General features: G+C 72.9%; 57 protein-coding genes and 1 pseudogene (1 of these 58 cut by a window edge). 23 read left to right on the top strand and 35 right to left on the bottom strand.

The window, feature by feature from the left end; genetic code table 11:
- Both QPJ90_RS15045 and QPJ90_RS15040 read left to right on the top strand, forming a co-directional pair.
- Window positions 1-219 carry the final stretch of a hypothetical protein gene (locus QPJ90_RS15045; RefSeq protein ID WP_290131976.1) on the top strand. The gene continues 336 nt to the left of window position 1, outside the view, so only the last 219 of its 555 coding nucleotides appear in the window; the start codon falls outside the window, past its left edge; it ends in the stop codon at window positions 217-219.
- 51 nt (window positions 220-270) lie between these two features.
- Window positions 271-1,236: an EamA family transporter gene (locus QPJ90_RS15040; protein ID WP_290131975.1), complete on the top strand. Its 966-nt coding sequence runs from the start codon at window positions 271-273 to the stop codon at window positions 1,234-1,236.
- Window positions 1,237-1,374: 138 nt separating this feature from the next.
- On the opposite strand, the gene QPJ90_RS15035 is transcribed toward QPJ90_RS15040, so the two are convergent.
- Window positions 1,375-2,547, bottom strand: coding sequence for an AI-2E family transporter (locus tag QPJ90_RS15035; protein ID WP_290131974.1), 1,173 nt, complete (start codon window positions 2,545-2,547; stop codon window positions 1,375-1,377).
- Window positions 2,548-2,581: 34 nt separating this feature from the next.
- The gene (locus tag QPJ90_RS15030; RefSeq protein WP_290131973.1) at window positions 2,582-3,295 is read right to left on the bottom strand and encodes a hypothetical protein; all 714 of its coding nucleotides are present in this window, start codon (window positions 3,293-3,295) and stop codon (window positions 2,582-2,584) included.
- Window positions 3,296-3,454: 159 nt separating this feature from the next.
- Between QPJ90_RS15030 and QPJ90_RS15025 the strand changes: the two genes are divergently transcribed.
- Genes QPJ90_RS15025 through QPJ90_RS15015 form a run of 3 tightly spaced genes read left to right on the top strand, consistent with a single transcriptional unit; the run spans window position 3,455 to window position 5,909 of the window.
- Window positions 3,455-3,952: a hypothetical protein gene (locus tag QPJ90_RS15025; protein ID WP_290131972.1), complete on the top strand. Its 498-nt coding sequence runs from the start codon at window positions 3,455-3,457 to the stop codon at window positions 3,950-3,952.
- On the top strand, window positions 3,949-4,635 hold the full coding sequence (locus QPJ90_RS15020; RefSeq protein WP_290131971.1) for a response regulator transcription factor: 687 nt from the start codon (window positions 3,949-3,951) through the stop codon (window positions 4,633-4,635). Before QPJ90_RS15025 ends, QPJ90_RS15020 begins: the two co-directional genes overlap by 4 nt.
- Complete coding sequence (locus tag QPJ90_RS15015; protein ID WP_290131970.1) at window positions 4,632-5,909, top strand: HAMP domain-containing sensor histidine kinase; 1,278 nt, start codon at window positions 4,632-4,634, stop codon at window positions 5,907-5,909. Before QPJ90_RS15020 ends, QPJ90_RS15015 begins: the two co-directional genes overlap by 4 nt.
- Here the strand turns inward: QPJ90_RS15015 and QPJ90_RS15010 are convergent.
- Window positions 5,899-6,039, bottom strand: coding sequence for a hypothetical protein (locus QPJ90_RS15010; RefSeq protein WP_290131969.1), 141 nt, complete (start codon window positions 6,037-6,039; stop codon window positions 5,899-5,901). The two genes, QPJ90_RS15015 and QPJ90_RS15010, sit on opposite strands and share 11 nt — an antisense overlap.
- A 152-nt stretch (window positions 6,040-6,191) precedes the next feature.
- Here QPJ90_RS15010 and QPJ90_RS15005 point away from each other — a divergent pair, with 152 nt between their 5' ends.
- A complete protein-coding gene (locus QPJ90_RS15005; RefSeq protein ID WP_290131968.1) occupies window positions 6,192-6,845 on the top strand; it encodes a DUF998 domain-containing protein in 654 nt (217 codons plus the stop codon).
- 125 nt (window positions 6,846-6,970) lie between these two features.
- On the opposite strand, the gene QPJ90_RS15000 is transcribed toward QPJ90_RS15005, so the two are convergent.
- From QPJ90_RS15000 to QPJ90_RS14990, 3 genes are all read right to left on the bottom strand, one after another.
- A complete protein-coding gene (locus tag QPJ90_RS15000; RefSeq protein WP_290131967.1) occupies window positions 6,971-7,669 on the bottom strand; it encodes a hypothetical protein in 699 nt (232 codons plus the stop codon).
- Between the two features lie 177 nt (window positions 7,670-7,846).
- Entirely contained in the window at window positions 7,847-8,767 is a 921-nt protein-coding gene (locus QPJ90_RS14995) for an SDR family oxidoreductase (RefSeq protein ID WP_290131966.1), read from the bottom strand.
- Window positions 8,764-9,987 carry a zinc-dependent alcohol dehydrogenase gene (locus QPJ90_RS14990; protein WP_290131965.1) on the bottom strand — a complete coding sequence of 408 codons (1,224 nt, stop codon included), beginning with the start codon at window positions 9,985-9,987 and terminating at the stop codon, window positions 8,764-8,766. The genes QPJ90_RS14995 and QPJ90_RS14990 overlap by 4 nt, the downstream gene beginning before the upstream one ends.
- A gap of 127 nt (window positions 9,988-10,114) precedes the next feature.
- Here QPJ90_RS14990 and QPJ90_RS14985 point away from each other — a divergent pair, with 127 nt between their 5' ends.
- The gene (locus QPJ90_RS14985; protein WP_290131964.1) at window positions 10,115-10,450 is read left to right on the top strand and encodes a DUF3140 domain-containing protein; all 336 of its coding nucleotides are present in this window, start codon (window positions 10,115-10,117) and stop codon (window positions 10,448-10,450) included.
- 24 nt (window positions 10,451-10,474) lie between these two features.
- Entirely contained in the window at window positions 10,475-10,729 is a 255-nt protein-coding gene (locus QPJ90_RS14980) for a Rho termination factor N-terminal domain-containing protein (protein WP_290131963.1), read from the top strand.
- A gap of 9 nt (window positions 10,730-10,738) precedes the next feature.
- On the opposite strand, the gene QPJ90_RS14975 is transcribed toward QPJ90_RS14980, so the two are convergent.
- The 7 genes from QPJ90_RS14975 to QPJ90_RS14945 all read right to left on the bottom strand — a co-directional run bounded on the left by QPJ90_RS14975 (window position 10,739) and on the right by QPJ90_RS14945 (window position 18,353).
- Entirely contained in the window at window positions 10,739-11,518 is a 780-nt protein-coding gene (locus QPJ90_RS14975) for a polyprenol monophosphomannose synthase (RefSeq protein WP_290131962.1), read from the bottom strand.
- A gap of 21 nt (window positions 11,519-11,539) precedes the next feature.
- The gene (locus QPJ90_RS14970) at window positions 11,540-12,241 is read right to left on the bottom strand and encodes a class F sortase (RefSeq protein WP_290131961.1); all 702 of its coding nucleotides are present in this window, start codon (window positions 12,239-12,241) and stop codon (window positions 11,540-11,542) included.
- A complete protein-coding gene (locus QPJ90_RS14965; protein WP_290131960.1) occupies window positions 12,238-13,386 on the bottom strand; it encodes a glycosyl hydrolase family 8 in 1,149 nt (382 codons plus the stop codon). The genes QPJ90_RS14970 and QPJ90_RS14965 overlap by 4 nt, the downstream gene beginning before the upstream one ends.
- Before the next feature lie 95 nt (window positions 13,387-13,481).
- Window positions 13,482-14,300: a DUF4397 domain-containing protein gene (locus QPJ90_RS14960; RefSeq protein ID WP_290131959.1), complete on the bottom strand. Its 819-nt coding sequence runs from the start codon at window positions 14,298-14,300 to the stop codon at window positions 13,482-13,484.
- 83 nt (window positions 14,301-14,383) lie between these two features.
- Window positions 14,384-16,363 carry a hypothetical protein gene (locus QPJ90_RS14955; protein WP_290131958.1) on the bottom strand — a complete coding sequence of 660 codons (1,980 nt, stop codon included), beginning with the start codon at window positions 16,361-16,363 and terminating at the stop codon, window positions 14,384-14,386.
- On the bottom strand, window positions 16,360-17,853 hold the full coding sequence (locus QPJ90_RS14950) for a glycosyltransferase (RefSeq protein WP_290131957.1): 1,494 nt from the start codon (window positions 17,851-17,853) through the stop codon (window positions 16,360-16,362). The genes QPJ90_RS14955 and QPJ90_RS14950 overlap by 4 nt, the downstream gene beginning before the upstream one ends.
- The gene (locus tag QPJ90_RS14945; protein WP_290131956.1) at window positions 17,853-18,353 is read right to left on the bottom strand and encodes a GtrA family protein; all 501 of its coding nucleotides are present in this window, start codon (window positions 18,351-18,353) and stop codon (window positions 17,853-17,855) included. The genes QPJ90_RS14950 and QPJ90_RS14945 overlap by 1 nt, the downstream gene beginning before the upstream one ends.
- 201 nt (window positions 18,354-18,554) lie before the next feature.
- Here QPJ90_RS14945 and QPJ90_RS14940 point away from each other — a divergent pair, with 201 nt between their 5' ends.
- A complete protein-coding gene (locus QPJ90_RS14940; RefSeq protein ID WP_290131955.1) occupies window positions 18,555-18,773 on the top strand; it encodes a hypothetical protein in 219 nt (72 codons plus the stop codon).
- A gap of 282 nt (window positions 18,774-19,055) precedes the next feature.
- Here QPJ90_RS14940 and QPJ90_RS14935 read toward each other — a convergent pair whose 3' ends face one another.
- The 3 genes from QPJ90_RS14935 to QPJ90_RS14925 form a co-directional block, all read right to left on the bottom strand.
- Window positions 19,056-19,910: a glycoside hydrolase family 16 protein gene (locus tag QPJ90_RS14935; protein ID WP_290131954.1), complete on the bottom strand. Its 855-nt coding sequence runs from the start codon at window positions 19,908-19,910 to the stop codon at window positions 19,056-19,058.
- Window positions 19,911-20,027: 117 nt separating this feature from the next.
- Window positions 20,028-20,291 (bottom strand): hypothetical protein, encoded by a 264-nt coding sequence (locus QPJ90_RS14930; protein WP_290131953.1) that lies wholly within the window; start codon window positions 20,289-20,291, stop codon window positions 20,028-20,030.
- A complete protein-coding gene (locus QPJ90_RS14925; RefSeq protein ID WP_290131952.1) occupies window positions 20,273-21,340 on the bottom strand; it encodes an HD domain-containing protein in 1,068 nt (355 codons plus the stop codon). The genes QPJ90_RS14930 and QPJ90_RS14925 overlap by 19 nt, the downstream gene beginning before the upstream one ends.
- 109 nt (window positions 21,341-21,449) lie before the next feature.
- Here QPJ90_RS14925 and QPJ90_RS14920 point away from each other — a divergent pair, with 109 nt between their 5' ends.
- Both QPJ90_RS14920 and QPJ90_RS14915 read left to right on the top strand, forming a co-directional pair.
- On the top strand, window positions 21,450-22,412 hold the full coding sequence (locus QPJ90_RS14920) for an SDR family NAD(P)-dependent oxidoreductase (protein WP_290131951.1): 963 nt from the start codon (window positions 21,450-21,452) through the stop codon (window positions 22,410-22,412).
- 130 nt (window positions 22,413-22,542) lie between these two features.
- On the top strand, window positions 22,543-23,772 hold the full coding sequence (locus tag QPJ90_RS14915) for a DUF1963 domain-containing protein (RefSeq protein WP_290131950.1): 1,230 nt from the start codon (window positions 22,543-22,545) through the stop codon (window positions 23,770-23,772).
- Window positions 23,773-23,787: 15 nt separating this feature from the next.
- Here the strand turns inward: QPJ90_RS14915 and QPJ90_RS14910 are convergent, their stop codons facing one another.
- The 7 genes from QPJ90_RS14910 to QPJ90_RS14880 all read right to left on the bottom strand — a co-directional run bounded on the left by QPJ90_RS14910 (window position 23,788) and on the right by QPJ90_RS14880 (window position 31,414).
- The gene (locus QPJ90_RS14910; RefSeq protein WP_290131949.1) at window positions 23,788-24,417 is read right to left on the bottom strand and encodes a hypothetical protein; all 630 of its coding nucleotides are present in this window, start codon (window positions 24,415-24,417) and stop codon (window positions 23,788-23,790) included.
- A 63-nt stretch (window positions 24,418-24,480) separates the two neighbouring features.
- Entirely contained in the window at window positions 24,481-25,824 is a 1,344-nt protein-coding gene (locus tag QPJ90_RS14905) for a glycoside hydrolase family 125 protein (RefSeq protein WP_290131948.1), read from the bottom strand.
- Window positions 25,825-25,858: 34 nt separating this feature from the next.
- Entirely contained in the window at window positions 25,859-26,905 is a 1,047-nt protein-coding gene (locus QPJ90_RS14900) for a Gfo/Idh/MocA family oxidoreductase (RefSeq protein WP_290131947.1), read from the bottom strand.
- Between the two features lie 72 nt (window positions 26,906-26,977).
- Window positions 26,978-27,991, bottom strand: coding sequence for a Gfo/Idh/MocA family oxidoreductase (locus tag QPJ90_RS14895; RefSeq protein WP_290131946.1), 1,014 nt, complete (start codon window positions 27,989-27,991; stop codon window positions 26,978-26,980).
- 119 nt (window positions 27,992-28,110) lie between these two features.
- Window positions 28,111-29,499: an extracellular solute-binding protein gene (locus QPJ90_RS14890; RefSeq protein WP_290131945.1), complete on the bottom strand. Its 1,389-nt coding sequence runs from the start codon at window positions 29,497-29,499 to the stop codon at window positions 28,111-28,113.
- Window positions 29,496-30,404 carry a carbohydrate ABC transporter permease gene (locus QPJ90_RS14885; RefSeq protein ID WP_290131944.1) on the bottom strand — a complete coding sequence of 303 codons (909 nt, stop codon included), beginning with the start codon at window positions 30,402-30,404 and terminating at the stop codon, window positions 29,496-29,498. Before QPJ90_RS14885 ends, QPJ90_RS14890 begins: the two co-directional genes overlap by 4 nt.
- A gap of 5 nt (window positions 30,405-30,409) precedes the next feature.
- Window positions 30,410-31,414, bottom strand: a complete 1,005-nt coding sequence (locus QPJ90_RS14880; RefSeq protein WP_290131943.1) for a sugar ABC transporter permease — start codon at window positions 31,412-31,414, stop codon at window positions 30,410-30,412.
- Window positions 31,415-31,535: 121 nt separating this feature from the next.
- Here QPJ90_RS14880 and QPJ90_RS14875 point away from each other — a divergent pair, with 121 nt between their 5' ends.
- Window positions 31,536-32,780 carry an ROK family transcriptional regulator gene (locus QPJ90_RS14875; RefSeq protein ID WP_290131942.1) on the top strand — a complete coding sequence of 415 codons (1,245 nt, stop codon included), beginning with the start codon at window positions 31,536-31,538 and terminating at the stop codon, window positions 32,778-32,780.
- Window positions 32,781-32,874: 94 nt separating this feature from the next.
- The gene (locus QPJ90_RS14870) at window positions 32,875-33,678 is read left to right on the top strand and encodes a DUF1684 domain-containing protein (protein WP_290131941.1); all 804 of its coding nucleotides are present in this window, start codon (window positions 32,875-32,877) and stop codon (window positions 33,676-33,678) included.
- A 90-nt stretch (window positions 33,679-33,768) separates the two neighbouring features.
- Here the strand turns inward: QPJ90_RS14870 and QPJ90_RS14865 are convergent, their stop codons facing one another.
- The gene (locus QPJ90_RS14865) at window positions 33,769-34,311 is read right to left on the bottom strand and encodes a histidine phosphatase family protein (RefSeq protein WP_290131940.1); all 543 of its coding nucleotides are present in this window, start codon (window positions 34,309-34,311) and stop codon (window positions 33,769-33,771) included.
- Between the two features lie 303 nt (window positions 34,312-34,614).
- Here QPJ90_RS14865 and QPJ90_RS14860 point away from each other — a divergent pair, with 303 nt between their 5' ends.
- The 4 genes from QPJ90_RS14860 to QPJ90_RS14845 are packed head-to-tail and all read left to right on the top strand — an operon-like array spanning window position 34,615 to window position 38,847.
- Window positions 34,615-35,826, top strand: coding sequence for an LLM class flavin-dependent oxidoreductase (locus QPJ90_RS14860; RefSeq protein ID WP_290131939.1), 1,212 nt, complete (start codon window positions 34,615-34,617; stop codon window positions 35,824-35,826).
- On the top strand, window positions 35,823-37,187 hold the full coding sequence (locus QPJ90_RS14855) for an NtaA/DmoA family FMN-dependent monooxygenase (protein WP_290131938.1): 1,365 nt from the start codon (window positions 35,823-35,825) through the stop codon (window positions 37,185-37,187). Before QPJ90_RS14860 ends, QPJ90_RS14855 begins: the two co-directional genes overlap by 4 nt.
- Window positions 37,184-38,329, top strand: coding sequence for an LLM class flavin-dependent oxidoreductase (locus QPJ90_RS14850; protein WP_290131937.1), 1,146 nt, complete (start codon window positions 37,184-37,186; stop codon window positions 38,327-38,329). Before QPJ90_RS14855 ends, QPJ90_RS14850 begins: the two co-directional genes overlap by 4 nt.
- A 35-nt stretch (window positions 38,330-38,364) precedes the next feature.
- Window positions 38,365-38,847 carry a dihydrofolate reductase family protein gene (locus QPJ90_RS14845; RefSeq protein WP_290131936.1) on the top strand — a complete coding sequence of 161 codons (483 nt, stop codon included), beginning with the start codon at window positions 38,365-38,367 and terminating at the stop codon, window positions 38,845-38,847.
- A 22-nt stretch (window positions 38,848-38,869) separates the two neighbouring features.
- Here QPJ90_RS14845 and QPJ90_RS14840 read toward each other — a convergent pair.
- From QPJ90_RS14840 to QPJ90_RS14825, 4 genes and pseudogenes are all read right to left on the bottom strand, one after another.
- A pseudogene (locus tag QPJ90_RS14840) lies at window positions 38,870-39,105 on the bottom strand (hypothetical protein); the annotation flags it as partial.
- Between the two features lie 95 nt (window positions 39,106-39,200).
- Window positions 39,201-40,214 carry a transporter substrate-binding domain-containing protein gene (locus tag QPJ90_RS14835; protein ID WP_290131935.1) on the bottom strand — a complete coding sequence of 338 codons (1,014 nt, stop codon included), beginning with the start codon at window positions 40,212-40,214 and terminating at the stop codon, window positions 39,201-39,203.
- Window positions 40,215-40,310: 96 nt separating this feature from the next.
- Window positions 40,311-41,084, bottom strand: a complete 774-nt coding sequence (locus tag QPJ90_RS14830; protein WP_290131934.1) for an amino acid ABC transporter ATP-binding protein — start codon at window positions 41,082-41,084, stop codon at window positions 40,311-40,313.
- Entirely contained in the window at window positions 41,081-42,262 is a 1,182-nt protein-coding gene (locus QPJ90_RS14825; RefSeq protein ID WP_290131933.1) for an amino acid ABC transporter permease, read from the bottom strand. Before QPJ90_RS14825 ends, QPJ90_RS14830 begins: the two co-directional genes overlap by 4 nt.
- 165 nt (window positions 42,263-42,427) lie before the next feature.
- Here QPJ90_RS14825 and QPJ90_RS14820 point away from each other — a divergent pair, with 165 nt between their 5' ends.
- Window positions 42,428-42,679, top strand: a complete 252-nt coding sequence (locus tag QPJ90_RS14820) for a DUF4287 domain-containing protein (RefSeq protein ID WP_290131932.1) — start codon at window positions 42,428-42,430, stop codon at window positions 42,677-42,679.
- Window positions 42,680-42,720: 41 nt separating this feature from the next.
- Here QPJ90_RS14820 and QPJ90_RS14815 read toward each other — a convergent pair whose 3' ends face one another.
- A complete protein-coding gene (locus tag QPJ90_RS14815; protein WP_290131931.1) occupies window positions 42,721-43,719 on the bottom strand; it encodes an acetylxylan esterase in 999 nt (332 codons plus the stop codon).
- Window positions 43,720-43,832: 113 nt separating this feature from the next.
- Between QPJ90_RS14815 and QPJ90_RS14810 the strand changes: the two genes are divergently transcribed.
- Window positions 43,833-44,801, top strand: a complete 969-nt coding sequence (locus QPJ90_RS14810) for a hypothetical protein (RefSeq protein WP_290131930.1) — start codon at window positions 43,833-43,835, stop codon at window positions 44,799-44,801.
- Window positions 44,802-44,808: 7 nt separating this feature from the next.
- Here the strand turns inward: QPJ90_RS14810 and QPJ90_RS14805 are convergent, their stop codons facing one another.
- Complete coding sequence (locus QPJ90_RS14805; protein WP_290131929.1) at window positions 44,809-45,636, bottom strand: alpha/beta hydrolase-fold protein; 828 nt, start codon at window positions 45,634-45,636, stop codon at window positions 44,809-44,811.
- Between the two features lie 46 nt (window positions 45,637-45,682).
- Between QPJ90_RS14805 and QPJ90_RS14800 the strand changes: the two genes are divergently transcribed.
- A complete protein-coding gene (locus QPJ90_RS14800) occupies window positions 45,683-46,363 on the top strand; it encodes a hypothetical protein (protein WP_290131928.1) in 681 nt (226 codons plus the stop codon).
- 13 nt (window positions 46,364-46,376) lie between these two features.
- Here QPJ90_RS14800 and QPJ90_RS14795 read toward each other — a convergent pair whose 3' ends face one another.
- The gene (locus QPJ90_RS14795; RefSeq protein WP_290131927.1) at window positions 46,377-46,940 is read right to left on the bottom strand and encodes a GIY-YIG nuclease family protein; all 564 of its coding nucleotides are present in this window, start codon (window positions 46,938-46,940) and stop codon (window positions 46,377-46,379) included.
- A gap of 80 nt (window positions 46,941-47,020) precedes the next feature.
- On the opposite strand from QPJ90_RS14795, the gene QPJ90_RS14790 reads away from it, so the two are divergent.
- Window positions 47,021-47,758 (top strand): hypothetical protein, encoded by a 738-nt coding sequence (locus QPJ90_RS14790; protein ID WP_290131926.1) that lies wholly within the window; start codon window positions 47,021-47,023, stop codon window positions 47,756-47,758.
- 18 nt (window positions 47,759-47,776) lie between these two features.
- Here QPJ90_RS14790 and QPJ90_RS14785 read toward each other — a convergent pair whose 3' ends face one another.
- From QPJ90_RS14785 to QPJ90_RS14770, 4 genes are read right to left on the bottom strand one after another with little or no spacing between them, the layout of a single operon-like run.
- Window positions 47,777-48,448: a DUF4232 domain-containing protein gene (locus tag QPJ90_RS14785; RefSeq protein WP_290131925.1), complete on the bottom strand. Its 672-nt coding sequence runs from the start codon at window positions 48,446-48,448 to the stop codon at window positions 47,777-47,779.
- Between the two features lies 1 nt (window position 48,449).
- Window positions 48,450-49,796 carry a HAMP domain-containing sensor histidine kinase gene (locus QPJ90_RS14780; RefSeq protein ID WP_290131924.1) on the bottom strand — a complete coding sequence of 449 codons (1,347 nt, stop codon included), beginning with the start codon at window positions 49,794-49,796 and terminating at the stop codon, window positions 48,450-48,452.
- Entirely contained in the window at window positions 49,793-50,452 is a 660-nt protein-coding gene (locus QPJ90_RS14775) for a response regulator transcription factor (RefSeq protein ID WP_290131923.1), read from the bottom strand. Before QPJ90_RS14775 ends, QPJ90_RS14780 begins: the two co-directional genes overlap by 4 nt.
- Window positions 50,453-50,500: 48 nt before the next feature.
- A complete protein-coding gene (locus tag QPJ90_RS14770; RefSeq protein WP_290131922.1) occupies window positions 50,501-51,346 on the bottom strand; it encodes a siderophore-interacting protein in 846 nt (281 codons plus the stop codon).
- A gap of 72 nt (window positions 51,347-51,418) precedes the next feature.
- Here QPJ90_RS14770 and QPJ90_RS14765 point away from each other — a divergent pair, with 72 nt between their 5' ends.
- Both QPJ90_RS14765 and QPJ90_RS14760 read left to right on the top strand, forming a co-directional pair.
- Entirely contained in the window at window positions 51,419-52,093 is a 675-nt protein-coding gene (locus QPJ90_RS14765) for a biliverdin-producing heme oxygenase (protein ID WP_290131921.1), read from the top strand.
- Window positions 52,094-52,350: 257 nt separating this feature from the next.
- Window positions 52,351-55,008 carry a phosphoenolpyruvate carboxylase gene (locus QPJ90_RS14760; protein ID WP_290131920.1) on the top strand — a complete coding sequence of 886 codons (2,658 nt, stop codon included), beginning with the start codon at window positions 52,351-52,353 and terminating at the stop codon, window positions 55,006-55,008.
- Window positions 55,009-55,111 lie beyond the last annotated feature (103 nt).

The following is a 55,111-nucleotide window of genomic DNA, read 5'->3' as shown; positions in this document are numbered from 1 at the left end:
ACGCTCACCGCCGCGGACGCCGTGCGGCAGCGGCTCGACGCCGTCGGCACCGCGCTGCTCCGCACTGGCGGAGCCTCCGATCCGGAGCAGCGTGCCCCGGAGCTCGTCGCACTCGTCGACGCGCTCCTCCTCCAACGGATCGCCGACGCGGCACCACTCGACGTGCGGTCGGTGCTCGCCGCGTACCTGCGTGGGATCACGGACGCGCACTCGCGCTGACCCGCCGCCGTCCGACAGGATGAGAGCCCAGAACCCCCCCGGAGGTGACCGGTGCCCGCAGCGCACGACGACGGACCCCGCGCGGGCCGCGTCCCGGCCGCCGGACGCCTGGGCATCCTCGCGATCGTCGTCACCGCCGTGCTTTGGGGCACCACCGGCACCGCCGCGGCCGCCGCCCCCACCGCGGGTCCGCTCGCGATCGGCGCCGCAGCCCTCGGCATCGGTGGACTCCTGCAGGCGGCGATCGCTGTCCGACCCCTGCGTGCCGCCTGGCCGGTGGTGCGACGGCACCGCGGGCTGGTGGTCCTCGGTGGTGTGGCGGTCGCCGTCTACCCGCTCGCGTTCTACAGCTCCATGCACGTCGCCGGGGTCGCGATCGGGTCCGTGGTGTCGCTGGCGTCCGCGCCGCTCGCCTCCGGCGTCCTCGAGCGGGTCGTCGACCAGCGTCCGCTCGGGCGTCGGTGGGTGGTCGCGGCGGCGATCGGCGTCGCGGGCAGCACCGTGCTGTGCCTCTCCGGGGCGGGCGCGGCACACGGCGCCACCGACGCGGCCGCCGACGCGGACCCGCGCGCCACGGTGCTCGGCGTGCTCCTCGGCCTCGTCGCCGGGGCGACCTACGCCGTCTACTCCTGGGCGGCGCACCGCCTGATGGGCGCCGGCGCAGGACGAGCCGCGTCGATGGGCGCGGTCTTCGGCACCGGCGGCGTGCTCCTGCTGCCGGTGCTCCTCCTGACCGGCGGCCCGTTCGTCACCTCACCGTCCGACGCTGCGGTGGGGCTCTACATGGCGCTCGTCCCGATGTTCCTCGGCTACCTGCTCTTCGGCGTCGGCCTTGCGTCCGTGCGACCGAGCACCGCGACGACGATCACCCTCCTGGAACCCGCGGTCGCGACGGTCCTCGCCGTCCTCGTGGTCGGCGAGCGCCTCGGCCCGGCTGGCTGGGCCGGCCTCGCACTCCTCGGCATCGCGCTCGTGCTCCTCGTGGCACTGCCCGTCCGGCGGCCCACGCGGTCCTGACCACACCAGCCACGGCCGGGAGGCGCGGTGCGCGTCGGACGCGCACCGTGCCTCCCGGCCGTGGCCAGGGATCGACGGACGGCTGCCGCCGTCGACACGGCGAGCACCCGACGCGGCGACCACCCGACGGACGGGGCGTCAGCCGACGGGGACGTCCTCGCGGCGCTTCTGACGCCACGGCTCCGCCGGCTGCTCCGGTCCGTTCCACACCTGCACGACGCCCCACGCGGCGGCGAGGAGCGGCACCGAGATGATCGCGCCGGTGACCCCGCCGAGGACCGTGCCCGCGGTGAGGCCGACGAGGATGACGAGGCCGTGCAGGCTCAGCGTCTTGCCCATCAGCACCGGCTGGAGGAAGTTGCCCTCGATCTGGTTCACGAGGACGACGATCGCCACGACGATGATCGCGTGCACCGGGCCGACCGACACGAGCGTCACGAGGGCGGCGAGCGTGCCCGCGATGGGGGCGCCGATCATCGGGATGAACGACGTCACGAAGGCGACGACGGCGAGCGGGATCGTCAGGGGGACGCCCAGGATCGCCAGACCGGTCCCGATCGCGAGCGCGTCGAACGCGGCCACGGCCGCCGTCCCGCGCACGTAGCCGCCGAGCGTCTGCACGACCCGGTCGCCCACCCGACGAGCACGGTCGTACTGCCCACCGGTGAACGGGCGGAGCAGGAACTCCCAGAGCGCCGGACCGTCCTTGAGGAAGAAGAAGAGGATCACGGCCATCAGCACGGCGCCCGTGACGAAGTTCGTCACCGCCGAGATGCCGGCGATCGCCCCGGAGCCGACCTGCGGACTCGTGACGAACGACACCACACCGTCGACGGCGTCGTTGATCTGCGAGTCCGTGATCCGGACCGGGAGGTCGTGCAGCACGTCCTGCAGCTGCTGCAGCCCGCTCACCGCCGACGACTGCAGGCTCGACCACTGGTTCGCCACCGCCGCGACGAGCAGCCACGTCACACCGGCCATCACCGCGAGCACCGCGACGAAGCACGCGATCGTCGCGAGCACCGACGGGACGCCGTGCCGCCGGAGCCACGACACGAGCGGGAACAGCGCCGACGCCACGATGAGCGCGAGCAGGACCGGGACGGTCACGAGGCTCAGCTTCACGGTCGCGAGGACGATCATCGACGCCACCACGACGACCACCACGAGCTGCACGCAGCGCACCGCGAGCCGCCCGAACGGGTCGGACCACAGCGACCTCCGGCCGTCGATCGGGGCGGTGGTCCGGTGCAGGAAGGGCATGGCGTCCTCGGGGTCGGTGCGGTGGAGCGGGCAGGACCCCGTCGTCACCCGACCGACGCTACCGACGCGCGTCCGTCACCGCTCACCGGAACGGACGGACGTCGCTCGTGGTCTCGCCCCGCGGCGACAGCCGCACGAGCCGGTACGACGCACCACCGTCGTACGCGAGCACCACGGTGTGGCCCTGCCACAGGTAGGGGTACGCACTCGGCTTCGGACGGTTCGCCGTGAACTCCGACAACACCGCGCTCCGGACGAGCGCCCCGCCCGGCCGGTCGTACACGGCGACCTCGTCCGGCGAGCTCGCGGTCGCCAACGAACAGGTCGTGTCCACGAGGTACTGCTGGCCGCCGTCCCCGCGGAGGTCGCCCGAGGCCGTCACCAACGACGCGAGGTCGCCGTCGCAGATCTGCAGGCCGGGGTGCGGCGTCGCAGCGATCGCCTGCTGCAGCCCGGCGACCGACGTCGCCTCCGGGTACGCGTCCTGCGCGCCGGGCCGCGGCGGCTGCCCGGACGGGAACCCGGCCCCCGCACCCGCTGCGGCGCTCCCCGTCGCACCGGTCGCACCCGTCGCACCGGCCGCCTGGGACGGGGGAGCGGCCGAGGCGGCCGCCGTCCTGGCGGGGGTCGCCGTCGGTGTGGACGCCACCGCCGTGGGGGAGTCGGACCCCGCCGAGGTGACGGACGCGGGGGACGACGGCTCCACGGCGCCGGAGGCGGCACACCCGGAGAGCGCGAGCGTGGACGCGGCGACGACGATCATCGCCGAACGGACGAGAGGCGTGTGGAACTGCATGGTCTCGACCGTAGCCACCCGTCGTCGCAGCACCACGACAGCTCCGCCGCGGTGACGAGGCACGGCGTCCCCGAACCGCACGACAGCGTGGGAACATCTGTCACGGGACTGACACATCCCTGCAGCGCGACCGAGACCGGCAGGACGGAGGCTCACACCATGACCCGAACCGTCCCCTGGCGGACCACCAGCCTCGCCGCCGCCGTGCTCGCCGTGGTGAGCGTCCTCGTCGCCGCCACCGGCGCCATGGCCGCACCACTCGGACACGACGCCGCACCGGTCCGTGCCGACCCCGCCGTCCGCACCGCCTACTACGCCGGCTGCGGCGACCAGGCCGTCGCCGAGCCCGTGTCCGTCCCGATCTGGTGCCAGTCCGCCGACCAACGCCTCGAGGACCTCACCTGGTCCTCCTGGGGCGGCAGCCGGGCACTCGCGACCGGCGTGTTCACCGACAACCCGTGCGACTGCGCCGGCGGCTCCGTCACCACGTACCCGGTCGCGGTCCGGTTCGACGACCCCACCACCGTCGGTGCCGCGCAGCGGTACGGGCGGCTCAGCATCACGTTCGCCGCTGACCGACCGGCGTGGGCCGTCCGACCCACCATGCACTTCCTGTGGGGCGACCTCGGCTTCCTCACCGACCAGGAGCGCCCGTGAGACGCGGGAACGCCGACGGACCGGCCCCGCTCGTCCTGCTCGCCGAGGACGACCCCGACGTGCGCGAGACGACCCAGCTGCTCCTCCTGCGCCGAGGCTGGCGCGTGACCCCGACCGCGGACGGCGTCGACGCGCTCGCCGCCGTGGACGTCGAGGTGCCCGACGTCGCCGTCGTCGACGTCGCGATGCCGCGGATGAACGGCCTCGACCTCACAGCACGGTTGACGGCGCTCGGCATCCCCGTCGTGCTGCTCACGGCCCGGAGCCTCCCCGTCGACGAGGTCTCGGGACTCGCCGCCGGCGCCGACGACTACGTCACGAAGCCGTTCGACGCCGACGTCCTCTCGGCACGGCTCCACGCGGTGCTCCGCCGTGCGCGGGGGGTCGTGTCCGAGGCCGTCACGATCGGCGACGTCCGGATCGACCTGCGCGCCCGACGGGTCGAGCGGAACGGGGTGCCGGTGAGCCTCACGTCGGTGGAGTTCCGTGTCCTCGAGGCCCTGCTCCGCGAGCGTGGTGCGGTCCTCAGCCGGGAGCAGGTCGTCGCGATGGCGTGGGACAGTACCTGGCAGGACCCCCGCATCGTCGACACGAACGTGCAGCGGCTCCGGCGGAAGCTCGGCGCCGAGGTCGTCGAGACGGTCCGTGGGTTCGGCTACCGCATCGAGGCCGACCGCGCATGAGCCGGGCGTGGTCCTCCGCGGACACGGTGCGTCGCCCCGCGGCCCCCAACGAGCGCGTCCCCTGGTGGCGCTCCCTCCGCTTCCGGACCGCCGTCGCCATGACCCTCCTCGCGACGACGCTCGTCGTCGGTGCCGGCGCGGTGTTCGCGCGGACCGCGATCGACGGGGCGACCGCGCAGCTCCGGCAGCAGGCGCTCACGCAGCTCGACGAGACGACGGCGACCCAGGCGTTCGGCGGCAACCTCCCGCCGCGCGCCACCGACGACCCCTCGGCGCTCCCGGCGGCACTCCGACGGGCGCTCGACGCCGGCGGTCCCGTCACCTACGACGACGGCGACTCGATGTGGGCGGCGCGTCGACAGAGCTCCGGCATCATCGCGACGCGGATCGACGACACCCCGGTCCGGGAGCAGTGGGCGAACCTGCAGCGAACCTTCGTCGTGGCCGCCGTCCTCGCCGCGGCCGTGGCGGCCGTCGGTTCCTGGATCGCCGCCGGACGACTCACCGCCCGACTCCGGCGGGCCGCGGCGGCGGTGGACGACACCGTCGCGGGACGCACGCCCGACGAGGTCACCGGGGACGACGAGGTCGCCGTGCTCTCCCGTGGGCTGGCGGAGACGGCCGCCGCCCTCGCGCGGAGCCTCGACCACGAGCGGGCGGTCACGGCCGAGGTGGCGCACGACCTCCGGACGCCCGTCACCGCCCTGGTCGGTGCCGCCGAGCTGCTGCCGGACGGCCCGGACGCCGCTCGGGTGCGACGGGTGGCCGACCGCCTCCGCCAGCTCCTCGACGACCTGCTCGACCTCTCACGCGCCGCGCACGACGCCGGTGCCGTGCACGCCGTCCCGCGCGACCTCGGGAGCACGGTCGACGAGCTGCTCCGACGCGAGGGGCTGGACGGCCGGGTGGAGCGCGACGCCCAGCCGACCGACACGGTGATGGTCGACCCGGAGCACCTCGCACGGGCGGTGACGAACCTCGTCACGAACGCCGAACGGCACGGCGCCCGACCGGTCGTCGTCCGCACCGAGGGCACCACGCTCACCGTCCGCGACGCCGGCCCCGGGTTCCCCGAGGAGCTGCTGCGCGACGGCCCGAGGCGCTTCGGTGCGCTGGGATCGCACGCCGGTGCCGGCATCGGGCTCGCCATCGTGCTGCAGCACCTCGCCGCGTTCGGGGCGGTACTCCGGCTCGAGGACCCGGGGGACGGAGCGGCGGCGGTCGTCGAGCTCCGGGCGGCCGACCCCGACGCACGGTCGGGTGTCAGCGCGTGACCGGGAGCACCCAGAACACGGCGAGACCGACGATCACGGTAAACGTCACGGCGATCGCCACCTCGAGCAGCAGCACCACCAGGTCGTCCTGGGCGGGGGAGTCGTCGGTCTCGTGCGTCGGGAACGTCATGGCGGCACGCTAGGTCCCGCGTGTGACCGCCGTGCGGCAGCTCCGTGTCCGGACGCCCACCGATGAGCCCCGAATCCCGGTGCGTCGGCTCGTGTGCTGTCACCGAACTGCCACGGACCGACCGCAACAGCGCACCCTGTACGATCGCTCAGGTGGGGAAACAGCAGCTCGCCGGATGGTCCTGGATCGCCGCGACGATCGCGCTCCTCGCCCAGCTCCTGGTGGCGGCGGCGTGGCCCGGCCGGTACTCCTGGGCCGACAACACGATCAGCGACCTCGGCGCGACCACCTGCGGTGTGTTCGACGCCGGCACCAGGGTCGAACGCACCGTCTGCTCACCGCTGCACGTCGTCGCGAACGCGGCCACCGTGGTGAACGGTCTGCTGCTGACGGTCGGCGCGATCGCCGTGACGCTGGCCCGGTCCCGCCCGCTCGGGGTCGTCGGACCGGTGCTGCTCGCGGTCGGCGGTCTGCTCGTGGTCGGCGTCGGTGTCACGCCGCTCGACAAGGCACCGGCCGCGCACGAGGCGTTCGCGCTCGCACAGGCTCCCGTCCAGTGGACCGGGATGGTCGTGGCCGCTCTCGCCGCCCGGCGAACGGGCATGGGGACCCTGGCGGTCGTGACGCTCGCCGCGACGGCGGTGTCCGTGGTCGGCCTCGGCCTGTTCGTCAGCGCGGTCGGCGGGGGAGCCGCCGCCGCGGTGGGCGTCGGCCTCGTCGAGCGGTTGGCGTTCGACACGCTGACGATCTGGGGCGGCGTCGCCGGCGTGCTCCTGCTCCGCCGCACCGTTGCGGTCTCCGCCTGACGGACGGGAGGCACCGTGCCGGCCCGCACCGTCCTCCCTCGCAGGCTCGGTCGGCGCACCCCGCGCAACGCTCCGCGTCGCCGCTGAGCGGGATGCGCCCGTCCGTCACGACGCGCGGCGACGCGTCAGCAGTCGGCCTTGCTGATCGCGAGGTCCAGCGTCTTCTGGTCGCTCGCGAACACGTAGTGGTACTGCATGCCGATGCCGTCGTCGAGCAACTTCTTCGTCGCGCTCGTGGTGCAGGCGTTCGACACGACGGACTGCCGCAGCGTGCTCTGCTGCACCGATGACGAGTCGACCGACTCCGAGATCGTGTAGTCGTAGCGGATGGCCTTGCCGCGTGCCTCGATGTCGGTGAGCGTCGTGACGGAGTCGATCTGCTTCGGCAGGTCGTAGTCCTTCTTCAGTTCGGTCACGCCCTGCTGGACCTGCTCCTGGGCGGAGGGCTGCATCGCCGACGTGATGGCGTACCGGACGCCGAACGCGACGACGGCCGCGACGACGACGGACGCGATCGTGATGCCGATCGCGGCGGCACGGGACCGCCAGGCCTTCGGCGGCGGCGCGTACGGCGCGGCCCCCGGGTACGGCTGTCCCGGGTACGGCTGGCCCGGGTACGGCGGGCCGGGCTGCGGCTGCTCCGGGTACTGCTGACCGGCCTGCGGCTGCTCCGGGTACTGCTGACCGGCCTGCGGCTGCTCCGGGTACTGCTGACCGGCCTGCGGCTGCTCCGGGTACTGCTGACCGGCCTGCGGCTGCGCCGGGTGCTGCTGGCCGGGCTGCTGCGGCTCGCCGGTCGGGCCGCTCGGTGGTGTCGTGCTCATGCGTTCCCCCTGTGCTCCTGCGCGCGACCACCCCGGCCGCGCCCCCGAGACAGTACCAGCGTGGAACGACGGCACGGCAGGCGGACCCGGGACGGCCGGTGGCCGATCCGGTGCGCGCACCCCGGGGATCGCGCACCGGATCGGCCACCGGCCGGATCGAGGTCGTGGTCGCCGTCGTCAGGGCGTGACCATGCCGCCGTTCACGTTGAGCGTCTCGCCGGCGACGTAGCTCGACTCCTGCGACGCGAGGAACACGTACGCCGGTGCCAGCTCGGCCGGCTGCGCGGCACGCCCCATCGGCGACTCGCTCGACCCGAACTCCGGCAGCGTCGACGGGTCGACCCCGCCGCTCGGCTGCAGCACGGTCCACGTCGGGCCGGGGGCGACCACGTTCACCCGGATGCCGCGCTCGACGAGCAGCTGCGACAACCCCTTCGAGAAGTTGTTGATCGCACCCTTCGACGCCGCGTAGTCGAGCCGGTCCGGAGCCGGCTTGTACGCCTCCATCGATGCGGTCGTGGTGATCGTCGAGCCGGGCTGCAGGTGCGGGAGTGCCGCCTTGACGAGGCGGAAGAGGCCGAAGACGTTGACGTCGAACGTGGCCTCGAACTGCTCGTCGGTGATGTCGAGCAGGTCCGGCTGCCAGCGCTGCTTGCCCGCGACGCTGACGAGCGCGTCGAGCCCGCCGAGCCCCTCGACGGCGCGCTCGACGAGTTCGCCCGCGTACGAGCGGTCGCGGAGGTCGCCGGGGACGGCGACCGCGGTGCGTCCGGCCGCCTCGATCTGCTCGACCACGTGGTCGGCGTCGGACTGCTCCTCGGGCAGGTACGCGATCGCGACATCGGCGCCCTCGCGCGCGAACGCGATCGCGACGGCGGCGCCGATGCCGGAGTCGCCACCGGTCACGAGGGCCTTCCGGCCGGCGAGCCGGCCGGTGCCCCGGTACGTCGACTCACCGAGGTCGGGCACCGGCGTCATCTCGGACTGGAGGCCCGGCTCGGCCTGCGTCTGCGGCTCCGGTGAGACGTCCGGGTAGCGGGTGCGGGGGTCCGCCCAGCCGTACTGGTCGGAGGGCGCTGCCTGGTCGTCCGTGCTCATCGGGTCGCCTCCAGCTCCACCTTGATCCAGCCCGGCTCGCGCCGGTCGAACGCCTCGTAGGCCTCGATCGCCGACCCGATCGGCTCGTGCTCGGTGATCAGTGCGGTCGGGTCGAACTGTCCCGCGGCGACCATGTCGATGAGCGGGGGCGTCACCGAGTGGTGGTCGCAGTTGCCCATCCGGACGGTGAGGTTCTTGTTCATCGCCTCGCCGATCGGGTAGTGCTCGGCGGTCGGCCCGTAGACGCCGATGATGCCGATCCGGCCGTACTTCGCGACCGACGCGACGGCCCAGCGCGCAGCCTGCGACGGCCCGTCGCCCGGCTTCCACTGCTGCTCCTCGCCGCGCCCCTTCGCCGAGGCGTCGGGCGCGACCTGCGCCACCTCGTCGTCGAAGTCCGCCGCCTGCTGGTCGTCGACCGCCGCCGGACCGTGCTTCGGCCGCTCGGCGTCGATCCCGACGGCGTCGATCACGCAGTCCGCGCCGATCCCGTTCGTGAGGGCCGTGATGGCCTGCACGGGGTCCTCGGTGTTGTAGTTGACGACCTCGCAGTGCTGCTCGAGCGCCGCGGCGAGCCGGGTCTCCTCGCCGTCGACGACGATGACCCGCGCAGCACCGAGCTTGTACGCCGAGGCGGCGGCGAACTGACCGACGATGCCCGCGCCGAACACGACGACGACGTCGCCGCGGGTGACACCGGCGAGTTCGGCGCCGAACCAGCCGGTCGGGAAGATGTCGGACAGCAGGATTGCCTGCTCGTCGCTGACGTTCTCGGGCAGCGGGTGCATGGTGTTGCGCGCCCAGGGCACCCGCACGTACTCGGCCTGCAGGCCGTTGACGGGGCCGGTCGACTGCGGACCGCCGAAGAAGCTCGTGCCTGCTTGCGGTCCGTTCGGGTTCGCGACGTCGCACTGTGCCGTCTTGCCCATCCGGCAGTACCGACAGGCGCCACAGGAGATCGTGGAGTTGATGACCACGCGGTCACCGGGGCTGAAGCCGCGGACCGCGTCGCCGACCTCGGTGACGACGCCCACCGCTTCGTGGCCGAGGATCGTGCCCGCGTCCATCGGTGCCATCGTGCCGCGGACGAAGTGCAGGTCGGTCCCGCAGATCGCGCTCTTGGTGATGCGGACGATCGCGTCCTCGGGGTGCTGGATGGTGGGCTCCGGGACCTCGTCGAGTCGGATGTCCCCGATGCCGTGCCAGACGACTGCGCGCATGTCTTCCTCTTCCGTCGTGGGGTTTCGCGCAGACCACACAACCCGCCGACCGCTCCGAGGACGTGGAGCGTCAGTCCGCTGGGCGCACCGCACCCCGACGATCAGGCGGATCGGGTTGGGTCGGAGCATGAGCGACGACCAGAAGGAGATCCGCGACGACTTCGCGGACGCCGTCAACATGACCGCCTCGGAGCTGAAGAAGTGGCTCGACACCGACGAGTCGAAGGAGGTCGGGCAGAAGTCCGACGGCGGCGGCGAGTCGACCGGGCACGAGAGCGGGCGGCACATCGTGCGGATCCTCGAGAAGAAGCAGGGTGACTACACCGAGGACGACTACGCCCACATGAAGAAGGTCGTCGGCTACGTCGCACGCCACTCGAAGCAGCGGCCGAAGGGCGACGTGCACGACACCAAGTGGCGGTACTCGCTCATGAACTGGGGCAACGACCCCGAGAAGGACTGAGGGCCGCGGCGTAGCCTCCGGGCCATGCCGAACCAGTTGAAGAAGCCGGACATGTACGAGGAGCTCCGCAAGGAGGGCGCCTCGAAGGAGAAGGCCGCGCGCATCAGCAACGCCGCTGCCGCCCGGGGCACGAAGGCCGTCGGGAAGAAGGGCGGTGAGTCCGGCTCCTACGACGACTGGACGGTCGCCGACCTGCGGAAGCGGGCGAAGGAGCTCGGACTCACCGGGTACTCGTCGAAGCGCAAGAGCGACCTGATCGACGCGCTGCGCAACCACTGAGCCCGGACATCACGCCACGTGCGCGTTCCGTCGGACGGAGGGCAGGGGTCGGTGGTCGCGGACGAGAGCCCGGACTTCGCGGAGGCGTCGGTCGATGCCCCACTTCGTGACCAGGGTGAGTGATTCGCGGACGATGTTGCCGCTCATCTTCGACACCCCGTGCTGCCGTTCGGTGAACGTGATCGGTGTCTCCACGACCCGCAGGCCGGCCTCGAGGGCACGCCAGCACAGGTCGACCTGGAAGCAGTACCCCTTCGACGCGATCCCGGCCAACTCGATCCGCTCCAACGCGCTGCGGGTGAAGACCCGGAACCCGCCGGTGGCGTCCCGCACCGCGATCCCCAACGCGATCCGGGTGTAGAGGTTCCCGCCGCGGGAGAGCGCTTCCCGGTACCAGGGCCAGTTCTCGACCTGTCCGCCCCGGACCCAGCGGGAGCCGAGGACGAGGTCGTTGGTGTCGGCGAGTTCCAGCATCCAGGGCAGGTACTCGGGGTGGTGGGAGCCGTCGGCGTCCATCTCGACGAGCTTGTCGTAGCCGTGTTCCAGCCCCCAGGCGAAGCCAGCGAGGTAGGCGCCGCCGAGGCCGTCCTTCACCGTGCGGTGCAGCACGTGCACCCGGTCGGTCTCGGTCGCGAGCTGGTCCGCGATGTCACCGGTGCCGTCGGGTGAGTTGTCGTCCACGACCAGCACGTGCACCGTGTCGTCGGTCGCGGCCAGGGTACGGCCCACGATCGGACGGATGTTCTCCGCCTCGTCGTACGTCGGGATGATGACCAGTGACTCGTCCATCGTCGTCTCCTGTCGGGTCGGTCAGTCGTGCACGAGGGTCGCGAACACGATGAGGTTGTCGGTGTAGTGCCCGGTGGCGGTGTCGAAGGTGCCGTCGCACGTGATGAGCCGCAGCGCCGGCGTCGGGGAGGTGCCGTAGACGTCGCTCGTGGGGAACGCGGACTTCGCGGCGCGCTCGGAGCGCTGCACCTGGAACACCCGTTCGCTGCCGTCGGACATCCGGACGGTGATCCGGTCACCGGCGACGAGTTCGTCGAGTCGGTAGAACACGGCTGCGCTCGTGGGGGAATCGACGTGGCCCGCGATCACGGCCGGGCCGACCTGTCCGGGGACGATGCCGTCGCTGAACCATCCCGCGCTGTCCCAGTCCTCCGGCGGGTCGAGCTCGCCGGCCGACCCGCGGTGCAGGTCCTCCAGCCCGCTCGACACCCCGATCGCGGGGATCTCCACGCGGACGGGCGTCGCGGTCGAGGCCGCTGCGGGAGCGGCCGGGTCCTGGAACCCCTCGGTGGCGGAGTCCGACCGGGCCGACCCTCCGGACGGGCTCGCCGCACCGGTCGCGCTCGGGTTCACGGTGGTGGCGGCATCCGGGGAACCGCCGTTCGACGCGGCGACCGCGACGCCTGCGACCGCCCCGCCGGCGAGCACCACGGCCACGCCGACCGCGATCGCCAGGGTCGGCCGACGACGTGGCGTCCGGTGCGACGCAGCCCGGCGGCTCACGAGTCGCTCCCGGAACCGGCCGCGCACCCACCGAGCACGTCCGAGGTCAGCATCGTCGCGCCGAGTGCCGCCCACGCGTCGCCGTAGTAGGTCGGCGTGGTGGCCGCGGTCCGGTCCGCCCGTTCGAGGTCGGCCCGTGCCGCCGAAGTGCTGCCGGCAGCGTGCTCTGCCGCCGCCCGCGCTGCGTAGGCGAGGGCGTTCGTGTCGCCCGTGACCGCGGTGCCGCCGAGGTCGAGCTGCGCCGCGAGCTGGGTCGTGCGGCGGAGCGTCGGCGCGATCGACCCGGCGAGCTTCCGGTCGGCACTGGTGCACGCCTCGGCGTACCGCAGCGGGAGGCGCATCGCGTCGTAGCCGTAGAGCACCCGTCCGTCGTCCGCCGACGCGGGCATCGGTTCGACGCGGCCGTCCGCGTGCACCTGTGACCAGTCACTCGGCAGGTCGGTGGCGCGCAGGAGGGAGGCGGTCACGGCGCGCGACCCCGTCTCGAGTTCGTTCCACCGGTCGTCGCCGGTCGCCCGGGCCAGGATCCGGTAGGCGGCGGGCGAGGCGTAGGAGGCGTCGTACCGGTAGGGCTCCTGGTCGGCCCAGGGACCGGCGAGCAGGATCCGGCCGGCGTCCGTCTCGACCGTCTCGTGCTCGAGGATCGCCGACGCGATGCGCTTGCCCGCGGCGGTGTAGCGGGGCTCGTCCCACGCCTTCCCGGCGAGGACGAGGGCCCGCGCAGCGTCGAGGTCCGCGTCGCTCGCGGACTGCTCGTCGGCGACGCCGCCCTTCGTCGTCCACCGCCAGGCGAGCAGGTCGTCGTCGGTCAGGAGGTGCCGCGCGGTCCAGCGCCACACGTCGTCGAAGGTCGAGCGGTCGCCGGCGGCGTAGGCGATGAGCAGGCCGTACGCCTGACCCTCGCTGACGGTGTCGCCGCCCTGGTCCTTCCGGACGACGCGGCCGTCCTCGACGTAGCGGTCGAGGAACGCGGTCCGCAGCTGTGCGGCGGACCGGGTGGTGTCGGGGGCGGTGGTTGAGGTGGGGGTCGAAGCCGCCTGCGGCGACTGCTCGTCCGACCAGGGGTGGACGGCGACGACCGCCGCGCCGGCGGTGACGGCGACGGCCGCGATCGCGGCGACCGGGATCCAGGTCCTGCGCTGCACGGGGCCTGCCTCTCGTTGGGTGTCGGGTGGGGGTGCGGACGGGAGGCGCGGTGCGGGTGAGCCGGTCGGTCCACCGGCACCGCGCCTCCAGGCCGTCACCCGAAGATGCTGCGGAACGCGGCGACGAGCGCGTGGAACGCGTCCGTGACCGGACGGTCCGCGGCGGTGCCGCCGCCGCCCGTCTGGACACCGCCCTTCGGGGTGGCGGCGGTCGCCGCCGCGTCGGTCACGGGCACGACCGTGAGGTCGCCCTTGCTGTCGTCGAGCACGAACAGCGTCGAGACGGTGTTGCCGGCGAGGTCGACCTTCGCCGTGCCGCGCTGGCCGCTGCTGCTCACGTCGAGCGTCCACTTGCCGCTCTTCACGGTGGCGTAGCCGGTGGCGGTCCCGAACGCGGCGTCCTTCGCGACGGTGGTGCCGGTCGAGGTGGCGACGTCGACGCGCTTCGCCGTGGTCGCGGCCTGCACGAGCCGGAGCTTCGCCTTGCCGTCGCCGGGCTGCTGCAGGTCGTCGGTGAACGCGGTGGTCTTGAGGTCCGAGTTCTTGCCGTAGGCGACGACGGTGTTCGCGTCACCCGCGCTGACCGTGACGTCGGTCGAGATCACCGGGGTGGAGTCCGGGGCGTCGGCGGCGCGCATCGACAGGACGTACGTGCCGACGGGCAGCTCCTGGTACGGGCTGACCTGGCCGTAGGTCACGTCGTCGAGCTCGAAGACCTTCTTGCCGCCGGACAGGCTCGACAGCTCGACGTCGACGCCCTTGGTGTCGGGGGAGAGGTGCCCGACGCGGAGCCAGCCGTCCTCGGGCGTCGCGGCCGATGCGGTCTGGGGCGCGAGGCCGACGGTCGCGGCGACGAGGGCCGCGGCGAGGGTGCCGATCACGACGGGGCGTGCGGTGCGGGTGCGTGCGGTCATGGTGGTGCTCCTTCGGATGGAGGTGCGGTTCGGGTTCGTGCGGGGGCGGCGGACCGGCGCGCGGCCGGATCGCCGGTGTCGCGTCACGCGGCGGTGGGGGCGGTGGTCGGGTCGATCGGCGTGTACGTCACGACGAGCTCGTCGCCGTGCCGTTCGACCGACTCGGGGCGGTACGAGTCCGACATGGCCTCGAGGGTGCGCTCGACCCGGGTCGTCGCGGCAGTGTCGTCGGCGTGCAGGACCACGCGGCGGAATGCCTGGCCGGTCTCCCCGGTGAGCGGGGTGAAGCGGTCCACGCTCACCCGCTGGTCGGCGAGCACCTGGCCGAGCGCGATCATCGCCCGGCTGTCGACCTGGCCCGCGCGGAACTGCGACTTCGTGCCGGCGTTCGCCTCGAGCGCGGGGTTGGCGGCGAGCTCGGTGCCCATCGTCTTCCGCTGGTCGGTGGCCTTCGTGATGGCCCGCTCGGCTGCGGCCTCGCCCTCGGAGTGGATGCGCCGGACGTCGACCTGCTGGTCACCCGTGCCGAACACCGCGACCGTGGTCGAGTTGCGGATGGCGTCGGCGACGTCCTTCGACGAGTTGCCCCCGGTGCGCATCGAGTCGGTCGTGACGACGTAGTCCGAGTCCTTCCAGCCGTTCGGCGACTGGCGCTCCACGGCGGCGTCGGTGTCGAGCTTGTAGTACCAGACGACGTTGTCGCGGGCGAAACCGGCCTTGACCAGGTCGACCCACATGGCGTCGTCGACGAGCAGTCGTGAGGACTTCGGGACGTTGTCCCCGACCCAGCGCTCGGCCTGCTGCATCGGCTGGTCGAGGTTGCTCGTCGTGAAGCCACGGAGCTGCGCGGTCCAGAGCGGTGCCGCGACGGCGAGGGCAGCCACGGTGACCGCTGCCCACGTGATCCCGAGGGTGCGACGGACGCCACCGGGGAGTCGGGTCCGGCTCCGGGACCACCCGGCGATCGCGACGACGGCGCGGTTCGCGGTCCACGCCACGAGGAGCGCGGCGAACGGGATGAGCATGATCACGTACGGCACGGGCAGGTAGCCGTTCGGGCGGAACATGAACGCCAGCAGGAAGACGAGCATCGCGGCGATCGGGCGGACCCGGCGGAGGAACAACCCCACGACGGCGGCCAGGCTGCCGAGCACGATGAACACCGGGTCGAGCGCCCACCACTGTGCTGCGGCCTGGTGCGCGAGGCTGTCGCCCGCGAAGACCGACCCCGACGCGGCGCGCGAGCCGAGCTGGTAGGTGATGCCCTCGAGGAGGCTGACGCGACCGGGTCCGGGGAGGAGCTCACCCTTCACCGCGGCGAGCAGGAGGTAGCCGCCGCCGATCACCGTGAGCACGGCACCGGCGACGCTGAGCGTGTACCGGCGGGTGCTCCTGTCGGCCCCGCGCACCGCCATCCAGATGAGGAACGGCAGCGCGAGCAGGTAGGTCTCCTTGGAGAGCACGGCGATGCCGAGGCAGGCGGCCGCGCCGGCGAACCCGGCGAGCTGCTTGCGGCGGCTCAGCACCAGCACGAACGCGGCGAGCAGCCACGGGGTCGCGACGTTGTCGATGTAGACGGTGCGGTGGTACTGGAGCGCGAGCGGTGACAGCGCGAAGACGAGCACGGCGACCGCTGCCGTGGGGCGTGCCGCACCGATGCGACGGGCGAGCACGAACAGCAGCACGCTCGACACCGCGGTGAAGAACACCATCGACTCACGCGCTGCCTCGACGGCGAAGGGGTAGCGGGCGAACGCACCGGTCACGGACGTGTACGCCGCGATCTGGATCCAGCCGAGCGGCGGGTGGTCGTACCAGTACGTGTAGTGCGTGAGCTCGCCGAGGTTGGTGATCGCCCACGCCTGCGCGGTGTAGGTGCCCTCGTCGTCGATGCGCTGCGGCGTGCCGGTCATGTTCCACAGCTGCACGGCGGCGGCGATCGCGAGGACGGGGAGCAGCCAGGCGAGGCTGACGGCGTGGCGGCGGACCCAGCCGGCCGCGCCGGTGTGGGCGATCGCACCCCGGATGGGGATGCCGGTCGTGTGCGTCGTGCTGGCGGTCATCGGGTGCCTCCGGTGGTCTGCAGCTCACGGGCGTCGACGGCCTGGGGGTCGTCCTCGGACACGGCGTCGGGGAAGCCGACGACCTCGGGCGCGGGCGTGCGGTGCTGCCCGGTGTGCTCCGTCTTCTCCCAGCCGTTCTGGCCCTGGACGTGTCGCACGACGGCGCGGACGGCCGCCGCGGCGAGGAACACCTGGTACGGGATCAGGCCGAGGACGAGCTTCACGTAGTCGCGGATCCGGACCTTCTCCTTGTAGAGCCGCCCGAACTCGCCGAGGCCGACGATCTCGACGGCCAGCAGCATGAGGGTCGGGGCGAGCGGGATGAACGAGATGAGCGCGATCGAGGTCGGGACCTTCACGAACGCGATCATGAGGACGCTGAGCGGGATGAGGAGCCCGGTCGCGGCCTGGATGAACGGCATCGTCAGGAGGTACCGCGCGAAGAAGCGCTGCTTGCGGGTCGGGAGCTTCTTCCACTCGCCCTTGCCGAGCACCTGGAGGAAGCCCTGGTTCCAGCGCGTGCGCTGCTTGAGCAGGGACGCGAACGTCGGCGGGGTCTCCTCGCGGGTGACCGCCTCCGGGGAGTACGCGACGACGACCTTGGCGTTGTCCGCGCTCAGCCGCACGCCGAGCTCGCAGTCCTCGGCGAGGCAGTGGGCGTCCCAGCCGTTCGACCACTCGAGTCGCTCGCGGGTCACGAACACGGTGTTGCCGCCGAGCGGGATGAACTTCGACTCGGCGTGGAAGTGCAGGCGCGAGCGGAACCAGAAGTAGTACTCGAGCACGTTGCGGAGCGACCACCAGCTCGACTTGAAGTTCATGAGCTGCACGCCGCCCTGCACGACGTCGGCGCCGGTCTCCTGGAAGCGGGAGTCGACGAGGGTGAGCAGGTGCGGGTAGACCTCGTCCTCGGCGTCGAACACGCCGACGATGTCGCCCGTCGCGTACTGGAGGGCGAGGTTCATCGCCTTCGGCTTGTTCTTCGGCGCGGTGTCGTCGACGACCACCCGGATGAGTTCCGGGTGCCGTGCGGCGGCGGCACGGACGACCGCGTCGGTCTCCGGGTCGTCCTCGCCGACGATCGCGATGATCTCGAAGTCCGGGTGGTCCTGTGTGGCCAGCATGTCGAGCGTCTGGCCCATCACGTCCTGCTCGTGCCGGCCGGGCACGAGCAGCGTGAAGCGGTGCGCGGCCGGACGCGGCGTCTCGCTGAAGCGGGTCGCCTTGAGCGCGTCGCGCGAGCGCCACGCGTGCAGCATCCACCAGAGCGTCGACAGCGCGACCAGCGTGAGCAGGACGGAGACCGCGACCAGCGCGGAGTAGCCGATCCACTCGCCCAGCGACCAGGCGGCCTGCGGGAGCTGCCCCGAGCCTCCCGTCGGGGCGTTCGTGGTGCCGCGGTTCGGGACGGTGCCGGACGTCGCGGGGGAGCCGGGCTGCAGCAGCGGAGCGGCCGCGGTGACCAGCGCGGCGGAGAGGGTGGTCGTCATCAGGCCGAGGCCTCCTTCGTGGGACGAGCGTCAGTGGAACGGAAGACGAGGGCCTTGTACGCGGCGAAGCGGAACGCTGTGCCGAGGACGAGACCGACCCCGTTGCCGGCGACGTTGTCGGCGAGGGTGGATCGGAGACCGAGGACGTAGTGCGAGACGAACAGGCAGGCGGCCGCGATGCCGAGGCCGACGAGGTTCGCGAGGGCGAAGAGGAGCCCCTCGCGGACGGTGGCGCGACGGTCGACGCCGCGCTCGGAGCGGAAGGTGATGGACCGGTTCGCGATCCACGCGACGGCGGTCGACACCACGGCCGACACGACCTTCGCCCAGATCGGGCCGTCGGGCAGGACGGTGGCGCGGAGCAGGTTGTACACGGCGAGGTCGATCACGAAGCAGACGGCGCCGATGGTGCCGAAGGACGCGATCTGGCGTCCCAGGGTGAGCAGGCGCGATGCACGGGCAGCGCGGACCGGAGATGGGGCCTCGGTCTCGGGTGACACCAAAACGGGGGTATCGGTCGAGGTCATGCCCCCGATTCGGGGGGCTTCTCGGACCGGTTTGGTCGGGATTGCCCGATGCCAGGCGATTGCCAGCTTGGCGACATCTGCTGTTCATCCGGGGGACAACCAGCCGAACCGGTCTGTGTACGGCCGGGGTCTCGGGCGGTCGCGGTGTCGGCCACGGTACGCGACAATGGCCGGGTGAGCTTCACCGGCATGCCCCGCTTCCGCAAGTTCTGGTCGACCGTGCAGGTCGCCGTGCTGTCCGCGGCCGTGGTGTTCTGCATCGTGATGCTGGTCATCGGGCAGGGCAAGCTCGACCGGGTCTACGCCGTCGCGGCGATCTTCTTCGGCCTGGCGCTCGCCGGGCACGCGACGTACCTCTGGCTGACCGCGCGGGCGGCGCGCAGCGGCCGCTGACGGCGCGCGGGCGGCGCGGTGCGGCGAGTCGTGGCGCGGCGAGTCGTGGCGCGGCGTGTTCTGTCGCTTTCGCGAAAGCGACAGATCGCCGGGCGGAGACGGCGGCGATCTGTCGCTTTCGCGACGGGCACCGGCGCGGCGAGGTGGGATCTGTCGCTTTCGTGACCGAGGGGCGGACTGGAGGCGCGGGGTGGGCCCGCCACGTCTGCCCTTGCAGGCTCGGGCAGCGCGCCCCGCGTGGCGCTGGCGCGTCACCGCTGAGCGGGGCGCGCCACGCCGACGTCAGGCGAGCTGGGAGACGCGCACCCAGTCGACGAGCATCTGCTGCGGGAAGCGCGTGGTCGCGTCCGGCGACCCCGGCCAACCGCCGCCGACCGCGACGTTGAGGATCACGAAGAACGGCCCGTCGAACACCCACGGGTTCGAGCCGACGTCCGCGCGGGTGACCGTGCGGTACGCCACGCCGTCCACGGTCCACGTGATCGAGTCCGGACGCCAGTCGACGCCGAAGACGTGGAAGTCGTCGGCGAACGCTGCGCCGGACGGGTTGCGGTAGGTCGACGAGATGCCGTTCGCGCCGGAGTACCCGGGGCCGTGCACCGTGCCGTGGACGAGCGTGGGTTCGTAGCCGACGTTCTCCATGACGTCGATCTCGCCGCACGCGGGCCAGCCGACCTGCCCGATGTCGGCGCCGAGCATCCAGAACGCCGGCCAGATGCCCTGACCGCGGGGGATCTTGATGCGGGCCTCGACCCGGCCGTACTGGGCGGTGTAGGTGCCCTCGGACTTGAGCCGCGCGGAGGTGTAGGTGCCGTCGGCCTCGCGGCGGGCGGTGATGACGAGGTTGCCCTTGCCGTCCAGCTGCGAGTTCCGCCGCGAGTCCGTGTACGTCTCGAGCTCACCGTTGCCCCACCCGCCGGCGCCGAGGTCGTACCGCCAGATCGACGGGTTCGGGGCGCTCCCGGCTGCTCCGTCGAACTCGTCGGCGGCGAGGAGCGTCGTGGTGCCCGTGGTCGCTGCGCGGGCGCTGTCGGAGCCGCGCACGAGTGCAGCGGTCGTGGCGGCTGCGGTGGCAGTGGCGCCGGTGAGGCCGAGTGCCACGAAGCGGCGTCGGTCGATGGCTGGTCCCTGATCCATGAGCGGAATTGTCCGATGCAACGTCGACGGGGTCCAGTGATTCGCCGGAACCCGCAGGTCCGCGTGGCCCGGAGCGGTCCGCGGGGCTCGGAGCGGCCGCGGGGCTCGGAGCGCGTGTCAGCGGGTGAGGTGCCAGATGAGGGGGAGGATCAGCCCCGCGACCCAGGCGGCGACGACGACGAGACCGCACACGGCGATCCACCGGCGTCGGCGGCGGAGCTTCGGGCTGCGGTCCTCTCCCCACATCTGCGCGCGGACGAGGACCCGGTTCGCCTGGTCGACGACCTTCTGCACCTCGGGGTCGTCGAGCGGGAGGGTGCCGGACCGGGCGTGCTCGGCGATGGCGGTCGCCTCTTCGACGGTCAGCTCGTCCTTGCGCATGGTCCCATCGTCGCATCCGCGGAGGCCTCGGCGCCCGCGCTCGTCGCATTCGCGGGTGCTTCGGCGTCCGAGCTCGTCGCTGTCGGCGCGTAGCGGACCGCGACCTCGTACGGCAGCGAGCCCTGGAGCTCGTCGACACGCGGGTCGTGCAGTCGTCGCCCGTCGGCGGTCGGCAGGTCGAGGTAGCTCCGGCGCACGACGTGGCGGTACACGCCGACACCGGAGGTGCGACCGACCCGCAGCCGCCACCGCTCGGGATGCCGCCGGAGCGTGCGGGCCTCGCCCGCGGTCGACGGATCCGTCGCGAGGAGCGCCCAGAGCTCGTCATCGGTGGCGGCAGCGAGCTGCCCGTCGTCGAGCAGACCGCCGGCGACCGCGCGCGACACGAGCGCTCGCAGCACCGTGACCGGCACGAGGTTGGCGGTCGAGCGCTGCGCGCGGGCCTCCCGGACGGCGAGGTCGACGAGTTCCGCGGCGTCGTCCGGGTCGGCATCGACCGCGCCGTCGACCAGTCGGAGCCGCCGGAGCAGTTCGTGCGGCGGCGTCGTCGTGCGGCCGTGCACCTGTCCGCTCCGGAGGAACGAGTCGAGGTGGTCGAGTTTGAGGCCGCCGTGCGCCGGGGTCAGCACCGAGGGGACCCGACCGTCGTCGGTGGCGATGACCCGCTCGGCGTCGATCGGGTGGTCCTCGGCGAGGGCCCGGACCGCGGCGCGCCCGAGGGTGTGGTGCTCGAGACCCGCGATCCCCTCGAGGGTGTGGCTGAACGGCAGGTGCCCGACGTCGTGGAGCAGCGCCGTGACGCGGGCGTCGTGGTCGTCCGGGGCGAAGTGTGCGACCAATGCGAGGACGCCGAGGGAGTGCTCGAGCCGCGAGTACGCCTGGGTCGTCGTGATCGACGCGGCGCCGGCGTGGGCGACGAACGCGAGGCGCCGAACCGGCCACGCGGTGAGCAGGGCACGCTCCGTCGGGGTGAGCGCGACCTCGACGCGCCAGAGCGGGTCGAACCACACTCCGTCGTGGCCCAGGGTGTCCACCGCGTCGTCGTGCACGCCCCCACGCTAGCGGGCGGCACCGACGCTGCACGCCGGCGCGCCAGCCGGCGTCGTCGCCTGTCCTTCCTGTGCTGTGGCGGACGCGTGACCGGGTACCACGGAGTGCATGGCACATCGGTTCCGCGGTCAGGTCGTCGTCGTCACGGGAGCATCGAGCGGCATCGGGAGGGCCGCGGCACACGAGTTCGCGCGGCAGGGTGCCACGCTCGTGCTCGCCGCGCGCTCGCTCCAGAGCCTCGAGGCCGCCGCTGCGGAGTGTCGACGACTCGGGGCGACCGAGACGATAGCGATCCGGACCGACGTCGCCGACGAGCACGCGGTGAAGGACCTCATCGGCACCACGACGTCCCGGTTCGGACGGATCGACGTCTTCGTCGGCAACGCGGCCCTGTTCGTCTACGGCCTGTTCGAGCAAACCCCGACCGACTCCTTCAAGCGCGTGGTCGACACGAACCTGTACGGCCACCTCAACGCGATCACGCACCTGCTGCCGCACTGGAAGCAGCGGGGGAAGGGCACGTACGTGCTGGTCGGATCGATCCAGTCGCTCCTCAGCGCCCCGTACCAGTCGGCGTACGTGACGAGCAAGCACGCCGCCCTCGGTCTGGTCGACGTCCTCGGCGACGAGTTCGCGGGCACAGGCATCCGCTTCACGTCGCTGCTGCCCTCGACGATCGACACGCCGATCTACCAGAACGGCGCGAACTACACCGGCAAGGCCTCGCACCCGCTGCCGCCGACGGTCTCGGTCGAGCGGGCCGGCCGTGCCGTGGTGCACGCTGCGCTCCACCCGAAGCGCTACCGCTTCGTCGGGCGCGTCCAGGCGTCCCTCGTGCCGCTGCAGTACGTGTTCCCCGGGTTGTTCCACCTCATCACGAAGCCGATGGTGGAGACCTTCGCGCTCCGCGGCCGGCAGGAGCCCACGGACGGCAACCTGCACGTCCCCGCCGACGCCGGGAACGCGACGAACGGCGGCTGGGTGGCGAAGCGGCGGCGCGTCACGCGGCCGCTCGTGTGGGGCGGTGCGATCGCGGTCGCCGCGGCGTTGGTCCTGCGTCGGCGCGGTTGAGCGGACGCATGCGACCCGCCACGACGTGGTCGTCGCGATCGTGCGGCGCGTCCGTCGCGGCCCGGTAGCCTGCTGCCGGGAGTGCGCAGGGCGCGCCGAGCGTGCGGCGCTCCCGGAACCGGGGGAGCGGATGAGCGACGTGCAGCACCAGACCGTCGTCGAGGTCGACACCAAGGACGCCGCACGCGCGCGCTGGAACGGTCCGCGGAACCCGTGGCCGGTCGTGTTCGTCACGGCGTGGATCCTCGCGTTCTTCGTCTTCGTCGCGGTCTCCGTGTACGAGAACGCATGGCGCTTCCGCGACGTCGCGGCCTCGTTCTGGATCGGCGCCGCGTGGGCGCTGCCCCTGCTCGTCGTCGTGCACGGGACGCACGCGGTGCGGTTCCGACGTGGCGGTCCGCTCGCGCAACGGCAGGACGCGGTCTTCCGTCGTGCAGCGGCCCGTCTCCTGGCGGCTGCTCGTGGCGCCGGGATGCCCGAGCTCGACGAGGCGGCTGTGCTCCGGATGCTCCGTGCGCGGGACAACGGGCCGGACCCGGGGACCGGGGACCGGGGTGGTCCTGACTGGCCACTGCTGCGCTGGGACCTGCCGGTCGCCGGTCGCCGCTTCCGCACCACCGTGGTCGCCGAGCGGATCGGCACCCCCGAGCGGGGCGGTCGTCCCGAGCGGACCCGCCTGACGCTCCGAACCCCTCGTGTCGAGGCTGCACGCCCGGGAGCCCCACGACCCGTCGCACGCCGCGGCCACGACCCGTCCGCAGACGTCGTCGTGCTCGGCGCGTACCGGTCCGACTCCCCGGCACCGATCACGGCCTCGCGCATCGGTGGGGCGCCGGCCGTCCCGCGGGACTGGGAGTGGCCCACGTGCGCGGAGCACGACGAGCCGATGCAGTTCACGGCGCAGATCGAGCACCGCAGCACGCTGGTCAGCGCGTTCGTGTGTCAGTTCGACCCCGGCACGTGCGATTCGTGGGACGCCGACAGCGGCGCGAACGCGGCGTTCGTGTTCAGCGGACGTGACCTCGTGCTGGCCGACCCACCGGTCTCACCGCATGGTGACCCCGACGACCCCGATCCCGTGTACCCGCCGCTCCTGCCGGACTCGATGCTGCTCGGGACCGCGTCGGTCACGGCGGCACGTGACGGTGATGTCACCGCTGCACTCGACGTCGAGGGGGCCGTCGTGGCCGGGCAGTACGGAGGCGAACCACCCTGGATCCAGGAGGACGACACGCCCGAGGGTCTCGCGTTCGTGGCCTCGATCGAATCGGAGCCGCTCGGCTTCGACTTCGGTGACGCCGGTCGTGCGTACGTCTTCAGCGACGGCCGCCGGGCCGCGGTGCTCTGGCAGTGCACCTGAAGCGGAGTCGTTGCTTCAGAGCTGCGGAGGACGGTCGCGCGGCGCCGGTGAGCCGCCGAGCGTCCACTCGCCGGTCAGGAGGAACGACCGCTCGGGTTCTCGGGACCCGACGGCCCGGTCCAACTCGGTGAGCTCGGTGCGCTCGTCGCTCCGTGCCGTGTCGGGCGAGTCCCAGAAGCCGGTCTCACGTCGGAGATCGACCGACCAACGCTCGAGGTCCTCCTCGTCCCAGTACATCTCCACGAGTTCCCCGAGCACGAGCTCGACGACGGGCCGCTCGGTTCGTCCGGCCACCGACCGGACGTCCTCGAGGAAGCGCCCGAGCGGTTCAGCGACCTCGGGGAGCGCGGCGGCGACTCCCGGCAGCCGCTGCGCGAAGGCCCGCTCCGCGACCGGCCACGCCACCACGACGTCCGTCACCGACGGGTCGGGCCCGTCGCCCGCGTTCATCGCTGCGCTCAGCCGGTCGAGGTGCGCAGCCCAGAACGCGGGGGGCACGAACCCGCACCACCCGAAGGGCAGCAGGTACTGCACGTCCCAGGACCCGACGGCCTCGGTCGTGAGTTCGTCGTGCGCTGGCGCGGGAACGGCGCCCTCGCCGACCGTCGCGGCCGATCGGACGATGCACGTGACCCGGTTCCCCACGGCACAACGCTACCGCCCACGAACGGGAGGCACGGGGCGGGGTCGACCCGCGCCTCCCGGCCGTCAGGTGGTCGCCCTGGTGGCGGACGAGACCCTCGCGATCGACGCGCCCGCGTCCTCGGCCACCGCGAACGCGAGTTCGCAGAACATCGCGTCCGCCCACGAGAACCACGGCCGCGAGAACGCCGACGGGTCGTCCACGTCGAAGGACTCGTGCATGCGTCCCGTGCCGGCGTCGGTCGCGAGGAGCACCTCGACGAGCTCCCGACGGCGTGACGGCGTGCCGGTGAGCCCCTCGACGGCGAGGGCGATCGGCCACACCCGGCCCGGCTCGGTGTGCGGGCTCCCGATGCCCGCAGCGGCCGAGCCGCTGAACCAGTACGGGTTGTCCGGCCCGAGGACGAACGTCCGGGTGGCGTCCGCGACCGCCGGGTCGAGGACGTCCGGCGCGTCGAGCGGCAGGGACAGCAGCGACGGGGTGTTCGCGTCGTCCATGAGCACCACGCCGCCGAGACCGTCGACCTCGTAGGCGTAGACCTGCGTGCCCGGATCACGCGGGTGCGGGACGACGCCGTGCTCGGCCACGCCGCGCAGGATGTCGTCGCGGAGCGCGACCGCGTCGGCGGCCAGCACCGGGTCCGACCAGACGTCCGTCGCGATCGCCGCCAGGTCGCCGAGCGCCGACGCGGCGTGCAGGTTCTCCGGCACGTTGTAGCCGTACGTGCAGGCGTCGTCCGAGGGGCGGAAGCCGCACCACGTCATGCCGGTGACGGCGACCGGGGTGCCGCGGCCCTCGCGGACGAGGGTCTCGGTCGGCTCGGGCGCGTCCCGGACGAACCGGTACGGTGACCGGTCGTGGTCCGTCTCGAGGCGGAGCTGGTCGACGATCGTCCGGGCGACCGCGTGTGCCTCCGGGCCGAGGTGCTCGGTCCGGCCGGTCGCGCGGTGGAGCGCCGCGGCGAACTGCACCGGGTAGGCGAGGCTGTCGACCTCGTACTTCTGCTCCCACACCGTCGGGTCGTGGCACAGGTCGCGGTCGTCGTAGTGCGCGCCGGTCGGGCCGCGGTTGAACGCGTTGGCGTACGGGTCGTGCGCGATGCTGGCGAACTGCCGCCGGACGACGGCGACGAGGACGTCGGCGAGCTCCCGGGCCGCGGGGTCGCCCGGGGACGCCGCGGCCACGAGCCGCAGGTACGGGAGCATCTGCGTCGTCGAGTCGCGCATCCACATCGCCGGGATGTCCCCGGTGATGACGAACGCGGTGCCGTCGTCGTCGATCGTGATGGTGTCCTCGAGGCTCCGGCGGAGGGCGTCCTCGACCAGGTCGCCCGCGCGCTCGCCGACGCTCGTCCGGACGGCGTCGGCCGCGGTCCTGAGCAGCGCGGCGACGCCCGCGCCGACGATCACGGCGACCCCGGACGGTCGGCGCCGTCGCGGGCGGTCACACCGACACCGGGCGGTCGGCCGTGCGGACGGGGGCGATCGTGCCGGTCCGGGCGCCCTCGTAGGCAGCGAGGATCATGCCGAGGACGGCGAGTCCCTCGCGCTCGGTGTGGATCGGCCGGGTGCCGTCGCGCAGGCAGGCGCCGAACGCGGCGATCTCGGCCGAGAACGTGTCGACCTCGTCGAAGGTCACGGTCTCGCTGGTCGTCGGTCGACCGCCCGCGTCGCGCAGGTCCCAGCGGAGGGTCGTGCCGTCACTCGTCAGCGACCCGAGTTCGCCCACGACGCTGAACCGCTCGGTCCCGGCGGCAGGCTCGTACGCCCAGCTCGTGACGAGCTGCCCGACCGCGCCGTTGTCGAAGCGGAACAGACACTGTGCCGAGTCCTCGCCCTCCATGAACGTGAGGCGGTGGGTGGAGAGCATCGCGGTCGCCGACACCGGGACACCGCCGGCGAGGTGCATGAGCAGGTAGCTCGGGTGGTAGCCCGTGTCGATGAGCTCGCCGCCGCCGCTCGTCGACGCGTGAGCGCGCCAGCCCATGTTCGACGGGTCGAACTCGTTCCGGAACGAGTCGGTGGTGCGGACCTCGTACACGGTGCCGAGTGCGCCGCCGTCGATGAGCTCCTTGGCCTTCGCGACCGCGGGCATGAACAGCTGGTTGTGGGCGCACATGAGGGTGACGCCGGCCTCGCGGACGGCGGACTCGACGTCCGCGGCCTCCTCGGGCGTGAGGCAGAGGGGCTTCTCGCAGAGGACGTGCTTGCCGGCTCTGGCAGCGGCGACGATCGCGTCGCGGTGGAGGTGGTGCGGCAGGCAGATGTCGACGGCGTCGATGTCCGCCCGCTCGAGCATCTCGCGGTAGTCGGTGAACGAGGGCACGCCGAGCTCGGTGCCGCGGGCCTCGGCGGTCGCGGGGACCGCGTCGGCGACGGCGCCGATCGTGATGGTGTCGGCGTGCTCGCGGTACCCGTTGATGTGGAAGGTGGCGATGCCGCCGCCGCCGATGAGGCCGACGCGGATCGGGGTGGGGAGGGAGGTGGTCATGCGTGTGCTCCGGTGGTTGGTGGTCGTCGGTCGGGGTGCGGGTGCGGGTGCAGGTGCGGGGGAGAGGCAGGATCAGGCGTGGACGGATGCGGCGGGCGCGGCGGCGGGCGTCGCGGCGCCGCCGGCTGCGGCCGCGTTCGCCGCGACGACGAGTCGTGTGAGCTCGATCGCCCGCGCGACGTTGTCCTCCGCCCGAGTGCCGTCGTGGACGTGCGTCACCCACTGCGCGAAGGCGTCCGGGGCGTCGTCCGGCACCGGCAGCTCGATGGTCTCGCCGCCGTACCCGGGCCCGCCGGCGGTGAGGCGGTTCCCGTCGTCGGTGTACGAGACCCGGCCGGAGGTGCCGAACAGGTCGATCGTGAACGGCGTGCCCGCGACGAAGCCCGCCTCGATCACCCCGATCGCCTGCGATGGGTAGCCGACCGTGACGACGGCGTGGTCCTCGACGGCACGGCCGGTGACCGAGCGGTACACGGCCGACACCGAGTCCGGAGCGGCGCCGAGGAACAGCTGCGTCAGGTAGACCGGGTGGCAGCCGAGGTCCGTCAGTGCGCCGCCGATCGCCGTCGCCGGGTCGAAGAACCGCTCGGGCAGCCACGGGGCGATCGCGCCGTCGTGCGAGAGCCGGACCCGGGCGTACGTGAGCTCGCCGAGTCGGCCGCTCGCGATCTCGTCCCGGATCGCCGTCGTGTAGCCGTGGTACAGCCGGGGCAGGGAGACGACGAGGGCGACGCCGGCCTCCTCGCAGGCACGGACCACCGCCTCGCACTCCTCGACGGTCGGCGCGAGCAGCTTCTCGGTGAAGACGTGCTTGCCGGCGCGCGCCGCGCGGGTGATGACGTCGTGGTGCACGTCGGTGGAGGTGGTGATCGTCACGGCGTCGACGTCGTCCCGGGCGAGGAGGGCGTCGAGGTCGTCGGTGTACGGGACGCCGAAGCGGTCGGCGCCCTCGCGGCCGCGGGCCTCGTCGTCGTCCCAGACGGCGACGAGTTCGGTGTCCGGGTGGTCGACGGCCTGCTGGGCGTAGTCGCCGGCGTGGACGTGCCAGAAGCCGAGGACGGCGACGCGGAGGGGGGCGGTGGGCATGCGGATGGTCCTTCTCGGTTCGCGGTGGTCGGTGGGTCCGGCCCGTCGGGCGCGGGCGGGCAGGCGCGTCGTTCCGGCCTGGAGGCACGGGGCGCGCCGCACGGGCGGGTGGCGGTCCGCTAGATGCGGACCTTGTCGTAGTCCTTCGGCAGCTTGAACGGCGCGTAGGTCTGCATCATCGGGTCGACGCGGTTCTGCGCCCGCTCGACGGCCTGCTCGGGTGTCGCGGTGCCGAGGAGCACGCTCGAGCGTGCGTCGGCGAGGGAGTCCCACCAGGCGCCGCCGACGGGCAGCGGTGGGCGGCAGGTGCTCGCGGTGATGGACTCGACGAAGTAGCGGATCGACTTCGCGGAGCCGTTCGGGTCCTCGAGCGCGGCGATGTTCGTCGGCACGCTCGTCGCGGGGACCATGTAGGTCTCCTGGCCGCGCTTGCCCGTGAAGTACTTCATGAGCTCCCACACCGCCTTGGTCTTCTTCGACCCCTTCGGCAGGCAGAGCGCGAAGCCGCCCGACCAGGTGTACTTCGGGTCGCCCTCCTTCTGGACGGGCAGGTACGCGGTCGTCCAGTCGAGGTCCTTCGGGCCGAAGTTGTCGAAGCTCTGGATGGTCGACGGCACGCTCACCATGAACGCCATCCGGTTGCCCATGAACGCGGTCTGTCCGGGCGGGTGTCCGGTCGGCTCGTACGTCGCGATGAACGTGTCGGCCGCGCGGTAGTCGAGACGCTTCGCCCAGTCGCCGTAGAAGTCGTAGATGCCGCGGACGCTCGCGGAGTCCATCGTCATCCGGGAGTCCTGCTGGTCGTAGTAGGACGCCCCGAGCCCGAGGCCCCAGGTGAACGGCCAGCCCTCGCCGTACCAGGGCAGGAGCCCCATGTGCGTGTAGTCGCCGGCGGACTTCTTCGTGACCTGCTGGCTGACCTCCCACATCCGGTCCATCGTCACGGGGCCGTTCTGCTCCCAGTCGAACTCGTCGAGGTCGACCCCGGCGTCCTTGAGCATGGTGCGGTTGACGAACATGCCGCGTGCGTCGGTGTCGTGCGGGAGGCCGTACGTCTTGCCCTCGTAGGAGACCTCGCCGACGGCGAAGCCGAGCCACTGCGACAGGAACTCCTCCTTCGACTGGTCCTCGTACTCGGCGATGAGGTCGTCGATGGGTTCGATGAGCCCGATCGCGGCGTACTGGGCGGCGCTGAACCGGTCGAGCAGCCACAGGTCCGGAGCGGTGCCGCCGCGGACGGCCGTGATGATGCTCGTCGCGTCGCCGGTGCCCTGCGAGGGAACCTGGTTGACGACCACGTCGACCTCCGGGTGCAGTTCCTTGAACTGCTTGATCACCTTCGTCTGGAACGGGACGAACGTGCCGGTCACGCCCCAGAGCGACACCTGGTTCGGGTTCGACGATCGCGACCCGGTCGCACACCCCGCGGCGAGCAGCGCGAGGGCTCCGGCCCCGGCCGTGGCGGTCGCCCCGCGGAGGAAGGAACGGCGGCTGAACGCGGAGGTCATTTGAAGCTCCCGATCTGGACGCCCTTGAGGAACGTCCGCTGGAACACGAAGAACAGGATCACGAGCGGCAGGATGATGAGCACCGAGGCCGCCATCAGCTGGTTGAACTGGAAGTCCTGCGAGTTGTTGAGCCGGAACACCTGCAGACCGATCGACAGCGTCTGCACGCTCTGGTCCTGCAGGTAGATGAGGGGCCCGAGGAAGTCGTTCCACGCGCCGACCGCGGCGAAGATGCCGACCGTCACGAGCGCCGCACGCGCCTGCGGGAACACGATCGTCCAGAGGATCCGCCACTCCGACGCCCCGTCCATGCGGGCGGCGTCGAGGAGGTCCTTCGGGATCTGCAGCAGGAACTGCCGGAGCAGGAACGTGTAGAACGCCGACCCGAACAGCGCCGGCACCACGAGCGGCAGGAACGTGTTGATCCAGCCGAGTCGCGCGTACAGGTCGAACATCGGGATGAGCGTCACGGGGAACGGGATGAACAGCGTCGCGAGCACGACGTAGAACAGCCGGTCGCGGCCACGCCACTCGATGCACGCGAACCCGTACGCGATGACGAGGTTCGACACGACCGAGAACACCGTCACGAGGACCGTGATGATCAGCGTGTTCCGGAAGAACGTGAAGAACGGCATCGCCTGCACCGCCTGGGCGAAGTTGCCCCAGTCGAGCCAGTGCGGGAACCAGGTGGCGGGGAAGGTGCCGAGCTCGGTGTTGCCCTTGAGTGCCGAGATGACCATCCAGTAGATCGGGATGAGGAAGAGCACGCTCATGGCGATGAGCACGATGCGCGCCGTGATCGACGACCAGACGGACCGGACGGACCCGTCGGCGTTGCGGGACGCCCCGCGATCGCCCTTCGCGGCAGTGGTGGTGATGGACTTCGTCACTTCGGTGGTCACGTCGGTCACTCCCCGGTCACGTCGTAGTTCACGAACCGCTTGGACAGCCAGTAGACGAGCCCCGAGAGGATCATCCCGGCGAGGAACAGCAGGACAGCCATCGCGCTCGCGAACCCGAGCTGCGCGTAGCTGAACGCGTTCTTGTAGAGGTAGAGCATGTAGAACAACGTCCCGTTGTCCGGCGACCCGAGGCCTCCCGTCCCGGACGAGATCACGTACGCCTCCGTGAAGACCTGCAGCCCGTTGCTGATCCCGGTGATGAGGTTGAACAGGATCACCGGGGAGAGCAGCGGCAGCGTCAGCGCGAAGAACTGCCGCACCGGTCCGGCGCCGTCCACGCGGGCTGCCTCGTACAGCGTCTTCGGGATGCCCCGCATGCCCGCGAGGAAGATGAGCGCGGCGTTGCCCGCACCCATCTGCGCGAGGGCGATGATCACGAGCTTCGCCGTGGTCGGGTCCCCGAGGAGGTTCGTCGCCGGGACGCCCACGAGCTTGAGCGCCTGGTTCACGAGTCCGGTCTGCGGGTTCACCAGCACGACGAAGATGAACGCGAGCGCGAACGTCGGGATGAGCGACGGGATGTACAGCGCCGTCCGGTACCAGCTGATCTCCCGGACGTCCTGGTTCATGGCGATCGCGATGATGATCGCCACCACGATCCCGACCGGCACCGCGATGACCGCGTAGAACACCGTGTTGCCCACCGCGGTGTGCACCAGCGGGTCGATGAACGCCGCGACGTAGTTGCCGAACCCGACCCACGTCGCGCCCTGCATGCCCGAGTACCGGGTCAGGCTGATCGCGAACGAGTACACGAGCGGGTAGCCGATGAACACGAGCACGCCGACGATCCACGGGGACACGAACGCGAGCCCGATCCGCAGGCGGCGCTTCTCGGCGGCGGTCCACGGGTGCTTCTCGCGGTGGCGTCGGCCGGAGCCCGCGGTGGTGATGCTGCGGGTCGTCGGCCTCGGAGGTGCTGCGGCCCCTGTTCGTGTCGTCGTCGTCACGAGCGTCCTCTCGGATCCCGGGCCACCTCGTCGTGGCCTCGGTCGAACTCGAGGTCCGCCCGACCGGATCGCTTCAATCCAATCGATTGACAAAACCCCTCGAGCAGCGATGCTAGGGAGCATGGAGCAGCCCCGTCAACCCTCCCGGCGCACCGTGCTGCACGGTGGAACGTCCCACGGCGGGACGAACATCGCCGACGTCGGCAGCCGGAACCGTGCCCTCGTGCTCGACCTCGTCCGCCGCACCGGGCCCGTCCAGCGGGTCGCACTCGCCCGCGGCACCGGCCTCAGCGCGCAGACCGTCTCGAACATCTCCGCACGACTCGTCGCCGAGGGACTCGTGCGCCAGGACGAGGACCGGGCGCTCGCCGTGGTGCCCTCGGCGCGGACGGGGATCGGCGTGCACCTCGACCCGGCCGCGTTCGAGGTCGTCCTCGTCGACCTCTCCGGGACGGTCCTCGCAGCGGAGCACCACGACCTCGCGGCGAGGACGGCGCCCGGCGCGGTGCTCGACGTGATGGCGGCGGCGGTCGGACGACTCCGAGCCGAGGCACCCGGGCAGGTCGTGGACGGGATCACCGTCGCCGTCCCGGGCCCGATCGACACCGTCTCCGAGCGGCTCCGGACCCCCGCCCAGCTGCGCCCGTGGTCGGCGTACCCACTCGCCGCCGAACTCGCCGCACGGACCGGCGCCGAGGTGCACCTCGAGAAGGACGCCATCGCCGGGGCGTTCGGCGAGGCCTGGACGACACCGGAGCGCGAGGACCTCGTGGCGGTGCACCTCGGGAGCGGGGTCAGCGCGGCAGCGGTGGCCTCGGGCGAGGTCGTCCGGGGCGCGACCGGCAACGCGGGGGAGTTCGGCGGCATGCCCGTCTACGCGCACGGTCGGTGGACCGCGGTCTGGGAGGCCTGCCAACCGCTCCAGCAGGTCCGGCGCGCCGTCTCCGCCGGGGTGCTCGACGCCGAGGTCTCCTCCGATGACGCCGCGGCCGTCCGCGCCGCCTACGCCCGGATGTGCCGGGAACCCGCGGCCGCCGAGCTCGTCACCGAGGGCGGCGCAGCCCTCGGATCGGCACTCGCGCACGTGGTCGAACTCCTCGACGTGCCGCGGGTCACGATCGGCGGCAGCGCGGCCGTCCTCGGCGGCGAGCCCTTCCTCGCGGCGGTCCGGTCGCGCCTCCGGGACCGCCTGCCCCGCGGGCCGTTCGCCGAGGTCGCGTTCTCGACCGCGGGCGTCGTCGCCGTCGCGCGCGGCGCGGCATGCTCCGCCGTCGCGCGGAGCCTCGCGACGGCGCCGCGCGTCCCGGCGGTGCGGCAGCGGACGGGAGGCACGGTGCACGCCCGCAGCATCAGCCACCCCTGGTGAGCGACGTGCGTCGGGCAGGTGGGTCGTGCTTCCAGGACGGCGCTGTGTTACCGGCCGCGTCGCGGTCGCAGCCCAGGCGTCGTACGGTCGCTGCATGACGACCTCGACGACCGCCCCCTTCGCCGCCGACTGGACCACCTGGCACGACGCACACGAGGCAGCTCGGTCAGCGCCGCACGGGTTCCTCGCGATCACGAGCATCCGGTGGCTGCAGGCGGAGCCCGAGCGGTTCGAGGACGCACCCGGGGCGTGGTCGACCTCCGAGGACGGGCCGGTCGTGGCGCTCGACCCGGGGCAGTCGATCGAGGTGGACGGCCAGGTCATGACCGGCACGTACCGGTTCGGGTCGCTCGCCGAGCGATCCGGCGTCGAGGCGGTGTGGCACGACGGCGACGAGACCGTCGTCATCGAGGTCGCACGGCGCGGCGGCAGCGACATCATCCGGCCGCGGCGTCCCTCCGCCCCGCCGCGCACGTCCTACCGGGGGACGCCGGCGTACGCGCCGGACCCCGCGTTCGCCGTCGAGGCTCGCTTCGAGCCGTTCGACGAGCCGCGCGAGGTGACCGTGGGGTCGGTCGTCGACGGCCTCCAGCACGTGTACACCGCGCCCGGCGTGCTGCGGTTCGACCTCGACGGGCCGCGGACCCTCACGGCGTTCAACGGGTACGGCGACGGGCTGCTCGTGCTGTTCACCGATCGGACCTCGGGCGTGACGACGTACGCGGCGACGCGGAGCCTCGACGTGCCGGCGCCGGACGCCTCGGGCCGGACGACCATCGACTTCAACCGTGCGACGAACCTGCCGTGCGCCTACACGCCGCACGCGACCTGCCCCCTGCCGCCCGCCGAGAACCGCCTCGACGTCGCCGTCGAGGCCGGCGAGCGCCTGCCCGCGTAGCGGCGCCGCTGCCCGCGAGTTTCGCGCTGAGCGACTTCTCTCGCGGCCATCGGCCCGAGCAGTGTCGCCCAGCCCGAGACTCGGCGCGCGTCAGGTGGGCAGGGGCAGCCGCTGCCAGCCGCTCGTCGCGCGCCACGACACCGAATCGAGCGTCAGCACGCTGCCCATGCCCGGCTGCTCGGCTGCTCGTGAGATCGGTCCGCCGGACAGCGAGGCGAGCAGCAGCGCTCCCACCGCCCCGTGCGACACGAGCACGACGTCGCCGGCCGCGGCATGCGACCGGACCGCCGTGACGATCCGCTCCTGAGCGTCGACCGCACGCTCCCACCCCCGGACGGACTCGGACGGGCGCGCGAAGAACGCGTCGACGACGGCGTCGAACTCCTCGAACGGCAGGTACCCCGTCGCGCTCCGGTCGATCTCGCCGAGGGTCGGGTCCTGCTCCACCGGACGGCCGCCGGCGACGAGCTCCGCGGTCTCGACGGCCTTCCGCTCGGTGCTCGTCACCACCCGGGAGGCCGGTGCCCGCCACGCCCCGGCCCGCGCGCGTCCCACGGGGGAGAGCCCCCACGACTCGATCGGTGCGGCCGGGTCCACGACGGGCTCCGCGTGCGTGACGAACCAGACGGTCATGGTCCGAGCCTCGCACGGTGGTGCCCGAGTCTCGTGGCGGCCCGCCCGAGTCTCGGCGTCAGCGACGTTCCTCGCGCCCGCGGCCCCGAGCAGTGTCGCCCAGCCCGAGACTCGGCGCACCCGCCCGGCGCCGCCGGCTGCCGGCGCGCCGCCCGCCCCGTGACGGTGCGCGACACCGCCGCGCCACCGCTCGCGTCACACGACGCAACGTCCGGTCACGTGCGGCAACACCGGTCGTGGGCAGTGCGGATCCGCCGTAGCGTCACGGCATGACCGACGCCCAGCACCGTCCGGAGGCGCACCGTGCCTGACCGCACCACCCTCGTCACTGCCCTGCACGGCGCCGGCTGGCACCCTGCCGCCTGGCGCGTCGCCGGTCCGACCGCGACGCGGCTGAGCAGCCTCCGGCACTGGCGCGACCTCGTCGTGGAGCAGGACCGTGCGGGCATCGACGCCGTCACGATCGAGGACTCCTTCACCGCCGGCCCCGCCGACGCGACCGGCGACCTCGACACCTCGACGGTCGTCGGACACCTCGACGCGCTCCTCGTCGCGAGCGCGGTCGCCCCGGCGACCCGCGCCGTCGGGTTGGTGCCGACCGTCTCGGTCACGCACACCGAACCGTTCCACGTCGCCACGGGCCTCCAGACCCTCGACCACGTCTCGCTCGGCCGCGCCGGCTGGCGTCTCCAGGTCAGCCCGTCGACGCGCGAAGCCGCGCTCTTCGGCCGCCGCCCCGGCGGCGAGACCACCGAGCGCCTCTTCGCCGAGGCCCGCGAGGTCGCCGAGGTCGTCAGCCGCCTCTGGGACAGCTGGGACGACGACGCGATCATCCGCGACGTCACCACCGGTCGCTTCATCGACCGCGACCGCATCCACGGCGCCGCGTTCGTCGGGGAGCACGTGTCGGTCCACGGCGCGTCGATCGTGCCGCGGTCGCCGCAGGGGCGGCCCCCGGTGTTCGCCCTCGCGCACCGCGCCGACGCCGCCGCCTTCGCCGTCGACGCCGCGGACGTCGTGCTGGTCACGCCCCGACTGGACACGGACGCACGGTCCGGTCTGACGGGACGACCCGACCTGGAGGCACGACCCGCCCTGACACTCGTCCGTGATGCCGAGCAGGCGGCCGGGTCGGACCGCGTGCGTCCGGTCCTCGCGGACGTCGCGGTGCTCCTCGGGTCCTCGGCGGCGGAGGCCGCCGACGACCTCGCCGCGCTCGACGCCGCGGCCGGTGCGTCGTACGCCGCGACCTCGGACGCGGCCGTGCTCGCGACGACCGTGCCCGCGCTGGTCGAGCACATCGCCGAGCTCCGCGCGCTCGGGTACGCCGGTGTCCGGCTCCGGCCGCTGCGCATCCCCGAGGACAGCACCGCGATCGCCCGACGACTGGTCCCCGCACTCGTGACGGCCGGTCTCCGGGCCGACGTCGCCTCCCGTCCCACCGCCGACCTGCGGACGCGGCTCGGCCTCGCACCCGCCGTCAGCCGCCACGCCACCGAAGGGGTCCCCGCATGAGCCGCAAGCGTCAGGTCCACCTCGCCGCACACTTCCCGGGGGTCAACAACACCACCGTGTGGAGCGACGAGCGTGCCGAGAGCCAGATCGCGTTCTCGTCGTTCGAGCACTTCGCCCGGAACGCCGAGCGCGGGTTCTTCGACTTCCTGTTCCTCGCCGAGGGGCTGCGGCTCCGCGAGCAGAAGGGCCGCATCCACGACCTCGACGTCGTCGGGCGGCCGAACACGCTCGCGATCCTCGCCGCCCTGGCCGGCGTCACCGAGCACATCGGTCTCGTCGGGACGCTGCAGACCACGTTCAACGAGCCCGTCGAGCTCGCGAAGCAGCTCGCCACGCTCGACCACCTCACGGACGGCCGGGCCGGTTGGAACGTCGTGACCAGCTCCGACGCGTTCCACGGCGCGAACTTCCGCCGTGGCGGGTTCCTCGACCACGCCGACCGGTACACGCGAGCAGCCGAGTTCGTCGAGCTGTCCCGCGAGCTCTGGGACTCATGGGAACCCGACGCCGTCGTCGCCGACGTGACCGCCGGACGGTACGCCGAGCGCTCCCGCATCCGCGACGTCGACCACCACGGCCCGCAGTTCGACGTCGTCGGGACCTTCCCGGTCCCGCGGAGCCCGCAGGGGCACCCGGTCGTCGTGCAGGCGGGCGACTCCGACGAGGGCCGCGACCTCGCCGCCCGGCACGCGGAGGTGATCTTCTCGCTGCACACCGAGTTCGAGGACGCGCGGGCCTTCCGTCGGGACGTCACCGCACGGCTCGAGGCAGTCGGCCGAACCGAGGACGAGCTGCTCGTGCTGCCCGGTGCGACGTTCACGATCGGCGACACCCCGGCCGACGCCGAGGAGCGGTCCCGGGCGATCCGACGGGCCCAGGTCAGTCCGGCCACCGCGATCGCGTTCCTCGAACAGGTGTGGAACCGGGACCTCTCCGACCACGACGTCGACGGCCCGCTGCCGACGGTCGACCCGGACGTCGACGCCGACGCGATCACCCGCGGACGGGTGCGGCACGTGCGGGACCCCCGCGCGACCGTGCAGGAGTGGCGGGACCGTGCCGCTGCGGAGCACCTGACCACCCGGGAGCTCGTCATCGCGGTCTCGACCCGCGGCGGCTTCGTCGGCACGCCCGACCACCTGGCCGCCGAGATCGACCGGTACGTGCAGGAGCGGGCGTCCGACGGGTTCGTCGTCGTGCCGCACACGAACCCGTACGGCCTCGACGAGTTCGTCGACCGCGTCGTGCCCCTGCTGCAGGAGCGCGGGGTGTACCGCGAGTCGTACGGCGACGAGGCGACGCTCCGGCAGACCCTCGGCCTGCCGGGCACGATCACCCAGCGTCAGGCGGTGCCCGCGTGAGCACCACCCCGCTCTCGGTCCTCGACCTCGTCCCGGTGCCGTCCGGTTCGACCGCCACGGACGCCCTGCACGCCACGGTGGACCTCGCCCGCGCGGTGGAACGTGCCGGGTACGGGCGGTACTGGCTGGCGGAGCACCACCTCAACCCCGGGGTCGCGGGCAGCGCGCCGAACATCGTCATCGGAGCCGTCGCCGCCGCGACCTCGACGATCCGCGTCGGCAGCGCGGCCACCCTCGTCGGCAACGTCCGCGGGCTCCAGATCGCCGAGGCCTTCGGCACGCTCGCGGCGCTGTACGGTCCGCGCATCGACCTCGGGCTCGGCCGCTCCGGCGCTCCCGCGCCCGGCACCCCGAAGCCGCCGGCACCCGCGCCCCGCGGCGACGAGGTCGTCGACGGCCTGCTCGTCCCGGCGCCGTACGCCTTCCGCGTCGCCCCGGGCTCGCGGTTCGCGTTGCAGGGGGAGCTGCTCGGTCGGGTTCCAGGGGACGTCGAGCGCTTCGCCGACGAACTCGCCCTGGTCCGCGCGCTCTTCGCCGGGGACCACACCGTCGACGGAGCGGTGGTGGAGGCGCCCCCGGCGTCCGGCGCACCGGTCGAGCTGTGGATCCACGGGTCGACCGGCGGCGAGAGCGCGCGGATCGCCGGATCGCTCGGCCTGCCGTACGGGGCGAACTACCACTCGTCGCCGGGCACGGTCCTCGACTCCGTCGCCGCGTACCGGGCGGCCTTCCGACCCGGGGTGCTCGCCGCGCCGCACGTGATCGTCTCCGCGGACGTCGTCGTGGGCCGCAGCGCCGACGAGGCGGACGACCTCGCGCTCGGGTACGACCGGTGGGTGCACTCGATCCGCTCGGGGGTCGGCGCGATCCCGTACCCGACGCCGGACGAGGCGCGGGCGTACCCGCTCGACCCCGCGGACGCGCCGTCGGTGGCCGACCGGGTGGCGACCCGGTTCGTCGGCACCGCGTCGTCCGTGGCCGACCAGCTGGACACCCTGCGCCGGGTCACCGGGGCGGACGAGCTGCTCGTCACGACGATCACGCACGACCACGCCGCGCGGGTCCGCTCCTACGAGCTGCTCGCCGAGGAGTGGGCGCTCCGGACGACCCACACACGAGGAGACGTCGCGGTCCCCGCCTGACGGACGCGTGCATGATGGGCCCCGGAGCGGAAGGGGTGACCGATGCAGGCGCCGCGTACATCCTCGAGGCGTGGCGTCGTCCGGACGCGTTCCTGCTCGGACGGCGGACCTACGACCTCTTCGCGTCCTACTGGGGTTCCCGCACCGGCGACGGCGGCTTCGGTGACGCCATCAGCGACAAGCCGAAGTACCTCGTGTCGAACACCGTCACCGAGCCTCGGTGGGCGGGGACGACGGTGCTCTCCGGGGACGTCGCGGCCGCGATCCGGGAGCTGAAGGCCCGACCGGGTGGCGAGCTGCTCGTGGTCGGCAGCGTCGCCCTCGCGCGGTGGCTGCTCGAGCAGGACCTGGTGGACCGGATCGACCTCGTGCAGTTCCCGGTGCTCGTCGGCGAGGGACGTCCGTTCTTCCCGCTGCCCGGTCGCGACCACGCCCTCCGGCTCGAGTCCCACCGCGTGTTCGACACCGGCGTCGTCGCGCGCACCTACCGGGTCGACGGTCGGCCCGAGTACGCCTGAAGCGTCCGAGCCCGCCCGGGAGTCAGGCGGGCTCGTCGGCGGGGTGCATCCAGAACGGCGACCAGTGGTACCCGTCCGGGTCGTCGAACTGGCGCTGGTACATGGACGGGTACTCGTCGGTGTCGCCGATCCGACCCCCGGCGGCACCGGCACGTTCGACGAGGTCGTCGACGAGGTCCTCGGTGCCGCCGACGCTCGCGTACGCGGCGCGGGAGCTCAGCATGACGAACTGGTCCGGGGCGATCGCGGGCAGCTGATGAAGAGGCTCATGCGGCCGATGCTCGCGCGGTCCGTGGCACACGTCAACGCCCCCGTCACCGATCGGCGACGGGGGCGCGGTGACGCCGAGCGGGTCAGCTGTTGTCGAGCGGGAGTCCCTCGGGGTTGACCTCGGAGGTCTTCACCGACTCGTTCGACAGGTTGTACGCCGTGAGCCACTTCGCGTACGTCCCGTCCTCGATGAGCTCGTTGATCGCCGCCGCCACGGGCTTCGCGATCCCGCTGCCCTTCTTGGTGGTCGCGGCGATGAGCCCCTGGAGCGTCGAGCCCGCGCCGGAGTACGTGCCCGCGGTCGTGGTCGGCTTCGCGGTGCCCTTGCTCTGCGTGTTCTGGTACGCGATGGTCGGGTTCGGGCCGAAGTAGCCGTCGATCTTCCCCGAGTCGAGCGCGAGCTTGATCGCGTTGCCGTCCGGGTAGTACTTGATCGTGAAGTCCTTCCCCTTCGCCTGGAGCTCCTTCTGCCACTCGAGCAGGATCTTCTCCTGGTTCGTCCCGGAGCTGACCGACAGGGTCTTGCCGGCGAGCACCGAGGGGTCTCCGTCGAACTTCCAGGCCTTCGACGCGAGGACCTGGAACGCGAGCTCGTCGCGGCGGTAGGACGCGAAGTCGTACTTCTCCTTGCGCTGCTCGGTGACGGTGATGTTCGAGAAGCCGGCGTCGTACTTGCCGCTGTCGATGCCGACGAAGAGGTTGTCCCACGTGGCGTTCTGCACGTCGGCCTCGAGTCCGAGCTTGGCGGCGACGAGGCGGCCGAGGTCCGGCTCCGAGCCCGTCAGCGTCTTCTGGTCGTCGCCCGTGAACGCGAGGGGCGGGAATCCGGACGGCAGTGCACCGACGCCGATGGTCAGCTTCCCGGACTGCTTGACCGCTGCCGGGAGCTCGTCGTGGAGTTTCGTGTCCTCCTGGACGGTGAGCTTCGTCTCGGTGGCCGCGCCGTTCGCGTGCGCGCCGATCGTCACGGTGCCGTCGGCGTTCGACGTGTCGGCCGAGGCGTTCGCGGAGCACCCCGCGAGGGCGGCGACGAAGCCGGCTGCGAGGACGAGGGCGCCGACGCGGTGCGGCCAGCGGGGGAGCGTGGTGGTGGACATGGTTCTCCTGGGGTCGGGTCGGGGCAGTGCGGGACGAGTGGGGTCAGCGCGGGACAGGGCGGTCAGTGCGCGACGGGTTGGAAGGGGAGGACCGCGTCAGCGGACGCGGGCGAGGAAGTCGCGGGTCCGCGGGTGCTGCGGGGCGTCGATGACCTGGGCCGGCGGCCCCTGCTCGACGACCCGTCCGTGGTCGAGGAAGACGACGTGGTCGGCGACCTCGCGGGCGAAGGCGACCTCGTGGGTGACGATCACGAGCGTCGTGCCGGACTCGGCCAGCGACCGGATCACACCGAGCACCTCGCCGACGAGCTCCGGGTCGAGCGCGGAAGTCGGCTCGTCGAGGAGCACGACCGACGGCTCGAGGGCGAGCGCCCGGGCGATCGCGACGCGCTGCTGCTGGCCGCCGGAGAGCTGCCTGGGTCGAGCGTCCCCGCGGTCGCCGAGGCCGACACGGTCCAACAGCTCACGCGCACGCGCGAGCGCCGTCGCGCGGGGCACCCCGGCGGCGATCGGCCCCTCGGCGACATTCTCCAGCGCGGTCAGGTGCGGGAACAGTTCGAACCGCTGGAACACGAACCCGATCCGCGACCGCTGGCGCCGGATCTGCCGCTCGGGGAGCTCCCGGTAGCGTGCCGAGCCGTCGCGACCGGTCCGGAGGCGGACGCCGACGGTCTCCCCGCCGATCGTGACGACGCCCCGGTCGAGCGGTTCGAGGTGGTTGATCGCCCGGAGGAGCGTGGACTTCCCGGACCCCGACGGCCCGAGGACGGCCGTGACGCTGCCGGCGGCGAGCGACAGGTCGATGCCGTCGATGACCCGCAGGTCGCCGAAGGACTTCACGGCGCCGGTGACGGCGATGGACGCGCTCACGAGATGACCTTCCCGTCGTTGTCTCCGGACGTGACCACGCGCCGGGCCGAGGCGGCCTGCGCACGGCGATCCGTGCCTCCAGGCCGGCCCCGCCGCACCGCGGCACGCAGCCGCTGGAACGGCGTCGGCGGGAGCGCCCGTGCGGAGCCGCGTGACGTCCAGCGCTCCACGTAGTACTGGGCGACCGACACGGCGCTCGTCAACGCGAGGTACCAGATCGTCGCGACCACGAGGAGCGGGATGATGTCGGTCGGGTAGGTGCTCGACAGGTTCTGGACCACGCCGAACAGGTCGAGCAGCGACACGTAGAACAGCAGCGACGAGGCCTTGAGCAGCCCGACGATCTGGTTCACGAACGCCGGCACGATCGAGCGGAGCGCCTGGGGCAGCACCACCCGGACGAACTGCCGGCGGCGCGAGAGACCGAGGGCCTGCGCGGCCTCGAGCTGCCCGTGGTCGACGGCGAGCACCCCGGCGCGGACGATCTCCGACGCGTACGCGATCTCGCTGAGGCTGAGGCCGATCACCCCGATCGCGAGGTCACCGAGGACGTTCGCGGTCGGGACCTTCCACTGCGGGCCGAACGGGATGCCGATGCCGATCGTCGGGTACAGCGAACCGAGGTTGTAGAGGAACACGAGCACGAGGATGAGCGGCACCGACCGGAACAGCCACACGTACCCCCACACGAGGCCGGACAGCACCGGGTTCCGCGACAGCCGGGCGACGGCGACGACGACACCGCCCGCGAAGCTGATCACCGCGCTCAGCGCCGTCGCGACGAGCGTCAGCTGCAGGCCCGTGAGGATCGCCGGGCTGAACAACCACTTTCCGACCGCGGGCCAGCCCCACTGCTCGTTCGTGAAGAGCGTCTCGACGAAGTTGAGGAGCACGACGAGGACGAGGGCGGCGGCGATCCAGCGGACCGGGTGGCGGAGCGGGACGACGGGGCGGTCGAGTGCTGCGCGACCGGCGGCGGTGAGGGCGTCGTCCGCTGGACGGTGCGTGTCGTCCGTCGCGTCGCCGCTGCGTTCCGGCCTGGAGGCGCGGTGCGCGTCCGCAGTGCCCGCCGCGTCGTGGACGCGGGTCGCGTCGTGCTCGCCGGTCGCGTCCGCGGTCGGCGTCGCGTCGTGGACGCGGGTCGCGTCCCGGCGGGGGACCTCGGTGGTGTCGGTCATGCGGCGACCGTAGGAGGCCTCATCGCACCTCGACAACGGTGGTCGAAACAGTCCGGCACGTGACGGAACACACCGTCACACGGGGGTCCGATCGTGACGTCGAGTGACGCACTCCGGCGCTGTGCGGGGCTTCTGTGACGCCGTGTGCAGCGCTACCGTGAGCGCATGACCGGACACCGAGTGACCGCCCCCGAGCCGCCCGCCGTCGGTACGAAGGCGACGGGGCCGCAGTCGTACTTCCCGAGCATCGAGGCGAAGTACGGCCGCCCCGTGCAGGAGTGGCTGGACCTGGTGGCCGACCGGCTCGACGACCACCAGCACATGGAGGTCGTGTCCTGGCTCAAGGAGGAGCACGGCCTCGGGCACGGTCACGCCAACGCCCTCGTCGGCTACGCCCGGAACGCGCTCGGGCGCTGAGGCGCCGGGCGCCGGGCGGCGCGTGCTCGCTGCGTCCTCCGCTACCCCTCCGCTCCCCCTCGGCTCTGCTCGCCGCGCAGCACGCTCGCGAGCCGCGGGAGCGTCGCCGTGTCCTCGTGCGCGCCGCCGCCCTCGTGGCCGTTGTACTCCCACACCGTGATCTCCTTCGGGCCGGCGTAGGCGTTGTAGGCCGCGTACACCGTGGACGGCGGACAGATCGGGTCCATCAGCGCCGTCGAGAACCACGCCGGAGCCGTCGCACGTGCCGCGTGCAGCGCGCCGTCGAAGTACGCGAGGGTGCCGAACACCTGGTCACGACGATCCCGGTGCACCGTCAGGTAGCGGGCGATCTCACGGTAGGGGTCGGCGTCGGTGATCACCGAGGCGCGGGGGAAGTCGCACAGGAACGGCACCCGCGGGAACACCCCGGCCAGCCCCTCGACGAGCCCGGCGACCGCGATCGCGAGGCCACCGCCCTGGCTGACGCCGACGACCGCGACCCGCTCGGGGTCGACGAGGTCGATGGACCGGACGGCGTCCACGGCGCGGACCGCGTCGACTGTGAGCCGTCGGTAGTAGTAGGTCTCGCGGGACTCGATGCCCCGGGTCATCACGCCGGGAGCTGCGGGTCCGGTGCCGTCCGGGTCCGGGGTGTCGCCCACGGACCACCCGGAACCCTGGCCGCGCGTGTCCATCACGAGGTGCGCGTACCCGGCCGACGCCCACAACAGGCGCTCGGTCGCGAGCCCACGCCCGCCGCCGTACCCGATGTACTCGACCACCGCCGGCAGCGGCGCGTCGGCCGCGGTCCCCGCCGGCACCGTCAGCCAGCCGCGGACGCGTTGTCCGTCCCAGCCGGCGAACGACACGTCGTACGTGTCGAGCGTCGACAGGCCCGTGTCGACCCGGGACAGCTCGACGGCGCTCGGGTGCTGCCGTGCGGATGCGAGGGTGTCCGCCCAGAAGGCGTCGAAGTCGGCGGGTTCGACGGCGCTCCCGCGGTGTGTGAGGAGCTCGGGGCCGGTGATGTCGGTGTACACGCTCTCGACCCTGGCACGGGTGCGCATCGGTCGCCAGGGAGCCGATGGACTGCTTGCGCTCCGGGGCTCGCTGTGCAGGACCGGTTGTCGGCGGTCGCTCCTACCGTGGCGATGTGGTCGAACCCGTGGACGCGTGGTGGCGCCGCCGACAGTGGTCGCGTGGCGTCGCGGTGCCGTACGCCGTCGGCGAGTTCCGCGCCGCGTGGGAGTCCTACCCGGTGCTCGTGAGGCAGTACCACCCCGAGTGGAACCACGGCGTCGTCCTGACCCAGGTCCCGCCGGCGGCCGAGGTCCTGCTCACGTGGGAGTGCGACGTCGGACACGTCTTCGTCGCCACCCCCGCCGAGCAGCGCGGACGGCCGGGCCGTGAGCGACGCCGGTCGGTCTGGTGCCCCGAGTGCGCCGTGCAGGCACAGCCGCAGCGGTGGCCCGTCCTGCCCGCCGACTGGCCGGCGGCCGTCCCCGCACCCCAGCGGGTCGTGCGGCTGACCGGTCGGCAGACCCTGCCCGCCGCACCTGCTCGGGGTGTCCCGGCCGGAGCGGTCGCGACGTCGCGGAACCGACCCGATCGCAGCGGCGCGCGGCGGACGGGCGAGCGGCGGCCGCCGGTACCGCGCACGATCTGCCCGAAGACCCCGCGCGTCCCCTCGGGTGAGGCGTTCACGAGCGTCTGCGCTCCCGCGACGGCCTCCGCGGTCGAGGCCGAGCTCCGTGCGGCCCTCTCCGGCCGCTTCGACTTCACCTTCGACCGGAACGCGATCCGCCTCGACCGGCCGTTCTTCGACCACGTCGAGGCCTGGCCGGACATCGTGCTGCCGGAGCTCCGTGTCGCGATCGAGTACGACTCCACCGGACGTCACGGTCTCGAACACGTCGGGCCACGGCAGGAGACCGACCGGCGGAAGGACCGTGCCGTCCGCGCCGTCGGGTGGGAGGTCGTCCGCATCCGGACCGGTCGGCTCCCGGCGCTCGGACCGTACGACCTGCAGGTGTCCGGCATCTCCAAGCGGACGATCGAGCAGCTCGTGGACACCCTGCGGGACCTGCGCGGGCCGTTGTTCGTCGACGCCTACGCCCGCTGAGCCGGCGTCAGCGCCAGAGCCACCGCAGCGCGTCAGGCAGGACCACCCCGCCGTGGTTCGGGCTGTGACCACCGTCGCCGAGGACGAGTCGGTGGTCGTACCCGCGTTCGGCGAGGGCGGCGGCGACCAGCAGGTTCTCGCTGTACCAGTTCCGCTCCCGCTGGTCGTGTCGCAGGTCGAAGCGGTTCGCCTCCAGGAAGACCCGGATCGGCTTGTCCTCGGCCGAACGGATGAGTGCGGGGTACGGGTCGCCTCCGGGGATCTGGGCGAAGCTGGACACGAAGCCGAGCACGAGACCGAATGCGTCCGGTCGGTGCCAGGCAGCGGTGAACGCACAGTTGCCGCCGCTCGAACCGCCGCAGATCGCGCGCCGCGCGGGGTCGTCGGTGAACCGGACACCGGTTCGCTGCTCGACGGCGGGCAGTACCTCGTCCAGCAGGAACGTGACGTAGCGGTCGTCGGCAAGGTCGTACTCGGCGTTGCGGTTCGTCGGCTGGCCCGGGTCGACGAAGACCCCGACGGTGACGGGCATCGAGCCCTCGTGCACGAGGTTCTCGAGGACGGTCCCGGCACGCATGTCCTCGGCATCGTCGAGGTACAGCCGACCGTCCTGGAAGACCATGAGCGCGGCCGGCTCCGAGCCGTCGTACTGGGCGGGCACGAACACACGGACGGTCCTGGTCGTCCCGGGGTACACCGTACTGTCGGTGAGGTCGAACTGCACGACCCGACCTCGCGGCACGCCCTCCGCCCGTCTCGACGACGGCCCGTGGGTGTAGTGCATCGCGCCGGTCACGACCGGGAGCGGGGAGAACGGCAGCGGCGACGTCGACACGTCCGCACCGTACCGTGTCGGGAGACGGGTGTGGTGTGCTGAGCGCATGACCGTGCACGAGTACCTGTCGAGGTACGACGCGTTGTGGGCCCGTGCGCGTTCCTCGTACGAGACGGGGGACCTCGTGATCGACCGCCCGCCCGTGGACGGCGATGCCCGCTGGGGGCTCAGCCTCGTCGTGCTCCCGGGTGCGGAGCTGCACGCACGACTCGTCGAGGCGACGGGTGCGCTCGCCGACCGGATGGCCGGCCCACAGACCGTGGTCGCTCCGTCCGATCTGCACATGACCGTCACCAGCCTCGAGCCGTACCGCGACGAGGTGGACCCCGTACTCGTCGACGCCTACTGGGTGGCGGCCGGAGAAGCGCTCCGTGGAGGGATGCCACAGGTGTCCTTCCGCGGCCTCGGCGGTTCGGCTGCTGGCGTGTTCGCACAGGGTTTCGCCGACGACCGGCTGCTCGCCGTCCGGCGACGGATGCGCGAGGTCGGTGCCGCCCTGCACGGCGGAGAACCGCCCACGCCGGCGTTCATCCGCGACACCGCCCACGTCTCCCTGACGGTGCACCGCGCAGCCGCGCCGGAATCGCATGTCGCCGCGTTCGTCGACTCGGCGCGCGACGCGCCGCTCGGCGACCTCCGAGGAGCGTGCCTCGCCCTCGTCCGGTACCGCGAGGTCGGCGGCGCAATGCGGCTCGAACCGATCGCGTCGACAGACCTGAGCGGTTGACCGCAGATGTCGATCAGCCCCGCAGCGCCAGCGCCTCGCTCCGCCACCGGGCCAGGCGCTCCCACGGATCTCCGACGCCGGCAGCGACCACCTCGACGTGGGCGAGCAGCTCCGGAGTCGTCCGGAACCACTCGGTGCCCGGGTAGCGCGTCGTGGCGAACTGTGCGTGCCGTCGACGTTCGACCGTGCGGTCGCCGCGCTCGAACGTGAGGAGGTCCTGGTGCGCGATCGCCGCGAGCCGCTGCCGGGGGTTCGCGGTCGTCCCGATCTTGATGCGGTCGCCCGAGGCGTCCCGCATCCGCAGGTAGTACACGACGTCGACCCGTGGGGGAGCGAGGTCGCCGTCGGGCACGTCGCCCCAGCGCCACTCGCAGACGGCGCACACGGCACCGCTCGGGTAGCGGACGCCGACCCGCGATCCACAGAGCAGGCACGGGCCGGGCAGGACGTCCTCGACCCCGGCCGCGTCGAGCACGGCCTCGTCGATCACGGCCTCGTGGTGCACGCCGCAGAGCGGCACCGCAGCGGCAGCGTCCGTCGCGGGGGAGTCGCACCCGGGTGCACAGCAACTCGTCACCCGGCGAGTCTCACACGAGCCGACGACACAGCGTCCCCGGCCCGCGACCGAGACGCTCCCGACCCTCGTAGGGTTCGGGCATGCACTGGCAGCTCCACCTCCTCGAACGGCTCCGCACCGCCGTCCCGATCGTCCGCGACGTCCGGCCGTACGGGTCCGTCACGACGCCCGATCACCTCGACCGGTGGAGCGACCTCGACGTCGAGCTCGACCTCACCAGCGACGCGGACGCCGGGCAGCTCTTCGACGGGACGCCCTGGGCGTGGCAGGACACCCGGGACCACGCGGACCCCACCCTGCAGCGCCTGCGGCTCGTCCTCGCCGACGGTCGGCGGGTCGACGCCGCGGTCCGGGGCGGGACGGTGCGGCTGCCGGAGCCGTCGCCGGACAACGCCGTGCGCTTCGACCTCGCCCTCGCAGCCACGCGGTTCGGCCGCGGCGCCGACCTGATCGGCCTGCACCTCGTCCTCGGCGTCGTCAGGAGCACGCTCGAACGCTGGATGGCCGTCGAGGACCGTCGCACCGGGACCACGCACCACCGGTCCGGGTCCGCGACCGACGCGGCCGCAGCCCGCGCCCTCGCTGCGTTGGCCGGCCCGCTCGGCCCGGCCACGGTCCTCCAGGCCGCTGCTCTGCACGACGAAGCCCGCGCCGCACTCCAGGAAGCCGCACGCGCCGAAGCGCGCGCCGCCCTCCGCGAAGCCGCGCGCGCCGCCGCGCACGACGGCGCACGCGCCGACGTCGACACCGATGCCCCGACGCCCGACTGGAGCGCCCTGCGCACCATCGTCGGTCAGACCGGGACGGACCCGGCCTGACCGACGCGGAGCGACCGCTCACGCCCCCGGCTGCACCGCCTGCACCTGCAACTGCTCCACACCCGACGCCGTGCACGCCGACAGCTCCAGCTGCCCCGCGTCCACGAACAACGACTGCTTCGACCCCGGCGGGTACACCCGGAACCCGTCCGCCGTCGTGATCCCGCAGTCCTCGTAGTTCCGCGCCTGCGCCACGAGCAGCGTCGCGTGCGCCGTGCTCCCGGCCGCGATCGTCACCGTCCCGTGCGCACTCGACCGGTCGAACGTCGCCGGCGCCCCGAGCTGCGTCCCGTTGCCCTTCCCCACGAAGGACACCCCCGGCCAGCCCTGCAGGGTGCACGGCGACGAGCCCGTGTTCCGGAAGACGATCTCGTACGCCTGGTGCCCGGCACTCCCGCCGCCGGCGGCGGTGGTCACCGACCCGTGCAGGTGCGTCGCCGTGCACGCACCCGAACGGAGCGACCCGGCCTCCGACGACGTCCCGTCGTCGCCGGTCGCCGCGGACGCGGTCGCCGGACTGGAGGCGCTGCCCGCCTCGGTTGCGGACGCCGCGCCGGCAGCGCTGTGCGTGCTCCCCGTGGTCGGTTCTGCCTGTACAGCGCCGCCGCTCGCACACCCGGCGAGGGCGACGAGGGCGATGATCCCCGCAGCCCCCGCGAACGCCGCGCTCTTCCACGTCGTGGTGGTCATCTCAGGTTCCTTCCTGTCTGCCTGCGTCCACGCTCCGCCCGCGAGCATGAGGTTTCGATGAGGCGCGGGCGTGACCCTGCCGGAACCGCACGACCACGGTCAGCCCGGGGTGCTCGGCGTCCTCCGGGGCGGTGGGCAACAGGGACAGCTCGGCCCGCTGCGCCCGCGCCGCCCACTGCACGATCGCCAACCCGGTCCCCGTCCCGAGCCCGCCGGTCGCCCCCGGACGCAGGGCCCGCCGACGGTCCCGTGCCGGGACGCCCGGGCCACGGTCGGCGACCCGCAGGGCACCGTCCCCGACCCGGACCGCGACCGGCGCAGCCCCGTGGCGCTCCGCGTTGGCGAGCAGGTTCTCCACGATCCGCTCGACCAGCTCCGGGTCCGCGTCCACCACCGTCGACTCGGTCCGCAGCTCGATGTCGGCGTCGACGGCGGCACCGGGACCGGCCGCCTCGACGTGGGCGATCAGGGCGCGTTCCACGACCTGGTCGAGCCGCACCGGCACCGTCGACACCACTGCCGGACCCGCCGAACGCGCCCGGAGCAGCAACCGCTCGGTCAACGCCACGAGCCGGTCCACCTGCCGCACGGTCTGCTCCGGCGGCGCCCGACGCTCGGCCAGCACCCGCAGCGTCGCGAGCGGGGTGCGGAGCTCGTGCGCTGCCTCCACCAGGAACTGCTCCTGCGCCTCCAACCCCCGCACCGCCGGACGCACCGCGATCCCCGCGACGACGTGCGCGAACGCCGCGGCCACGAGCGTCAGTGCGCCGGCCGCGAGCAACAACCCTTTGCGGAGCTGGGTGTGCCCGACCGCGGCGGCCACCGGCTTGCCCGCGACGGCGATCCCACCCGTGTACCCGCCGTCCACGTAGGTCCCGAAGTCCGTGATCGTCGCCGCCGCCCAGTGCAGCTCGGGGCCGTCGGGAGCCGAGGCCTCCGGCGCGACGAACGTCACGACCTGCCCGTCGGCTCGCCGGGCGTCCGCGAGCGCTCGCCGCAGCACCGCGTCCGACGGCAGCGCGTCCTGCCCGGGTTGCGCGTACGCGATCGCCCGGTCCGTCACGAACCCGTACACCGGCACGGACTCGGCGGCGTGGCTCTGCTGCACCGGTCCGAGGTTGAGCGCCTGGTCGTCGCCGAACGTGACGAGGTCCGCGAGCGTCTCGGCGCGCTGCCGGAGGTCGGTGTCGGTCGCCTCGCCGCGCGACGCGAGGTCGATCCGGAGCGCCGCGCCCACGAGCACCCCGAGGCACGCGGCCGTCGCGGCGGCGAACACGAGCGTCGTCGTCCACCGGATGCGGGCGATGCGCCGGCGTGCCGGGTCCGACCGGCGTCGGTCCCGGCTCACCCCGTCACCCGGTAGCCGACACCCCGGACGGTCTCGATCGGGTCCGGGCTCCCGAGCCGGCGTCGGAGCTGCCCGACGAGGACGTCCACCACGTTCGAGCCCGGCGCGCTCATCTCGTCCCACCCACGCTCGAGCAGCTCCGTCCGGCCGACCACCCGCCCGGCCGCGGTCAGCAGCACCTCGAGCACCGTGAACTCCTTCGCCGTGAGCGACACCGGCTCTCCGCCGCGGTGGACCTCGTGCCGGGCGGTGTCGAGCTCGAGGTCCCCGACCCGGAGCACCGGGGGAGCCGGGTCCGCCGCCCGACGCCCGAGTGCCCGGATCCGCGCGGTCAGCTCCGCGAACGCGAACGGCTTGACGAGGTAGTCGTCCGCGCCGTGCTCGAACCCGGCGACCCGGTCGGACACCCGGTCCCGCGCGGTGAGCAGCAGCGTCGGCGTGGTGTCCCCGGCCCGTCGCAGCGCGTCGACGAGGGCCACGGCGTCACCGTCGGGGACCATGCGGTCGAGCACGAGGCAGTCGTAGTGGGTCACGGAACGCTGGAGGTCCGCGTCCCGGAGCGTCCCCACGTGGTCGACGACGAACCCCTCGTCGCGCAGGCCGTCGACCACCGCGGCGCCGAGCTCCACGTCGTCCTCGAGCAGCAGCACCTTCACGGCGCCGACGCTACGTCCTCGGGTCGTGCTCGTCCGCTGCGCACCCTGTCACTCCTCGAAGATCACGCCGATCGGCTCCCGCTTCTCCTCCTGGAACCGGTCCTCCGCCCGCCCGAGCGCCCAGTACGCCGACAGCGACAGCTCGGACTTCTCGAGCCCCCAGTCGTCCTGCAGCAGCCGACGGATCGCCTTCACCGCGGTCCGCTCGCCGTGCGCGAAGACCTGCACCGGCCGGGAGGGACGGGGCAGCGAACGCGCCGCCTCCAGCAGCAGGGTGCCCGGCTCGGCGCCGGTGGCGTCGCGGTGCAGCCAACGAAGGTCGACACCCGCCGGGTGGGCGATCGGCTGCTCGTCGGCCGGACCGGCCACCTCGACCAGGGCGACGCCCGTGGCGGCGTCGGGCAGTGCCTCCAGGGCGGACCCGATGGCGGGCAGCGCGCTGTCGTCGCCGAGGAGCACGTGCGTGACCGACGTGTCGGTGGACGGCGCGTAGCCGCCGCCCGGGCCGGACAGCGCGAGCCGGTCGCCGGGTCGCGCCGCGGCCGCCCAGGGCCCGGCGAGGCCGTCGTCGCCGTGCACCACGAAGTCGATCGCGATGGTGCCGGCAGCGTGGTCGATGCTCCGCACCGTGTAGGTGCGGCGGGCGGGGCGGTCCTCCTTCGGCAGCGCGGCGCGGAGCTCGTCGAGGTCGTACGGCGGCTCCAGCCCGAGCCCCGGCCTCGCGAGCAGGAGCTTGACGTAGCGGTCGGTCGCGGCGATCCGGTCGGGGTCGGCACCGCCCACGAAGTCGGCGAAGGCGGGGCCGCCGAGGTGCACCCGGACCATGTGGGGGCTCAGCCGCTCGGTGCGGTCGACGACGAAGACGTGCTGGGGGCGGTTCGGCTTGGGACTCATCGGGGACGAGTCTCCTCTCGGTTGCGCGTGCGTGGTGCTTGACTCTCCAGGAGGTGAGGTTAGCCTTACCTCATGGACACCACCGTCACGCCGTTCTCGGAGCTGCTGCGCCGCCGCACCCGGCGTGCCGTCGGTTCCGCGACGGGGGACGGCCTGCTGCACGACCTCGCCGCGGGGACGTGCGACGTGGCGGACCACGCGGACCTCCTTGGCCAGTACGCCTTCGTGTACGACGCCCTCGAGCGCGCTGCCGAGCGGATGGCGGACCACCCCGTCGTGGCGCCGTTCGTGACCCCGCAGCTCACCCGGATGCCCGCGATCCGTGCCGACCTCGAGTACCTCATCGGGCCGGACTGGCCCGAGCTGGTGTGCCCGCTGCCGGCGACGACCGCGTACGTCCGACGGCTCAACGAGGTCGCCGCCACCTGGCCGGGCGGCTTCGTCGCGCACCACTACACACGCTACCTCGGCGACCTGTCCGGCGGTCGGGCGATCGGCACCGTGCTGAGCGACCGCTTCGGTTTCGAGACGAACGGCGTGCTGTTCTGGATCTGCGAGCAGGTCGCGGACCCGGCGGCGTTCGGTGACACCTACCGCGAGCAGCTCGACCGGGCGCCGTGGGACGCCGACGAGCAGGAACGGGTGATCGCCGAGGTCGAGACCGCCCACGCCCTCGACCGGCGGCTCCTCGCCGAGCTCGAGGCGCTCCGGACGCCCGCGTCCGCTCCGCGAGTCGTCCACGGCTGACCCGCGCCACCGACCCGCCGGGACCGCGGCGCACGGCGATTGCAGGGGTGCTCCTGCCGCGTGCCGCGGTCCCGGTGCTCGTGCTGCCTGCTCCGCGCCGCCGCGGTGGCGGATGCCGGTCGTCGCTGCTGCTGGCCCGTCCCGCCGCCGTCGTCGCTGCTGCTGGTCCGTCCGGACGGTTGTCGTCACCCGTCCCGGCAGCCCGATACGCTGCTGGGATACCGGGGCTCGTCCCCGGCAGACCCGGAAAGGACGACATGACGGCGATCGACGGCCAGACGCGTCACGGACGCGCCAGGGACGACGTGAGCGGAGCGGTCGACAGCGACCTCCGCGCCGACGTCCGCTACCTCGGCAACCTGCTCGGGCGGGTGCTGCGCGAGGTCGGCGGCGACGACCTGCTGCGCGACGTGGAGACCCTGCGTGCCGCGGTGATCGAGGCCTACGAGGGCTCCGGCACCGACGGGGCAGCGCGGGCCGAGGAACTCGTCGCGGGCATGTCCGCCGAGCGGGCCGAGGCCGTCGCGCAGGCGTTCACCACGTACTTCCACCTCACGAACCTCGCCGAGGAGCACCACCGCGTGCGCGTGCTCCGGCAGCGCGGCGACGACGGCGGTCTCCCCGGCGACTCGTTCCCGGCGACGTACGGTTCGCTCGTCGAGCAGGTCGGCGCCGACGAGGCGGCGGCACGGCTCGAGGGGCTCCGCTTCCACCCGGTCCTCACCGCGCACCCGACCGAGGCCCGTCGCCGCGCCGTCACCACCGCCGTCCGACGCATCACCGACCTCATCGACGAGCGCGACCGCGCGCGGAACGCCACCGCCCGCGCCGAGAACGAGCGACGCCTCCTCGAGGAGATCACCACGCTCCTCCGGACCTCGCCGCTCCGGACCACCCGGCCGACCCCGCTCGACGAGGTCCGCACGGCCATGAGCGTGTTCGACCAGACGCTCTTCGAGATCGTCCCGCAGGTGTACCGCCTGCTCGACGACCGGCTGCAGGGCGACGACGCGGGCCGCGCCCCGGTGGTCGCCCCGGCGTTCGTGCGCTTCGGCACCTGGATCGGCGGCGACCGCGACGGCAACCCGCACGTGACCGCCGACGTCACCCGGCAGGCCGCCGAGATCGCGTCCGAGCACATCCTGCTCGGCCTCGCCCGTGCCGCGACCCGCATCGGCAGCGCCCTCACCCTCGACGCGAGCGAGACCCCGGCCGACGCCGGACTCACCGCCCTCGTCGCCGAGCAGGAGCGCCTCGACCCCGCCGTCGCCGAACGGATCGGGGTCCGCGCGCCGAACGAGACGCACCGTCGGGCGCTGCTGTTCGTGGCCGCCCGCATCCGTGCGACGCGTCGCCGTGACGACCGCACCGCCTACGCGAGTCCCGAGGAGCTCCTCGCCGACCTGCGCACGATCCAGGCGTCGCTCGTGGCGGCCGGTGCCGTCCGACCGGCGAACGGCGAGCTCCAGAACCTCGTGTGGCAGGTCGAGACGTTCGGGTTCCACCTCGCCGAGCTCGAGGTCCGGCAGCACTCGCAGGTGCACCGCACCGCCCTCGCCGAGATCCGCGCGGGCGGCGACCTGAGCGACACGACCCAGGAGGTCCTGTCGGTCTTCCGGACCATCGCCGACCTCCAGGCCCGCTTCGGAGTCCGTGCCGCACACCGGTACATCGTGTCCTTCACGCAGTCCGCTGCGGACCTGGCGAACGTCCACGAGCTCGCGGTCGCCGCACTCGGGTCGGCCGAGGCGGCCCCGGTGCTCGACGTCATCCCGCTGTTCGAGACCTTCGCCGACCTGCACGCGAGCGTCGACATCCTCGACGAGGCCGTCCGCACCGAGCCGTTCCAGCGTCGACTCGCAGCGACCGGGCGTCGCCTCGAGGTCATGCTCGGCTACTCGGACTCGTCGAAGGACGTGGGTCCGGTGTCCGCGAACCTGGCGCTGTACGACGCACAGGCCCGCATCGCCGACTGGGCCACGGCGAACGACGTCGAGCTGACGCTGTTCCACGGCCGTGGCGGATCGCTCGGGCGTGGGGGCGGACCGGCGAACGAGGCCGTCCTCGCGCAGCCGCCGGGGTCGATCGACGGACGGCTCAAGCTCACCGAGCAGGGCGAGGTCATCTTCGCCCAGTACGGCGACCAGGACATCGCCGCACGGCACCTCGAGCAGATGGCGTCGGCCACGCTGTTCGCGTCCTCGCCGTCGAACGAGCAGCGCACGGCCGCGGCGGCCACCGAGTTCGCCGACCTCGCGCAGCAGCTCGACGACGTGTCACGCCAGGCGTTCTACGACCTGGTCAAGGCCGACGGGTTCGCTCCGTGGTTCGCCCGGGTCACCCCGATGGAGGAGATCGGCCTGCTGCCCCTCGGGTCGCGGCCGGCCCGTCGCGGGCTGTCGGTCGAGTCCCTCGAGGACCTCCGCGCCATCCCGTGGGTGTTCTCGTGGACGCAGGCGCGGATCAACCTCGCCGGCTGGTACGGCCTCGGTTCGGCGCTCGAGGCCGTCGGGGACGTCGACGTGCTCCGCCGTGCCGCCGCCGAGTGGCCCCTCTTCGGCGCGATGATCAAGAACGTCGAGATGTCGCTCGCGAAGACCGACGAGTACATCGCCGGCCGGTACCTCGAGCTGGCGGACCGCGACGACCTCGCCGCACGCGTGCTCGACGAGATGCGCCGCACCCGGGCCTGGGTGCTGCGGATCTCCGGCGGCGCGGACGTCCTCGAGGACCGCCCCGTCCTCGCCCGCGCCGTCCGACTCCGCAGCCCGTACGTGGACGCGCTCTCGCACCTGCAGCTCCGGGCGCTCCGGTCCATCCGGACGAGCGGCAGCACCGACCCGACGGACGGCGACCACCGCCTGCTCCTGCTGACCGTGAACGGCATCGCTGCCGGCCTGCAGAACACCGGCTGACCCGGCTTCTGGCCCACGAAACGCGCGCGTTCCGACGTCCCACCCGTCGAACGACGCGCGTTTCGTCGTGTTCACCGTGCGCGGTGTCGGAACGCGCGCGTTT

The organism is Curtobacterium sp. 458 (assembly GCF_030406605.1).
In the GTDB taxonomy this organism is placed as follows: Bacteria; Actinomycetota; Actinomycetes; order Actinomycetales; family Microbacteriaceae; genus Curtobacterium.
The sequence above is the reverse complement of the archived record's forward strand: the minus strand, read 5'-3'. Positions and strand labels throughout refer to the sequence as shown.

Coding starts and splice junctions, on each gene's coding strand:
- QPJ90_RS15030 (WP_290131973.1), bottom strand. CDS start 3,295: ATGCAGTTCCACACGCCTCTCGTCCGTTCGGCGATGATCGTCGTCGCC.
- QPJ90_RS15025 (WP_290131972.1), top strand. CDS start 3,455: ATGACCCGAACCGTCCCCTGGCGGACCACCAGCCTCGCCGCCGCCGTG.
- QPJ90_RS15015 (WP_290131970.1), top strand. CDS start 4,632: ATGAGCCGGGCGTGGTCCTCCGCGGACACGGTGCGTCGCCCCGCGGCC.
- QPJ90_RS15010 (WP_290131969.1), bottom strand. CDS start 6,039: ATGACGTTCCCGACGCACGAGACCGACGACTCCCCCGCCCAGGACGAC.
- QPJ90_RS15000 (WP_290131967.1), bottom strand. CDS start 7,669: ATGAGCACGACACCACCGAGCGGCCCGACCGGCGAGCCGCAGCAGCCC.
- QPJ90_RS14995 (WP_290131966.1), bottom strand. CDS start 8,767: ATGAGCACGGACGACCAGGCAGCGCCCTCCGACCAGTACGGCTGGGCG.
- QPJ90_RS14990 (WP_290131965.1), bottom strand. CDS start 9,987: ATGCGCGCAGTCGTCTGGCACGGCATCGGGGACATCCGACTCGACGAG.
- QPJ90_RS14985 (WP_290131964.1), top strand. CDS start 10,115: ATGAGCGACGACCAGAAGGAGATCCGCGACGACTTCGCGGACGCCGTC.
- QPJ90_RS14980 (WP_290131963.1), top strand. CDS start 10,475: ATGCCGAACCAGTTGAAGAAGCCGGACATGTACGAGGAGCTCCGCAAG.
- QPJ90_RS14975 (WP_290131962.1), bottom strand. CDS start 11,518: ATGGACGAGTCACTGGTCATCATCCCGACGTACGACGAGGCGGAGAAC.
- QPJ90_RS14960 (WP_290131959.1), bottom strand. CDS start 14,300: ATGACCGCACGCACCCGCACCGCACGCCCCGTCGTGATCGGCACCCTC.
- QPJ90_RS14955 (WP_290131958.1), bottom strand. CDS start 16,363: ATGACCGCCAGCACGACGCACACGACCGGCATCCCCATCCGGGGTGCG.
- QPJ90_RS14950 (WP_290131957.1), bottom strand. CDS start 17,853: ATGACGACCACCCTCTCCGCCGCGCTGGTCACCGCGGCCGCTCCGCTG.
- QPJ90_RS14935 (WP_290131954.1), bottom strand. CDS start 19,910: ATGGATCAGGGACCAGCCATCGACCGACGCCGCTTCGTGGCACTCGGC.
- QPJ90_RS14930 (WP_290131953.1), bottom strand. CDS start 20,291: ATGCGCAAGGACGAGCTGACCGTCGAAGAGGCGACCGCCATCGCCGAG.
- QPJ90_RS14920 (WP_290131951.1), top strand. CDS start 21,450: ATGGCACATCGGTTCCGCGGTCAGGTCGTCGTCGTCACGGGAGCATCG.
- QPJ90_RS14915 (WP_290131950.1), top strand. CDS start 22,543: ATGAGCGACGTGCAGCACCAGACCGTCGTCGAGGTCGACACCAAGGAC.
- QPJ90_RS14900 (WP_290131947.1), bottom strand. CDS start 26,905: ATGACCACCTCCCTCCCCACCCCGATCCGCGTCGGCCTCATCGGCGGC.
- QPJ90_RS14895 (WP_290131946.1), bottom strand. CDS start 27,991: ATGCCCACCGCCCCCCTCCGCGTCGCCGTCCTCGGCTTCTGGCACGTC.
- QPJ90_RS14890 (WP_290131945.1), bottom strand. CDS start 29,499: ATGACCTCCGCGTTCAGCCGCCGTTCCTTCCTCCGCGGGGCGACCGCC.
- QPJ90_RS14875 (WP_290131942.1), top strand. CDS start 31,536: ATGGAGCAGCCCCGTCAACCCTCCCGGCGCACCGTGCTGCACGGTGGA.
- QPJ90_RS14870 (WP_290131941.1), top strand. CDS start 32,875: ATGACGACCTCGACGACCGCCCCCTTCGCCGCCGACTGGACCACCTGG.
- QPJ90_RS14865 (WP_290131940.1), bottom strand. CDS start 34,311: ATGACCGTCTGGTTCGTCACGCACGCGGAGCCCGTCGTGGACCCGGCC.
- QPJ90_RS14855 (WP_290131938.1), top strand. CDS start 35,823: ATGAGCCGCAAGCGTCAGGTCCACCTCGCCGCACACTTCCCGGGGGTC.
- QPJ90_RS14835 (WP_290131935.1), bottom strand. CDS start 40,214: ATGTCCACCACCACGCTCCCCCGCTGGCCGCACCGCGTCGGCGCCCTC.
- QPJ90_RS14825 (WP_290131933.1), bottom strand. CDS start 42,262: ATGACCGACACCACCGAGGTCCCCCGCCGGGACGCGACCCGCGTCCAC.
- QPJ90_RS14820 (WP_290131932.1), top strand. CDS start 42,428: ATGACCGGACACCGAGTGACCGCCCCCGAGCCGCCCGCCGTCGGTACG.
- QPJ90_RS14800 (WP_290131928.1), top strand. CDS start 45,683: ATGACCGTGCACGAGTACCTGTCGAGGTACGACGCGTTGTGGGCCCGT.
- QPJ90_RS14790 (WP_290131926.1), top strand. CDS start 47,021: ATGCACTGGCAGCTCCACCTCCTCGAACGGCTCCGCACCGCCGTCCCG.
- QPJ90_RS14785 (WP_290131925.1), bottom strand. CDS start 48,448: ATGACCACCACGACGTGGAAGAGCGCGGCGTTCGCGGGGGCTGCGGGG.
- QPJ90_RS14770 (WP_290131922.1), bottom strand. CDS start 51,346: ATGAGTCCCAAGCCGAACCGCCCCCAGCACGTCTTCGTCGTCGACCGC.
- QPJ90_RS14765 (WP_290131921.1), top strand. CDS start 51,419: ATGGACACCACCGTCACGCCGTTCTCGGAGCTGCTGCGCCGCCGCACC.
- QPJ90_RS14760 (WP_290131920.1), top strand. CDS start 52,351: ATGACGGCGATCGACGGCCAGACGCGTCACGGACGCGCCAGGGACGAC.